The 55,125-nt window shown below is 65.5% G+C and carries 55 protein-coding genes (1 of these 55 only partly in view); 26 read left to right on the top strand and 29 right to left on the bottom strand.

All coding sequences use genetic code 11. The annotated features are described in order from the left end of the window. Positions 1-3,134, bottom strand: partial view of an Rne/Rng family ribonuclease gene (locus J2X70_RS06260; protein ID WP_309909488.1) — the 5' portion only. Its footprint begins 97 nt before the window's first position; 3,134 of the gene's 3,231 nt are visible here — the first part of the coding sequence; the start codon lies at positions 3,132-3,134; its stop codon lies off the left edge, out of view. 406 nt (positions 3,135-3,540) lie between these two features. On the opposite strand from J2X70_RS06260, the gene J2X70_RS06255 reads away from it, so the two are divergent. Next, complete coding sequence (locus J2X70_RS06255) at positions 3,541-4,515, top strand: RluA family pseudouridine synthase (RefSeq protein ID WP_309909486.1); 975 nt, start codon at positions 3,541-3,543, stop codon at positions 4,513-4,515. Positions 4,516-5,088: 573 nt separating this feature from the next. Then, positions 5,089-5,922 carry a TIR domain-containing protein gene (locus tag J2X70_RS06250; protein WP_309909484.1) on the top strand — a complete coding sequence of 278 codons (834 nt, stop codon included), beginning with the start codon at positions 5,089-5,091 and terminating at the stop codon, positions 5,920-5,922. A 61-nt stretch (positions 5,923-5,983) separates the two neighbouring features. On the opposite strand, the gene zupT is transcribed toward J2X70_RS06250, so the two are convergent. The 3 genes from zupT to J2X70_RS06235 form a co-directional block, all read right to left on the bottom strand. Further along, positions 5,984-6,793, bottom strand: coding sequence for a zinc transporter ZupT (gene zupT / locus J2X70_RS06245; RefSeq protein WP_309909482.1), 810 nt, complete (start codon positions 6,791-6,793; stop codon positions 5,984-5,986). A gap of 97 nt (positions 6,794-6,890) precedes the next feature. Then, entirely contained in the window at positions 6,891-7,307 is a 417-nt protein-coding gene (locus J2X70_RS06240) for an energy transducer TonB (RefSeq protein WP_025876723.1), read from the bottom strand. After that, on the bottom strand, positions 7,304-7,654 hold the full coding sequence (locus J2X70_RS06235) for a 4a-hydroxytetrahydrobiopterin dehydratase (protein ID WP_025876725.1): 351 nt from the start codon (positions 7,652-7,654) through the stop codon (positions 7,304-7,306). Before J2X70_RS06235 ends, J2X70_RS06240 begins: the two co-directional genes overlap by 4 nt. Before the next feature lie 90 nt (positions 7,655-7,744). On the opposite strand from J2X70_RS06235, the gene J2X70_RS06230 reads away from it, so the two are divergent. Continuing rightward, complete coding sequence (locus J2X70_RS06230; RefSeq protein ID WP_301865781.1) at positions 7,745-8,344, top strand: NfuA family Fe-S biogenesis protein; 600 nt, start codon at positions 7,745-7,747, stop codon at positions 8,342-8,344. Positions 8,345-8,354: 10 nt separating this feature from the next. Continuing rightward, positions 8,355-10,109 carry a hypothetical protein gene (locus tag J2X70_RS06225; protein WP_309909479.1) on the top strand — a complete coding sequence of 585 codons (1,755 nt, stop codon included), beginning with the start codon at positions 8,355-8,357 and terminating at the stop codon, positions 10,107-10,109. A 122-nt stretch (positions 10,110-10,231) separates the two neighbouring features. Here the strand turns inward: J2X70_RS06225 and J2X70_RS06220 are convergent, their stop codons facing one another. Continuing rightward, on the bottom strand, positions 10,232-10,645 hold the full coding sequence (locus J2X70_RS06220; protein ID WP_309909477.1) for a barstar family protein: 414 nt from the start codon (positions 10,643-10,645) through the stop codon (positions 10,232-10,234). Further along, complete coding sequence (locus J2X70_RS06215) at positions 10,642-11,106, bottom strand: ribonuclease domain-containing protein (protein WP_309909475.1); 465 nt, start codon at positions 11,104-11,106, stop codon at positions 10,642-10,644. Before J2X70_RS06215 ends, J2X70_RS06220 begins: the two co-directional genes overlap by 4 nt. A gap of 220 nt (positions 11,107-11,326) precedes the next feature. On the opposite strand from J2X70_RS06215, the gene J2X70_RS06210 reads away from it, so the two are divergent. After that, the gene (locus J2X70_RS06210; protein WP_005410310.1) at positions 11,327-11,938 is read left to right on the top strand and encodes a superoxide dismutase; all 612 of its coding nucleotides are present in this window, start codon (positions 11,327-11,329) and stop codon (positions 11,936-11,938) included. Positions 11,939-12,051: 113 nt separating this feature from the next. Here the strand turns inward: J2X70_RS06210 and J2X70_RS06205 are convergent, their stop codons facing one another. After that, on the bottom strand, positions 12,052-12,888 hold the full coding sequence (locus tag J2X70_RS06205; protein ID WP_309909473.1) for an endonuclease/exonuclease/phosphatase family protein: 837 nt from the start codon (positions 12,886-12,888) through the stop codon (positions 12,052-12,054). A 162-nt stretch (positions 12,889-13,050) separates the two neighbouring features. Between J2X70_RS06205 and J2X70_RS06200 the strand changes: the two genes are divergently transcribed. Together J2X70_RS06200 and J2X70_RS06195 are read left to right on the top strand one after the other, a co-directional pair. Further along, positions 13,051-14,616 (top strand): oligopeptide:H+ symporter, encoded by a 1,566-nt coding sequence (locus J2X70_RS06200; protein WP_025876741.1) that lies wholly within the window; start codon positions 13,051-13,053, stop codon positions 14,614-14,616. Between the two features lie 7 nt (positions 14,617-14,623). Further along, the gene (locus tag J2X70_RS06195; protein WP_309909470.1) at positions 14,624-15,250 is read left to right on the top strand and encodes a rhomboid family intramembrane serine protease; all 627 of its coding nucleotides are present in this window, start codon (positions 14,624-14,626) and stop codon (positions 15,248-15,250) included. 58 nt (positions 15,251-15,308) lie between these two features. On the opposite strand, the gene J2X70_RS06190 is transcribed toward J2X70_RS06195, so the two are convergent. Further along, on the bottom strand, positions 15,309-15,470 hold the full coding sequence (locus tag J2X70_RS06190) for a hypothetical protein (RefSeq protein ID WP_162887673.1): 162 nt from the start codon (positions 15,468-15,470) through the stop codon (positions 15,309-15,311). A gap of 208 nt (positions 15,471-15,678) precedes the next feature. Here J2X70_RS06190 and J2X70_RS06185 point away from each other — a divergent pair, with 208 nt between their 5' ends. From J2X70_RS06185 to cfa, 3 genes are read left to right on the top strand one after another with little or no spacing between them, the layout of a single operon-like run. Continuing rightward, on the top strand, positions 15,679-15,981 hold the full coding sequence (locus J2X70_RS06185) for a GNAT family N-acetyltransferase (RefSeq protein WP_025876743.1): 303 nt from the start codon (positions 15,679-15,681) through the stop codon (positions 15,979-15,981). 36 nt (positions 15,982-16,017) lie between these two features. Next, positions 16,018-16,899: a DUF3298 and DUF4163 domain-containing protein gene (locus J2X70_RS06180; protein WP_105165031.1), complete on the top strand. Its 882-nt coding sequence runs from the start codon at positions 16,018-16,020 to the stop codon at positions 16,897-16,899. 19 nt (positions 16,900-16,918) lie between these two features. Then, positions 16,919-18,034, top strand: coding sequence for a cyclopropane fatty acyl phospholipid synthase (gene cfa / locus J2X70_RS06175; RefSeq protein WP_059064639.1), 1,116 nt, complete (start codon positions 16,919-16,921; stop codon positions 18,032-18,034). Between the two features lie 68 nt (positions 18,035-18,102). Here the strand turns inward: cfa and J2X70_RS06170 are convergent, their stop codons facing one another. Both J2X70_RS06170 and J2X70_RS06165 read right to left on the bottom strand, forming a co-directional pair. After that, positions 18,103-18,570 (bottom strand): hypothetical protein, encoded by a 468-nt coding sequence (locus J2X70_RS06170; RefSeq protein ID WP_309909467.1) that lies wholly within the window; start codon positions 18,568-18,570, stop codon positions 18,103-18,105. 376 nt (positions 18,571-18,946) lie between these two features. After that, complete coding sequence (locus J2X70_RS06165; RefSeq protein WP_309909465.1) at positions 18,947-21,115, bottom strand: M3 family metallopeptidase; 2,169 nt, start codon at positions 21,113-21,115, stop codon at positions 18,947-18,949. Between the two features lie 160 nt (positions 21,116-21,275). On the opposite strand from J2X70_RS06165, the gene J2X70_RS06160 reads away from it, so the two are divergent. Then, entirely contained in the window at positions 21,276-21,755 is a 480-nt protein-coding gene (locus J2X70_RS06160) for a glutathione peroxidase (protein WP_140225774.1), read from the top strand. A 67-nt stretch (positions 21,756-21,822) separates the two neighbouring features. On the opposite strand, the gene J2X70_RS06155 is transcribed toward J2X70_RS06160, so the two are convergent. The 6 genes from J2X70_RS06155 to J2X70_RS06130 form a co-directional block, all read right to left on the bottom strand. After that, entirely contained in the window at positions 21,823-22,602 is a 780-nt protein-coding gene (locus J2X70_RS06155; protein WP_049466610.1) for a ferredoxin--NADP reductase, read from the bottom strand. 79 nt (positions 22,603-22,681) lie between these two features. Then, positions 22,682-24,553 (bottom strand): ABC transporter ATP-binding protein, encoded by a 1,872-nt coding sequence (locus J2X70_RS06150; RefSeq protein ID WP_025876751.1) that lies wholly within the window; start codon positions 24,551-24,553, stop codon positions 22,682-22,684. 208 nt (positions 24,554-24,761) lie between these two features. Continuing rightward, positions 24,762-25,211 carry a carboxymuconolactone decarboxylase family protein gene (locus J2X70_RS06145; protein WP_032978827.1) on the bottom strand — a complete coding sequence of 150 codons (450 nt, stop codon included), beginning with the start codon at positions 25,209-25,211 and terminating at the stop codon, positions 24,762-24,764. Positions 25,212-25,380: 169 nt separating this feature from the next. Continuing rightward, positions 25,381-25,845, bottom strand: coding sequence for an Imm26 family immunity protein (locus J2X70_RS06140; RefSeq protein ID WP_133119350.1), 465 nt, complete (start codon positions 25,843-25,845; stop codon positions 25,381-25,383). A gap of 282 nt (positions 25,846-26,127) precedes the next feature. After that, the gene (locus J2X70_RS06135; RefSeq protein ID WP_144435780.1) at positions 26,128-26,592 is read right to left on the bottom strand and encodes a hypothetical protein; all 465 of its coding nucleotides are present in this window, start codon (positions 26,590-26,592) and stop codon (positions 26,128-26,130) included. A 57-nt stretch (positions 26,593-26,649) separates the two neighbouring features. Next, positions 26,650-27,534: an RNA polymerase sigma-70 factor gene (locus tag J2X70_RS06130; RefSeq protein ID WP_309909460.1), complete on the bottom strand. Its 885-nt coding sequence runs from the start codon at positions 27,532-27,534 to the stop codon at positions 26,650-26,652. A 147-nt stretch (positions 27,535-27,681) separates the two neighbouring features. On the opposite strand from J2X70_RS06130, the gene J2X70_RS06125 reads away from it, so the two are divergent. The 4 genes from J2X70_RS06125 (at position 27,682) to J2X70_RS06110 (ending at position 30,773) form a co-directional block, all read left to right on the top strand. Then, a complete protein-coding gene (locus tag J2X70_RS06125; protein WP_025876754.1) occupies positions 27,682-29,199 on the top strand; it encodes a fumarate hydratase in 1,518 nt (505 codons plus the stop codon). A 289-nt stretch (positions 29,200-29,488) separates the two neighbouring features. Then, positions 29,489-29,725: a hypothetical protein gene (locus J2X70_RS06120; RefSeq protein WP_227417103.1), complete on the top strand. Its 237-nt coding sequence runs from the start codon at positions 29,489-29,491 to the stop codon at positions 29,723-29,725. Positions 29,726-29,739: 14 nt separating this feature from the next. Beyond that, on the top strand, positions 29,740-30,084 hold the full coding sequence (locus J2X70_RS06115) for a hypothetical protein (protein ID WP_032978830.1): 345 nt from the start codon (positions 29,740-29,742) through the stop codon (positions 30,082-30,084). 53 nt (positions 30,085-30,137) lie between these two features. After that, positions 30,138-30,773 (top strand): glutathione S-transferase family protein, encoded by a 636-nt coding sequence (locus tag J2X70_RS06110; RefSeq protein ID WP_309909457.1) that lies wholly within the window; start codon positions 30,138-30,140, stop codon positions 30,771-30,773. A 94-nt stretch (positions 30,774-30,867) separates the two neighbouring features. Here J2X70_RS06110 and arsC read toward each other — a convergent pair whose 3' ends face one another. The 3 genes from arsC to J2X70_RS06095 form a co-directional block, all read right to left on the bottom strand. Then, complete coding sequence (arsC, locus tag J2X70_RS06105; protein WP_309909455.1) at positions 30,868-31,209, bottom strand: arsenate reductase (glutaredoxin); 342 nt, start codon at positions 31,207-31,209, stop codon at positions 30,868-30,870. After that, the gene (locus J2X70_RS06100) at positions 31,209-32,363 is read right to left on the bottom strand and encodes a phospholipase A (protein ID WP_032978835.1); all 1,155 of its coding nucleotides are present in this window, start codon (positions 32,361-32,363) and stop codon (positions 31,209-31,211) included. The genes arsC and J2X70_RS06100 overlap by 1 nt, the downstream gene beginning before the upstream one ends. Before the next feature lie 122 nt (positions 32,364-32,485). Continuing rightward, the gene (locus J2X70_RS06095; RefSeq protein ID WP_033831531.1) at positions 32,486-32,971 is read right to left on the bottom strand and encodes a DUF456 domain-containing protein; all 486 of its coding nucleotides are present in this window, start codon (positions 32,969-32,971) and stop codon (positions 32,486-32,488) included. A 237-nt stretch (positions 32,972-33,208) separates the two neighbouring features. Between J2X70_RS06095 and J2X70_RS06090 the strand changes: the two genes are divergently transcribed. Next, positions 33,209-33,418: a cold-shock protein gene (locus J2X70_RS06090; protein WP_025876765.1), complete on the top strand. Its 210-nt coding sequence runs from the start codon at positions 33,209-33,211 to the stop codon at positions 33,416-33,418. An 88-nt stretch (positions 33,419-33,506) separates the two neighbouring features. Here the strand turns inward: J2X70_RS06090 and J2X70_RS06085 are convergent, their stop codons facing one another. Both J2X70_RS06085 and J2X70_RS06080 read right to left on the bottom strand, forming a co-directional pair. Further along, the gene (locus J2X70_RS06085; RefSeq protein WP_025876767.1) at positions 33,507-34,004 is read right to left on the bottom strand and encodes a glycine zipper 2TM domain-containing protein; all 498 of its coding nucleotides are present in this window, start codon (positions 34,002-34,004) and stop codon (positions 33,507-33,509) included. A gap of 130 nt (positions 34,005-34,134) precedes the next feature. Beyond that, positions 34,135-34,569, bottom strand: a complete 435-nt coding sequence (locus J2X70_RS06080) for a cytochrome c (protein ID WP_025876769.1) — start codon at positions 34,567-34,569, stop codon at positions 34,135-34,137. A 79-nt stretch (positions 34,570-34,648) separates the two neighbouring features. On the opposite strand from J2X70_RS06080, the gene J2X70_RS06075 reads away from it, so the two are divergent. Continuing rightward, a complete protein-coding gene (locus tag J2X70_RS06075; protein WP_309909450.1) occupies positions 34,649-35,476 on the top strand; it encodes a tRNA threonylcarbamoyladenosine dehydratase in 828 nt (275 codons plus the stop codon). 33 nt (positions 35,477-35,509) lie between these two features. Here the strand turns inward: J2X70_RS06075 and J2X70_RS06070 are convergent, their stop codons facing one another. Both J2X70_RS06070 and J2X70_RS06065 read right to left on the bottom strand, forming a co-directional pair. Further along, complete coding sequence (locus J2X70_RS06070) at positions 35,510-36,283, bottom strand: TatD family hydrolase (protein WP_309909448.1); 774 nt, start codon at positions 36,281-36,283, stop codon at positions 35,510-35,512. Further along, on the bottom strand, positions 36,280-36,495 hold the full coding sequence (locus J2X70_RS06065; RefSeq protein ID WP_025876772.1) for a DUF6116 family protein: 216 nt from the start codon (positions 36,493-36,495) through the stop codon (positions 36,280-36,282). Before J2X70_RS06065 ends, J2X70_RS06070 begins: the two co-directional genes overlap by 4 nt. A 163-nt stretch (positions 36,496-36,658) precedes the next feature. Here J2X70_RS06065 and J2X70_RS06060 point away from each other — a divergent pair, with 163 nt between their 5' ends. The 9 genes from J2X70_RS06060 (at position 36,659) to J2X70_RS06020 (ending at position 46,198) form a co-directional block, all read left to right on the top strand. Continuing rightward, the gene (locus J2X70_RS06060) at positions 36,659-37,498 is read left to right on the top strand and encodes a glycine zipper 2TM domain-containing protein (protein WP_025876774.1); all 840 of its coding nucleotides are present in this window, start codon (positions 36,659-36,661) and stop codon (positions 37,496-37,498) included. A 98-nt stretch (positions 37,499-37,596) separates the two neighbouring features. After that, the gene (locus tag J2X70_RS06055) at positions 37,597-38,139 is read left to right on the top strand and encodes a GNAT family N-acetyltransferase (protein WP_105164360.1); all 543 of its coding nucleotides are present in this window, start codon (positions 37,597-37,599) and stop codon (positions 38,137-38,139) included. A gap of 178 nt (positions 38,140-38,317) precedes the next feature. Further along, positions 38,318-38,977: a glutathione S-transferase family protein gene (locus J2X70_RS06050; protein ID WP_025876778.1), complete on the top strand. Its 660-nt coding sequence runs from the start codon at positions 38,318-38,320 to the stop codon at positions 38,975-38,977. Positions 38,978-39,066: 89 nt separating this feature from the next. Beyond that, on the top strand, positions 39,067-41,346 hold the full coding sequence (locus tag J2X70_RS06045) for a thiamine pyrophosphate-dependent enzyme (protein ID WP_309909443.1): 2,280 nt from the start codon (positions 39,067-39,069) through the stop codon (positions 41,344-41,346). A gap of 3 nt (positions 41,347-41,349) precedes the next feature. Further along, positions 41,350-43,293, top strand: coding sequence for an asparagine synthase (glutamine-hydrolyzing) (gene asnB, locus J2X70_RS06040; protein WP_309909442.1), 1,944 nt, complete (start codon positions 41,350-41,352; stop codon positions 43,291-43,293). Between the two features lie 66 nt (positions 43,294-43,359). Then, positions 43,360-43,920, top strand: a complete 561-nt coding sequence (locus J2X70_RS06035) for an NAD(P)H-dependent oxidoreductase (protein WP_025876784.1) — start codon at positions 43,360-43,362, stop codon at positions 43,918-43,920. 213 nt (positions 43,921-44,133) lie between these two features. After that, a complete protein-coding gene (locus J2X70_RS06030) occupies positions 44,134-45,564 on the top strand; it encodes a replicative DNA helicase (protein ID WP_025876786.1) in 1,431 nt (476 codons plus the stop codon). A 164-nt stretch (positions 45,565-45,728) separates the two neighbouring features. Next, positions 45,729-45,941 (top strand): hypothetical protein, encoded by a 213-nt coding sequence (locus J2X70_RS06025; RefSeq protein WP_025876788.1) that lies wholly within the window; start codon positions 45,729-45,731, stop codon positions 45,939-45,941. A gap of 17 nt (positions 45,942-45,958) precedes the next feature. Further along, positions 45,959-46,198 (top strand): hypothetical protein, encoded by a 240-nt coding sequence (locus J2X70_RS06020; protein WP_309909439.1) that lies wholly within the window; start codon positions 45,959-45,961, stop codon positions 46,196-46,198. Positions 46,199-46,226: 28 nt separating this feature from the next. On the opposite strand, the gene J2X70_RS06015 is transcribed toward J2X70_RS06020, so the two are convergent. The 6 genes from J2X70_RS06015 to J2X70_RS05990 all read right to left on the bottom strand — a co-directional run bounded on the left by J2X70_RS06015 (position 46,227) and on the right by J2X70_RS05990 (position 54,861). Continuing rightward, entirely contained in the window at positions 46,227-46,637 is a 411-nt protein-coding gene (locus J2X70_RS06015; RefSeq protein ID WP_309909437.1) for a hypothetical protein, read from the bottom strand. Positions 46,638-46,800: 163 nt separating this feature from the next. Further along, on the bottom strand, positions 46,801-48,237 hold the full coding sequence (lpdA, locus tag J2X70_RS06010; protein ID WP_032951934.1) for a dihydrolipoyl dehydrogenase: 1,437 nt from the start codon (positions 48,235-48,237) through the stop codon (positions 46,801-46,803). A 63-nt stretch (positions 48,238-48,300) separates the two neighbouring features. Then, a complete protein-coding gene (gene sucB / locus J2X70_RS06005) occupies positions 48,301-49,500 on the bottom strand; it encodes a dihydrolipoyllysine-residue succinyltransferase (RefSeq protein ID WP_025876796.1) in 1,200 nt (399 codons plus the stop codon). A gap of 39 nt (positions 49,501-49,539) precedes the next feature. Then, on the bottom strand, positions 49,540-52,371 hold the full coding sequence (locus J2X70_RS06000) for a 2-oxoglutarate dehydrogenase E1 component (protein WP_032978870.1): 2,832 nt from the start codon (positions 52,369-52,371) through the stop codon (positions 49,540-49,542). A 186-nt stretch (positions 52,372-52,557) separates the two neighbouring features. After that, positions 52,558-53,460 (bottom strand): GNAT family N-acetyltransferase, encoded by a 903-nt coding sequence (locus J2X70_RS05995; protein ID WP_309909434.1) that lies wholly within the window; start codon positions 53,458-53,460, stop codon positions 52,558-52,560. Between the two features lie 3 nt (positions 53,461-53,463). Then, a complete protein-coding gene (locus tag J2X70_RS05990; protein WP_309909432.1) occupies positions 53,464-54,861 on the bottom strand; it encodes a cupin domain-containing protein in 1,398 nt (465 codons plus the stop codon). Positions 54,862-55,125 lie beyond the last annotated feature (264 nt).

Below are 55,125 nucleotides of genomic sequence, written 5' to 3'. Positions count from 1 at the left end.
ATCGGGTCGACCTGCGCCGGCACGACCGCATCGGCGACCGGCGCAGCGGCGTCCACCGGTGCGGCTTCGACAGCCACTGGGGCTGCCGGCTGCTCGGCGACCGGGGCGACTTCAACCTCGGCCTTCGGTTCGACTGCCGGAGCAGCTTCAACCACCGGCGCAACATCGGCCACCACCGGCTTCGGCTCGGCCACCGGTGCGGCTTCGACCACCGCGGTCGGTTCAGCGACCGGAGCTGCTTCGATCGCAGCAGCGGTCTCGGTCACCGGCGGCTTCGCCTCGATCACCGGAGCCGCTTCAGGCGCCGGCTGCACCGGCGTCGCTGCATCGATGGCATCCAGCATGCTGGTCTGCACCGGCGACGGGGCCGGTTCGACCTTGGCGACTGCTTCCACCGGAGCCGGAGTCTGCACTGCGGCGGCCACTGGAGCGGCTGCCTCGACCACGGCACTGCTTACGGCAGCAACCGGGGCAACCGCGGCAGCCACTGCAACCGGCGCACGTGCCGGCTTGCCGGCATCAGCGGCGGCCGGCTCGACTTCGTCATCGAAATCGAATTCCGGCTGCGAACGCGACGGCTGCACGGCGGCTGCCGGTGCGCCGACCGAAGCCGGGGCGGTCTGCTCGACCGAATCGCCGTCGTTGTCCTCGCCTTCGGCATCATCGCCGTCGTCCAGGTCATCACCCAGTACGTCACTACCTGCAGCGTTCTCGGCGCCACCACGACGACGACGACGACCACCGCGACGGCCACGGCGGCGGCGGGTTGCGCCTTCGCCGGTCTGATCGCCTGCGGCATCGGCCGCAGCATCCTCGGCAGCCCCGGTCGCAACCACGACCTCGGCATCGGTCGTTGCGGCGGTGTCCACGGCCGCGACGGTGTCGACCACGTTTTCAGTGGCGACGGCCGGTGCCAGTGCCTTTTCTTCCTGCACCGCAACCGTGGCCGCAACCGCAGTCGTGGTAGCCACGGCAGCGGCAGCGGTCACGACATCGGCCGGGGCTTCGGCAGCGGCACGCTGCGGCTTCTCGGCCGGCTTGTCACCGTCCTGCGGGCGCGGCTGCCTCGGCTGCTTCAGCTTCGGCTGCTGCTGCCCCTGGCCCTGTTCGTTGCGCGGCTTGTTCTGCTGCTGCGGCTGCTGGGCATCCTTCGGCTTGCCCTGCTGCTGCGGCTGCTGCTGGCCATTGCCATTGGCCTGGCTGCCGCCGTTGCGGCCATCCTTGCGCTGCTCACCGCGGTCCTTGCGGTTGCCGCCGTCCTTCTGCTGCTGCGCATTGCCATTGCCGCCGTTGCCACGGCTGTCCTCGCGACGGTCCTTGCGGTCCTTGTTGCGATCCTTGTTGCGGTCACGGCGACCGCCATCCTGCTGCTGGCGCGCGGCCGGTGCCGGCGCAGGAGCGGGAGCGGGCTCGCCGCCAAAGATGCGCTTGAGCCAGCCGACGACGCCGCCACTGGCGGCGGCTGCCGGGGCCGCTGCGGCCACCGGTGCCGGTGCCGGGGCGGCGACCGGTTCCACTTCCTCGCGCACCGGGGCGGGCGAGTTGTGCTTGACCTGGGTCACCATCGGCGGCGGGATGTTCAGCTGGCCCTTGGTCAGCGCGTGCACCGGCAGCTTGCGCGGGGTACCACGCTGGTAGCTCGGCTTTCCGCTTTCCTCGCCCAGCTCGTTGTCGCGCAGGCGGGTGACGGTGTAATGCGGGGTGTGCAGCTGTTCGTCGGCAACGATCACGATCGGCGCCTCGTGGCGCTTCTCGATTTCGCCCAGCGCGCCGCGCTTTTCATTCAGCAGGTAATTGGCGATCTCCACCGGGGCCTGTACCAGCACCTGCCCGGTGTTCTCCTTCATCGCATGCTCTTCGGCGACGCGGATGATCGACAGCGACAGCGACTCGACGCTGCGCATGCGGCCATGGCCGTCGCAACGCGGGCAGACGATCTGGCTGGATTCGCCCAGGCTCGGACGCAGGCGCTGGCGGCTCATTTCCAGCAGGCCGAAGCGCGAGATGCGGCCAACCTGCACGCGTGCACGGTCGTACTTGAGCGCGTTGGCCAGGCGGTTCTCGACTTCGCGCTGGTGCTTGTTGGAAGCCATGTCGATGAAGTCGATCACCACCAGGCCGCCGAGGTCGCGCAGGCGCAGCTGGCGGGCCACTTCCTCGGCCGCTTCCAGGTTGGTCTGGAACGCGGTGTCCTCGATGTCGCTGCCCTTGGTGGCGCGCGAGGAGTTGACGTCGACGGCAGTCAGCGCTTCGGTCTGGTCGACCACGATCGAGCCGCCCGACGGCAGGCGCACGTTGCGCTCGTAGGCGCCTTCGATCTGCGATTCGATCTGGAAGCGGTTGAACAGCGGGATGTCGTCCTTGTAATGCTTGAGCTTGCGCAGGGTCTGCGGCATCACCTGCTGCATGAACTCCTTGGCGTGCTCGTACATTTCCTCGGTGTCCACCAGGATCTCGCCGATGTCGGCGCGCAGGTAGTCACGCAGGGCGCGCACGATCAGGCGCGATTCCTGGTAGATCAGGAACGGGGCCGGCTTGCTCAGGGCGGCTTCGGCGATGGCGCGCCAGACGTTCAGCAGGTAATCCAGATCCCACTGCAGCTCTTCCGCATCGCGGCCGACGCCGGCGGTACGGATGATGACGCCCATTTCGTCGGGGATGTTCAGCTTGTCCAGAGCGTCCTTCAGGGCCGCCCGGTCTTCACCCTCGATGCGACGGGAAACACCGCCGGCACTGGGGGAGTTGGGCATCAGCACCATGTAACGGCCGGCCAGGGAGATGAACGTGGTCAGGGCGGCGCCCTTGTTGCCACGTTCTTCCTTGTCCACCTGGACGACGATTTCCTGGCCTTCCCTCAGCAGCTCGCGGATGCCGGCCTTGTTGTGGTCGACACCGGCCTGGAAGTAATCGCGGGAGATTTCCTTCAGCGGCAGGAAGCCATGGCGGCCACCACCGTATTCAACGAAGGCCGCTTCCAGCGAGGGCTCGATGCGGAAGATCCGGCCCTTGTAGATGTTGGACTTCTTCTGTTCCTTGGACGGCTGCTCGATGTCGATGTCATACAACGACTGGCCATCCACGATGGCAACACGCAGCTCTTCAGCCTGCGTGGCGTTGATCAGCATTCGCTTCATTGTTGCGTTCCTCGCAAGCGGCTACCGCGCGGAACGCCATGGAGTTTCGCCTCTGGACACGGCTCGCCGCCCATTCGCGCAAGCGCGGGGAGGGCGGCTTGGGTTTCCAGCGCTACGACACCACGGCAGGCCGCGGGAGCGCTTCAATTTTCTGGTTTTGGGTGTTGCAGGGCCGGAGGCAGCTGTCAGCCAGGCTGGAGCGCCGCACGGGACATGTTCAGCGCGACTGCGTGTCAGGCAATCGGCGATGGCCGGGAACGCCGGTGAGCCGCTAACATGGCCGCCCCGCGGGCGGTGGTCGCGCACTGTGCCGGATTCGTCGGAAGCGGGGCTTCTGGCCCTGAGTAACTTCCAACGAAATCAATCCCTTATCTCGCCCCCCGAGTGTAACAGAATAAACAGGCTGATGACTGCACAAGACTCCACCAAGCCGGCCGGCGACAAGCCTTCCGTGCGCATGATCACCGTTCCGGCCGACCGCGCCGGCCAGCGCCTGGACAATTTCCTGCTCGGCCAGCTCAAGGGTGCCCCGCGCAGCCTGGTCTACAAGCTGGTCCGCAGCGGCCAGGTGCGCGTCAATGGCGGCCGCGCCAAGGCCGAGCGCAAGCTGGAGGCCGGCGACGAAGTGCGGATACCGCCGGTTCGTCTCAGCGAAGAGGGAGACAAGGCGGGTCCGCCCGAGGCGTTCATGCGTCGGCTGGAGCAGGCCATCGTCTTCGAAGATGCCCGGCTGCTGGCGCTGAACAAGCCGACGGGCGTCGCCAGCCATGGTGGCAGCGGCATCAGCTTCGGCGCCATCGAGACCCTGCGCGCTCTGCGCCCCGGGCAGACCCTCGAACTGGTCCACCGGCTGGACCGTGACACGTCGGGCCTGTTGATCGTGGCCAAGAAGCGTTCGGCACTGAGCGAGCTGCAGGCACTGCTGCGTGAAGACCACGGCGCCGGTATCCGCAAGCGCTACCTGACCCTGTTGGCCGGGCGCATGCCGGACGGGGTGATGACGGTCGACGCGCCGTTGCACGTGGGCCTGCGCCAGGGCGGCGAGCGTCATGTGCAGGTCAACGCGATCGGCAAGGAATCCATCAGCCATTTCCGGGTGCTGGAGCGCAAGGGCGGCCATTCCTATTGCGAGGTGCGCATCGAAACCGGCCGCACCCACCAGATCCGCGTGCACGCCCAGCATCTGGGGCATCCGGTAGCCGGTGACGACAAATACGGCGATCCTGCGGTCAACAAGCGGCTTCGTGAGCAGATCGGGCTGAAGCGCCTGTTCCTGCATGCCGCGTCGCTGGAGTTCGCGCTGGACGACGGCAAGAGCCCGTATGTGCTGAACGCGCCGCTGGCCGATGAGCTGGTCGAGGCGCTGGATCGACTTCGCTAAGGGCGGTTCGGCGGCGCCGGGCGTTTGGCTGGAGCCGTCGTTTCCCTGCGATAAGTGGGCTTGTCACTTTCTTTGCTCGTGCAAAGAAAGTAACCAAAGAAACACGCCGCCATCCGCGAGCCAGCGCTGCGCGCTGGTGCCCTGTGCTCCTCGGTCCGCCGAGGGGCGGCGCGGAACTCGCTGCGCTCAAACACCCGCGCCTCTTCGCCCTCGTCGGACCTGCGGTGCTCGGCTCGCTACAAGGCGGACCCGACAGCCGCAGCGTAGACCCCAGGCTGCACGCAGCCTTTGTAGAGTCGAGCAACGCTCGACTCACGCGCGAAGTGAAGGCTCTTGCTTTTTGTTCCCTCAGCGGCAGAGGGGCGATGTGTGGTGAAGTACATTGAGCAATGCCCGTCTATTCTCGAATTGGACTCGACGCAGGGCAGTGCAGATCAGTCTCAGTGCTAAGAATTCAGGGGGGGGGGATTAAAGCTAAGCATGCTAGTGCCGCTAAGTCCGTTGTGTCGCAGAAGCATCGTGTGGCATCAATTCTCGCGGTCTCAGATTCACTATTTGACAAGGATGAACTAAATGGTAAGAGTATTCATTAGCTGGTCTGGCGAGCAGAGTAAGAAGTATGCAGAGGCAATTCGGGATTGGCTGCCTGCAGTAATTCAGATGGTCAGCCCCTACTTTACCCCCACGGACATCGAGAAGGGGGCGCGTTGGTCATCTGATATCGCCAAAGAGCTTGAGCAGTCTCAAGTTGGATTGATATGTGTTACACGGGATAATCTTCACTCTGACTGGATTCTCTTTGAGGCTGGCGCGCTGTCAAAGAGTCTCGATAAGTCTCACGTCTGCCCTGTCATCTTTGGAATAGCTCCCACCGACCTGTCTGGGCCGCTTAAGCAGTTTCAAGCGACGTCCTTTGAGCGGGCCGACTTCCATAAGTTGATTTCGCTGATTAATGCGAAGCTCGGAGATGCCCGGTTGCCGGCTAAGACATTGGATGCTGTCTTTGACAAATGGTGGCCCGATCTTCAGGCGAGAATTGAGCAGATATCCGATGCCTCAGGTAGTGGGTCATCTGAACCGGTACGTACAGAGCGTGAGCTAATCGAGGAAATTCTCACGATCAATAGGTCCATGCAAAGATTGCAGGGGCGACCTTCCATTCCGGCACGGGCAATCCAGGAGCTAGTTGAAAATCATATTGAGTTGCATGATGATCAGGCTCGAGAGTTGTCCGGATACCAGGATGCTCTAGAGCTGATGAAAAAGTCGCACAAGCCACTCGTCTATATTGCCGGGAAATACAAGGGGATTTCGGACGAGATGGACAAGCTGATCGCCGACCTTGTCCGGTTGGACTACGACGTGATTGGAAGTCAGTCTGAAGAAGAGGCGGATATACCGTTCTGATCTGATAGCTTCTGAGGGGCTTCAACTTCGGAGTCTGGATTCAAGTGGTGAGTCTTAATGCTCACCACTTGAACAGCACCAGGCTGATCGCCAGCGTACCCATGCCGGCCACCAGGCCATAGACGGTCTCGTGGCCCTTGGCGTAGCGCTTGGCCGCCGGCAGCAGCTCGTCCAGCGCCAGGAACACCATCACACCGGCAATCAGGCCGAACACCCAGCCGAACGTGGCGTGGGACAGCGAGCCGGAAAGCAGTACATAGCCGATTGCCGCGCCCACAGGCTCGGCCAGGCCTGACAGCAGGCTGGCGGCGAACGCGTAGAACTTGTTCTGCGTGGCGAAGTACACCGGCACCGCAATGGCGATGCCCTCGGGAATGTTGTGGATGGCGATGGCGAAGGCTAGCGGCATGCCCACCGACGGGCTCTCCAGCGTCGCGAAGAACGTTGCCAGCCCCTCCGGGAAGTTGTGCGCGGTGATCGCCACCGACGTCAGCAGGGCGACCCGCTTCAGGTATTCGCGGCTGTTCTCGCGGAAGGCCGGGTCCTGCTTGTCCAAGCTGTCATGCGGGTTGGGAATGAAGTGGTCGATCAGCACGATCACCACCACGCCCAGCAGGAAGGCGAGGGTGCCGTAGGTGAAGCCGGTGCGCTCACCATAGGCCAGCGCGAACGAGGCGATGGATTTGTTGAGGATCTCCGACAGCGAGACGTACACCATCGCGCCGCCGGCAAAGGCCAGGCCGAAGGCCAGCAGGCGCGGATTGGGGCGACGCGAGAACAGCACCAGCAGGCTGCCGATGGCGGTGGCAAGGCCCGCAGCGAGGGTGACCGCCAGGGCGATCCAGATGTTTTCGGGGTGAATCTGCAGCATGTACCGACGCGTTCCTTGTCATCAAGCAATCGCCCCGGCACGGGCCGGGGCGGCAAAGGCGAGGCGGGCGTCGGCTGGCCTCGTCACCGGCAGGCGATCAGCCGCCGCGGCGCAGGCTTTCTTCGATGGCGAAGCACTGGTCCGGTTTGGGCTGCGGCGGGTTGAAGCTGACCGGCACCTGGATCGTGGCCGGCACGGCCTCGCCATTGCGGGTGGCTGCCTTGAACTGCCAGCCCTGCACGGCGGTCTTGGCCAGATCGTCCAGCTGCGGGTTGCCCGCGCCGGTCAGCAGGGTGACCTCGCTGGGTTTGCCGTCGGTGCCGATCACCACCTTGAAGGTGCTGGTACCGCCCACGCCGGTGCAGGCCAGTTCCAGCGGGTATTGCGGCGGCGGGGTTTTCACCGCAGCCACTTCGGTGGGTGCGGCAGCCGGTGCTGCCGGCGGTTCGGAGGTGCCGCAGCCGGCCAGGCCGGTCACGGCAAGCAGGGACAGGCTCAGCAATCGCACGTTCATTTCAGTTGCTCCGTCAGGGCCGAAGTCTTCGCTGCGCAGATGAAGTCGTTCTCGCTCAGGCCGCCCACGTCGTGGGTAGAATAGCGGACGACGGCACGGTCGTAGTGGACGCCGAGGTCCGGGTGATGGTCCTCGCCGTGAGCGATCCAGGCCAGCGCGTTCACGAAGGCCATGGTGGCGTAGTAATCCTTGAAGCGGAACGTGCGCACCAGCGCCTGGCCGGCCTCGGCCAGCTCCCAGCCGGGAACCTGCGGCAGCAGTTCGGCCAGGCGGGCCTCGCCCAGCTTGTGGTCGCTGCCCTTGCGCGGCACGCAACGGGCCTGTGCCAGCGGAATCAGGTCGGCCATGGGTTCCTCCACCTCGTGTTGACTGAACAATGCGCCGGCCGGTGTATAAATCGAATGAGCGGCTGACGCTTACTTGGCTAGAATAGCCTGATGATCCAGATCTCCGACACTGCCCAGACCCATTTCCGCAAGCTGATCGAACGCGAGGGCGTGCCCGGCATGGGCGTGCGCTTGAGTGCGGTCGATCCTGGCACCCCGCGTGCCGACGCCCGGCTGGAGTTCGCCGAGCCGACCGATCTGCTCGGCGACGAGTGGGCGGTGGACTGTGATGGCTTCACGCTCTATGTCGACGCAAGCAGCGTTGGCTGGCTCGATGGCGCGGAGATCGACATCGTGGCCGGTACCGCTGGTACCCAGCAGCTGACGATCAAGGCGCCGCGGATCAAGGGCGAAGCGCCCGGCGATGCCGCCTCGCTGGTCGAGCGCGTGCATTGGGTGGTGGAAAACGAAGTCAATCCGCAGCTCGCTTCGCACGGTGGCAAGGTCGCCGTGCAGGAAGTCTCGGCCGACGGCGTGGTGCTGCTGCGCTTCGGCGGTGGCTGCCAGGGCTGCGGCATGGCCGACGTCACCCTCAAGCAGGGCATCGAGAAGACCTTGATGGGCCGTGTGCCGGGGGTGACTGCGGTGCGTGATGCTACCGATCACGACAGCGGCCACGCTCCGTATATTCCGCGCGGCAACGCCGCCTGATCGCCAACGCGTGCCTCTGCCCAGAGCCGAGCAACTCATCGACCTGCTGCTGGCGCGCCAGCAGCGACCGCCCATCCTCGAGAAGAGCACTGGCCTGCCGTACGGCTGGGCGATCTGGCTGCGGACGCTGACGCCGCTGCCGCGTCCGCTCCACGCGCGCGAGGTGATCGCAGTGCTGCTGCCGCGGCCGCTGCCCGGGCCTCCGGGGCGCTTGCCGGGGCTGGGGCCATGGGCGTCCCTGCGTCGCCTGTTCTGGCAGGACTGGGATCCGGCGCCGCGTGACCAGCGCTGGATGCGCTGGACCTCGGCGCTGCTCAGCGCGTTGCTGCATCTGTTGTTCTTCCTGCTGCTGCTGTGGGTGGCGGTGATCCGCACGTCTTCGCCGGACGAGCAGGGCAGCGAGGGTGAGCGCGTGCAGATTGAATTCGTCGGCCGTGCTGCACAGGAAGGCGGCGGCGACCAGCCCGGTGCCGAGGCGGCTGCCGCCGCGGAGGCCGGTGCTGTAGCCGCAGGCCAGGATGCCGGAGCGGCGACAGCGCCCCGGCCGCAACCGTCTGCACCTGCGCCGTCTTCCACTGCCGCTGCCACGGCACCGACCGCAAGCGTGCCGCCGCCGCCCGAGGTGGAGCCGGCGCCGGTGGCCGCACCGCCGCCCTCACCGGTACAGGCCACCGAAGTTGCAGAGGCGACCGCCGAATTCGTGGTGCCGCCGGTCGCACTGCCGCGCACCGAGGTCAGCATCGTGCCTCGCGACACCATTCCGACGGTGCGCGAGCGCAGCGTGCAGCCGGTACAGGCTGCGCCGATAGCAACGCCGGTACGCACGCCCGAGGTGGCAGTGCAGGCTCCCCGCGTGCGCGATGTACAGGTGCAGGAGCGCGAAATCAGCACGGTTGAAGCGCCGGTGGCGCCGCAGCCGATGCGCACCACCGACATCCAGGTACGCGTGCCGCAGCGCGACGTGCAGGTGCGCGAGCGCGAAGTGCAGGCGATGACCGATCCGCAGGTGCGCATGGCCACCGTTGCAGGGCGCGAGCCCACGGTGCGTGCGCCTGCCGGGCGCGAGGTGCAGGTGCGCGAACGGGAGGTTGCTGCCGCTCCGCAACCTGCCGCGTCGACTGCGGCAGGCAGCGCGACCACGCCGACGCCGGCACCGTCCGGCAGTTCGGCCCAGAACAGCGCCAGCGTGGCGCGCCCTGCGACGACCAGTACCGCCGCCGCACAGGCGGGCGCCCGTCCGGCACCGGCCCCGGGCAACTGGGCAACGCCCGCCCGCGGTGACGACTGGGGCGCCTCCAGCCGCAATCGCGACGGTGCCAACCAAGGCGCCGCGCAAACCAGTGCGGGCAAGGGCGATGGTCTGTTCAACGCTGACGGCAGCGTACGCGTGGCCGGCCAGGACGGGGCTGGCAAGGCCGAGCGTGGCGCACCCGGTGGGGCCAACGACGGCTGGAGCAAGGAGCGCATCGCCGAGTCCGGCAAATGGCTGAAGCGGCCGCCGTACGACTACACGCCTACCTCGTTCGACAAGTATTGGGTGCCGCAGGAATCGCTGCTCGCCGAGTGGGTGCGCAAGGGCGTCAAGGCAATGGAGATTCCGTTGCCGGGTACCAGCACGAAGATTTCCTGCGTGATCTCGATCCTGCAGGCCGGTGGCGGCTGTGGCCTCACCGATCCGAACATGCAGGACCAGCCGGCAGTGGCGCGTCCGCCGCCGGATATCCCGTTCAAGAAAGAGCTGCAGGAAGATAACGGCAGCCGGTAGGGTGCCGCATCCACGCATGGCGTGGATCTACTGTGCATCCAGCTGCGCCGGGTAGATCCACGCCATGCGTGGATGATCCATGGGCTTCACGTGCATGCCGACCAAGGTCGGCCTCTACCAGGTCATTCGCTCTGTGACAGGAACACCCAGAACGGGACGTCGCGACCTACCCAGTCACGGCTGGCTTCATCCAGGATGTCCAGCAGCGTTTCGAACTCCTTGCCTGCACCGGCGCGCAGGGCATCGACGTCGGCCAGGAACAGCGCATAGCCATGGGCCGGCAGCCATTGCAGGTCGCGCAGGTTGTCAGACAGGGCATCCCAGTTGCCGCCGAAGCCGGCAGGGAAATCAAGCTGGGCGGCCAGCCGCGCCAGCAGGGTGCGCTTGTCGCCCACGCCATCCAGGTCGATCCGGATCACCTTCAGGTCGGCATCGCGCATCGCTGCCGACAGCGCGCTGATATCGGAGCTGTCGATCGCGTAGACGCCGGCATTGTTGATGTCATGCAGGCCGAGGCCGAAATCATCGTGGCTCATGGGCGTTCTCCGGAGGCCGGTACGGTGAAGCTGCGGAACGATTCGTAGTGATCATCGGTGTAGTACCAGGCATCGGGCGGGTTGCCACCGGTGACGATGCGCCGCGCGCCGCGGGTGCCTGCACCGGGCGTGTCGACGGTGTACTCGCGGTAGTAGCCACGCGGGCGCTGTGGCAGCTGTTGTTCGCGGTTGCCGAAGGTGCTGCCGTCCTGCCGATGCGGGAACGGGCCGCCGCGCTGGATCAGCGCGATGGTCTGGCGGGCCTCGACCGGAAGGAAGCCGGGCAGGCCGCTGTCGCTGTCGCTGTTGCTGTTGCTGCGCAGCGCCGGTGCGTTGGCCGCCGGAGTGCCCTGCAGGTCGGGGGCGAACTGCGGCGGCGGCGGCCGCTGCAGGAAATGATTGACGACCAGGCCGAGCAGCAGCAGGACGATGGCAGTGATCAACAGCCGAGGGTTGCGCATGGGCAGGAGCAGGCAAGGGTGGTGCGCCCACTGTAGCGCCTGCGCGCTGCACCCTGCATGAGGGCGCGCGCCGCGTCACCGCTGCGTAACAATTGCCGGCATGCTCACCTGCAGGACGCAATTTCCTTTACATCCCCCTTGGTAATCTGGCGGTCTGTCCCCATCATTCACCGCGCAACGCCCGACACCGTCGGGTGCCCTCGCAATCAGGAGATGCATCATGGCCTACACCCTGCCCAAGCTGTCCTACGCCTACGACGCGCTGGAACCGCATATCGATGCGGCGACGATGGAAATCCATCACACCAAGCATCACCAGACCTACATCAACAACGTCAACGCGGCGCTGGAAGGCACCGAGTACGCTGACCTGCCGGTCGAAGAACTGGTGAAGAAGCTGAAGTCGCTGCCCGAGAACCTGCAGGGTCCGGTGCGCAACAACGGTGGCGGCCATGCCAACCACTCGCTGTTCTGGACCGTGATGGCTCCGAATGCTGGCGGCAACCCGGTGGGCGACGTGGCCAAGGCCATCGACAAGGACCTGGGCGGCTTCGACAAGTTCAAGGACGCCTTCACCAAGGCTGCGCTGACCCGTTTCGGCAGCGGCTGGGCATGGCTGAGCGTGACCCCGGACAAGAAGGTCGTGGTCGAGAGCACCGGCAACCAGGACAGCCCGCTGATGGAAGGCAACACCCCCATCCTCGGCCTGGACGTGTGGGAACACGCGTACTACCTGAAGTACCAGAACCGTCGTCCGGAATACATCGGCGCGTTCTTCAACGTCATCGACTGGAACGAAGTCGAGCGCCGTTACCAGGAAGCGATCGCCTGAGAACGGTAGCGCCGGGCCATGCCCGGCGGCTTCAACAGAAGGCCGGGGGAGACCCCGGCCTTTTTTTTTTGCGCATCGGTAGTGCCGGCCGCTGGCCGGCAACCTCATGGCTCTCATTCGGTGGTGGCAGCCACGTCCTGCAGCCGCAGCGTCGCCATCACGCCCAGGCGCAGGCCGGGCAGGTCGCCATCGGCGGGCAGCATGATCGCCTGCTGGCGGATGCCGCCGAAGTGCTTGACCTGGAACAGCACATCCAGCCCATGGCCACTGGCGCCGCCGCCGCTGGCCGCCGGTGCGCCGGGATTGCGCCGGGCCGGCTGGAAGCCGGGGGTGCTGCGCACCAGCTCGACGGTGCTTGCGGAAAAATCCCCGGCGATCAGGCTCGGCATGCCCTCGGCCGTGGCGCCGATCCAGGTCATCAGGTCGCTGGTCTGATGTTGTCGGGCCGTGGCCTCATCCGGCTCCGGCCGCAGGCGCGCGACGTAGACGTTGACGTCGTTGTCGCCCAGCCGCAGGCGCATCATGCCGGCGGCACTGAAGGTGCCCGGCGGATGCAGCAGGGTGACGCCGTCCTCGCTGACCGGCAGCCGGCTGAGCATCGCGTTGCCATGCCGGACCGGCTGGCTCGGCGGGTCTGCGGTGACGAAATCGCAGCTGTAGCGCAGCCGGCTGGCCAACCAGCAGGCCGGGTTGCGCCCTTGCTGCTGCAGGACCTGCTGCACCGAGATCACATCCGGCTGCAGATCGGTCAGCAGCTGCAGCACCTGTTCGCGGCGCTGCTTCCATTGCCCTTCATCACGGCTGGGCAGTTCCAGCGCGGCGACGGTCAATTGCCGCACCTCCGTGGCAAGGCTGGCGGCCGGCGGCGCCTGCGGTCGTGCCAATGCAGGCACGGCCAGCATGAGGGCAAGGCAGCTGGACAGGATGCGGGCAAAGGGGAGGGGGCGCATAACGATAAGTTTACGCTTTTGCCGTGCAGGTTCCGTGACTTCCGGCAGGGCCGCACATGCCTGCCATGCTTTGGCGCGCCTGTCATGCAGCCCTGCAGCGTGCTTCGCACGCACAGGTTCCGGTACTCTTGCGCCTTTCGTTTTGCAGGAATGCCTTACAGGATGAGCCACGACGCAGTCGCCCCCATCGCCGGCCAGGGAAAGATGCCGCGCCAGATCCCGTACATCATCGGCAATGAGGCCTGCGAGCGGTTCAGTTTCTACGGGATGCGCAACATCCTGGTGCAGTTCCTGATCACCTCCCTGCTGCTGCAGGAAATCACGGCCGAAGGCCGTGCCGGTGAAGCCAAGGACATCATGCACAGCTTCATGATCGGCGTGTATTTCTTCCCGCTGCTCGGTGGCTGGCTGGCCGACAAGTTCTTCGGCAAGTACCACACCATCCTGTGGTTCAGCCTGGTCTACTGCATGGGCCATCTGTGCCTTGCGCTGTTCGAGGGCAGCCGTGGCGGCTTCTTCCTCGGCCTGGGCCTGATCGCGCTGGGCGCCGGTGGCATCAAGCCGCTGGTGGCCTCGTTCATGGGCGACCAGTTCGACCAGAGCAACAAGCACCTGGCCAAGATCGTCTTCGACGCCTTCTACTGGATCATCAATTTCGGCTCGTTGTTCGCCTCGCTGCTGATCCCGCTGGTGCTGAAGAACTGGGGCCCGCAGTGGGCGTTCGGTATTCCGGGCATCCTGATGTTCATCGCCACCTTCGTGTTCTGGCTGGGCCGCAAGCGCTACGTGCTGGTGCCGTTGCCGCCCAAGGACCCGCATTCGTTCGCCAATGTGGTGCGCACCGCGCTGACCACGCGGGTGGCCGGCCAGGGCCGTCCGGGCCTGGTGATCGCCGTGCTCGGCCTGGTGCTGGCGGTGGCCTCGTTCGGCCTGGTCGGCTCGCTCGGCATCGTGATCTGCCTGTGCCTGGCGCTGGTCTCGATCCTGGCAGGCATCGGTGGTGGCACCTGGCTGCAGTTGGACCGCGCGCGCGGCCAGCATCCTGCCGAAGCCGTGGAAGGCGTGCGCTCGGTGCTGCGCGTGCTGGTGATCTTCGCCCTGACCACGCCGTTCTTCTCGCTGTTCGACCAGAAAGCCTCGACCTGGGTGCTGCAGGGCCAGCAGATGCAGATGCCGAGCTGGTTCACCGCCTCGCAGATGCAGGCGCTGAACCCGCTGCTGGTGATGATCCTGATTCCGTTCAACAACCTGGTGCTGTACCCGGCCCTGCGCCGCTTCGGTTTCGAGCCCACCGCGCTGCGCCGGATGACCGCCGGCATCGCTTTCAGCGGCCTGGCCTGGATCGTGGTGGGTGGCATCCAGGTGGTGATGGATGGTGGCAATGCGATGTCGATCTTCTGGCAGATGCTGCCGTACGCGCTGCTGACCTTCGGTGAGGTGCTGGTCTCGGCCACCGGCCTGGAGTTCGCCTACAGCCAGGCCCCGCAGGCGATGAAGGGCGTGGTGATGAGCTTCTGGAACCTGACCACCACCATCGGCAACCTGTGGGTGCTGCTGTCCAATGCGGCCGTACGCAACGAGACGGTGACCCACCAGATCGCGGGGACCGGGTTGAGCGAGGCGGCATTCCTGATGTTCTTCTTCGCCGGCTTCGCCTTCATCGCGGCGTTGGCCTTTGGTTGGTATGCACGACGCTATCGTATGGTCGACAACTACCGCACCGCCTGAGCCTGACATGACCCCCGTCAATCTGCTGTTGATCGCCATCACCGCCATCCTGTCGTGGATGGCGTTCAACAACCGCAAGCTGGCCGACCGCCTGATCCTGTGGCCGCCGGCGGTGGATCGCCACCGCCAGTACGACCGCCTGATCACCTACGGCTTCATCCATGCCGACTGGTCGCACCTGATCTTCAACATGATCACCCTGTTCTTCTTCGGGGGGTTCATGGAGAGCGTGATGGTGCAGCTGACCGGCAGCTACCTGGTCTATCCGGCGTTCTACGTCGGTGCGTTGCTGGTCTCGATCCTGCCCAGCTACCTGAAGAACCAGAAGAACCCGAACTACCTCAGCCTCGGTGCGTCCGGGGCGGTGTCGGCGGTGCTGTTCGCCTTCATCCTGATCAAGCCGTGGTCGATCATCCTGGTGTTCTTCATCCCGGCGCCGGCGATCGTCTATGCCGCGTTCTACGTCGGCTACAGCATCTGGATGGACAAGCGCGGTGGCGATCGCATCAACCACAGCGCGCACCTGGCCGGTGCCGCGTTCGGCGTGATCTTCATGCTGGCCATGCAGCCGAGCATCTTCAGTCACTTCCTGCGCGAACTGTCCAACCCGACCTTCCGCCTCGGCGGCGGCTGAGGGTGGCCGGGGTCGGATCCACTGGATCCGACCCCCGGGGCTGCGGTCCCGCTCCGGGTCAGGCCCGGGTCTGCTGACCGTAGGTATCGAGCAGGCGGGAGAAGACTTCCTCGCCGATGCTCTGGAACGCCTGGTCTTCGGTCTGTCCCTCCACGGCCAGTTGCAGCAGGCCCTCCAGCAGGGCGTGATCGGTATCGGATTGGGAATCGCTGGGGTGCATCACGGGCCTCCACGGCAGATCGCTTGGTCAACTGTCGCAAGGGGCATGCCAGGCTGGCGCACCCCTGCAGAGGGGTTAGCGGCCGGTTGGCCTGAAGCTTGAGGGCAACAACTGACGCAACGGGCGCAGACTTGTCCCTGTTCAGACTTCACGCGATCATGGCGCCCGCGTGCGCACCATCCACGCAGTCGCCGCAGGAGACAGTCCCATGGCTTCGGTCACGCCCCCCGGTCTGGCTTACGAGGTCGAACACGATCAGGTCAACCACCGTTTCACCGCCCGTGTGCGTGGGCAGGTGGCACTGTTGGAGTACCAGATCAAGCGCAGGCGGATGGTCATCACCCATACCGAAGTGCCCGAGCCGATCGCCGGCCGCGGCATTGCCGGTGAGCTGACCCGGGTCGCACTGCGTTTCGCCCGTGAGCAGAAGTACAAGGTGGTGCCGGCATGTGCCTATGCCGAGGCCTTCCTGCAGCGGCACGAGGAGTACCACGATCTGCTTGTGGGCTGAATCCAGCGGGCCACCCTTCAGCCAGGGCAGGCGATGATGCATGAACATGAACAGGGGATCCCGATGAAGATTGGAAACAACCGGCCACTGCACGCCAGCGTGCTGGCCGGCGCTATGGGCGTGCTGTTGCTGGCCGGTTGCCAGCGCGAGAACGAGGCGGCTCCGGCCACCGATGCCGCACCTGCGGCCGAAACCACCGGCACCGCCGAGGCACCCGCGGCGGAAGCGCCGTTGGATCTGCGCGATGTGATCGAGAACAACGAACGTGAAGTGGTCGGCATCAGCTACCCGGCGGGCATCGATCGTTATCCGGGCCTGGCACGCGCGCTGCAGGCCTATGCCACCTCCGCCCGCAGCGATCTGCAGCAGGCGCTGGACGGGCTGGGCAACGACAAGCCGACCATGCCCTATGAGCTGTCGCTGAGCTTCGAGAAGCTGCTGGAGACGCCGCAGCTGGTGGTGGTCAGTGCCGACGGCAGCCGCTACACCGGCGGCGCCCATGGCGAACCGCTGGTTGCTCGTTTCGTGTGGCTGCCCGCGCAGCAGCAGATGCTGAGCGCCGAGAAGCTGGTGGCCGATGCCAAGGGATGGAAAGCGATCAGCGATTTCGTCGCCGACCAGCTGCGCGAGCGTGTGGCCACCCGCCTCAGCGGCGAGGACATGGACCCGTCGCAGCTGCAGGAATCGCTGCGCAATGCCTCGCGGATGATCGCCGACGGCACCGGTCCGCAGGCCGACAACTTCAGCCAGTTCCAGCCGCTGACCGACGACAAGGGACAGATCACCGCGCTGCGCTTCGTGTTCCCGCCCTACCAGGTGGGTCCATACTCGGACGGCACCCAGACCGCCGATGTGCCGGCTTCGGTGTTGTTGCCACACGTGGCCAAGGACTACGTGGAGCTGTTCGCACGCGGGTAACCGTAGACGAGGAGGTGACGTGGATACAGGGTTGCAGGAGCGGGTCACCGGCCTGCTCCACGAGGCCGGGGTCCAGATCGATGGAACCCGGCCGCAGGATATCCAGGTGCATGACCCGCGTTTCTTCGCGCGGGTCATCGCGCACGGGTCACTCGGCCTGGGCGAGAGCTACATGGACGGCTGGTGGGATGCCAACGTCCTCGACGAGTTCCTGTACCACCTGATGCAGGCGCACCTGGACGAACGGGTGCACGGCTGGCGCGAGGTGGCCGACGCCTTGAAGGCGCGCCTGTTCAACCTGCAGTCCGGGGCGGGCAGCTACGAAGTCGGCCGCCGCCACTATGACCTTGGCAATGACCTGTACCAGGCGATGCTTGGCCAGCGCCTGGTCTACAGCTGTGGTTACTGGCGCAATGCCGACGATCTGGATGGCGCGCAGGAAGCCAAGCTGGACCTGGTGTGCCGCAAGCTGGGGCTGCGTCCCGGGCAACGCGTGCTCGACATCGGCTGCGGTTGGGGCGAGGCGCTGAAGTTCGCCGCCGAACGATACGGTGTCAGTGGCGTGGGCATCACCATCTCGCAGGAGCAGGCCGACTTCGCCCGCAAGCTGTGCGCTGGCCTGCCGATCGAGATCCGGTTGCAGGACTATCGCGAACTTGATGAACCTTTCGATGCGATCTTTTCGATCGGCATGTTCGAACACGTGGGCGACAAGAACTACCGCAGCTTTTTCGACGTGGCCCGGCGCTGCCTCTCGCCGCGGGGACTGCTGCTGTTGCATACCATCGGCAGCAACATTTCGCGTCACCGCACCGATCCGTGGATCGCCCGCTACATCTTTCCCAATTCGATGCTGCCGTCGGCGGTGCAGATCAGCCGGGCGTTCGAAGGGCGCTTCGTGCTGGAGGACTGGCACAACTTCGGTACCGACTACGACCTGACGCTGCAAGCCTGGCGGCGCAACGTGGAAGCGGCGTGGCCGCGGCTGGACGCGCGCTATGACGAACATTTCCGGCGCATGTGGCGTTTCTATCTGGCCGGATCGATGGCCAGCTTCCGCTGCCGGCATGCGCAGCTGTGGCAGCTGGTGCTGTCGCCGGAGGGCGTGCCCGGGGGATATGTAGCGCCGCGGTGATCGCCGGCGGAGGCGCGCAACCGCAGCAGCCCGCCGTCTTGCCGGGCTGCTGCGGCATCACCCTTGCGTCAGTTGGCGACGGTGTAGACGTATCCCAACGACGTGTTGGCCGTGTCGGTTCGGGCTCTGACCTTGAAGTGCATCGGCGGCAGATTGCGTCCGCTCATGCGGCATTCCTCGAGCTCATCGACCTTGCAGGTGAACTGCGTTTCGGTGGGTTCAAAGCCCATGCCAATGTAGATGTCCAGGTCGGGATTGGCGCGCAGCTTGGTCGTCGTGTACCGGTTTGCCTTGGGCTTGACGACGCCGGAAATGCTCTCGCCCTCCATCAGCGTCACATTGATGCCGGCCGTGCGGGATCCGCCCGGAGCGGTCTGCAGGTTCCACGACAGACAGACCGCATCTGCCGGATCGTTGCAGGCAACCTCCTGCGTGTCGTACGCACGTCCTGCAGCCATGGCCTGGGATGCACAAAAGATTGCGATGCCAGCCAGCACGCTGGCAGACAGCAAGGGAGCTTTGAAGCGCATTTTCATGTTTTTTCACAACGGGAAGTCAGGACGATTGACTGGCGTTCGCACCTCCTGTGCTCGCCTCCCTCCGTGGTCGGTCGGGGCCGAGTGGGCCACAAGCGGCACCGCGCGTTCTGGGGCCACTGTCAAATTTCGTCGTGGAATGATCTTCTCCTGACAACTCCATTTGATTTGCGACAAGCGGTGTCGCGAACTGCTGTATCTGGCTGAATGAGGGGTATATGACGCGGCCATCTTCTTGCACCTACGTCATGGCAAGAGGCGAATGCGACAGCGGGTAAAAGGCCAGCATCGGCAATGCGCCAGGTCTGCCCCCGGCGAAAAAAAAACCGCCCGGTCTCCCGGGCGGTTTTCGTTTCACGCTATGCGGTGCCGACGATCAGTTGCCGGTGCCGGTCAGGCCACGCTTTTCCAGCAGCGGTTCGATCTGCGGCTCGTGGCCGGCAAAATCGCGGAACAGCTGCATCGCATCCACGCTGCCACCCTTGGACAGCAGGGTCGCGCGGAAGTGGTCGCCGTTCTTGCGGCTCAGGCCGCCGTTGTCGCGGAACCACTTCTGGGTGTTGGCGTCGAGCACTTCCGACCAGATGTAGGCGTAGTAGCCGGCCGAGTAGCCGCCCATGATGTGGCTGAAATACGGGGTCCTGTAGCGCGGCGGAACCGGCGCATAGTAGATGCCGTCCTTCTCCAGCGCGGCGTGCTCGAAGGCCATCACGTCCTTGGCGGCCGGGACCTGGTCCGGGCCGATCTGGTGCCAGCGCTGGTCGAGCATGGCGGCGCCCAGGTACTCGGTGGTGGCAAAGCCCTGGTTGAACTTGGCCGCGGCCAGCACCTTGTCCAGCAGTGCCTGCGGCATTGCCGAGCCGTTCTGGTAGTGCTTGGCGTAGTTCTTCAGGATGGCCGGATTGTCGGCCCACATCTCGTTGACCTGCGAGGGGAACTCGACGAAGTCGCGCGGCACCGCGGTGCCCGAGAAGTACGGATACTTCACGTTCGAGAACATGCCGTGCAGGGCATGGCCGAACTCGTGGAAGGTGGTGCTCACTTCATCCCAGGTCAGCAGGGTCGGCTGGCCGGCCGGCGGCTTGGGAATGTTCAGGTGATTGGCCACCACCGGCTTGAAACCGGTCAGCTTGGACTGCGAGACGTACGAGTTCATCCACGCACCGCCGCGCTTGGAGGCGCGTGCGTACGGGTCGAAGATGAAGATCGCCAGCTGGCTGCCGTCGGCATCGAACACGTCATAGACGGTGACGTCATCGTGGTAGACCGGCAGGTCGGTGCGCTGCTTGAAGGTCAGGCCGAATTCCTGGTTGGCGGCGAAGAACACGCCGTTCTCCAGCACGTTCTTCATCTCGAAGTACGGCTTCAGCTGCGATTCGTCGAAGTTGTACTTGGCCTGGCGCACCTTCTCGCTGTAGAAGGCCCAGTCCCACGGCTCCAGCTTGAAGGTCGGCTTGCCGGCGGCCTTCTGTTCCTGGTCGATCATTGCCTGCAGGTCGGCGGCTTCGCGCTTGGCGTTGGCCACCGCTGCCGGGGCCAGCTTGCCCAGCATCGCATTGACCGCTTCAGGGGTCTTGGCGGTCTGGTTGGTCAGGTTGTAGGCGGCGAAGTTGGCAAAGCCCATCAGCTTGGCCTTGTCGGCGCGCAGCTGCATGATGCGCGCGACCAGCGCGGTGTTGTCGAACTCACCGCCGCGGCTGCCGCGGGTGGTGGACGCTTCGTAGATCTTCTGGCGCAGGGCACGGTTGGCCAGGTTGGTCAGCGGCGGCTGGCCGGTGGTGTTGAGCAGGGTGATCACGTACTTGCCGTCCAGGCCACGGGCCTTGGCGGCTTCGGCGGCAGCGGCGATCTGCTCCTTGGACAGGCCGTCCAGTTCCTTGACGTCGTTGACGGTGATCGCCGAAGCGTTCACTTCCGACTGCACATTCTGGCTGAACTTGGTGCCGAGGTTGGCCAGCTCGGCGTTCATTTCCTTCAGCTTGGTCTTGTCGGCCTCGGACAGCTTGGCGCCGGCGCGCACGTAGTTGTCGTAGTACTTCTCGACCAGGCGAACGCCTTCAGCGTCCAGGCCCAGGGTGGTGCGGCTGTCATACAGCGCCTGGATGCGCGCGAACAGCTTGCCGTTCAGCGCGATCGCATCGCTGTGCGCGGCGAACTTCGCCGAATAGTCGGCCTGCAGCTTCTTGCGGGTGTCGTTGGTGTCGGCGCCGACCAGGCTGAAGAACACGGTGGTCGCGCGGTCCAGGGTGTCACCGCTCTTTTCCAGGGCGATGATGGTGTTGTCGAAGGTCGGCTTGGCCTTGGTGTTGGCGATCGCCTCCACTTCCTTCAGCTGCTGCGCCATGCCGGCGTCGAAGGCCGGGGCGAAGTCGCTGTCCTTGATCTTGTCGAACTGCGGGAAATGCAGCGGCAGCGGGCTGTCGGCGAAGAACGGATTGGCCTGCTGGGCATTGGTAGCGGTGGCCGGGGCGGCGGCGCTGGCCGAATAGGCGGGCAGGGCAAGGCCGAGGGTCATGGCCACGGCAAGGGCAAGGCGGGTGGTCAAGGTCGATACTCCGGTAAGGCAAACAAGGGCCCGAGGGTAACCCGGCCCGGCGCGCCCGCACTTGTGTCAAAAGGCATGTTGGCAAAGCCGCCCCGCAGCAGGGCCACCCCCATGGGTGGCTGCCCGGGTACCATGCAATCACCGCCCACGGCCATCCGCCATGACCACTGCCTACGATTTCAGCTTCCGTGACCTTGAAGGCCAGCCGCAGGCGTTGGCACAGTACCAGGGCCGTCCGCTGCTGCTGGTCAACGTGGCCAGCCGCTGTGGCTTTACCCCGCAGTACACCGGGTTGGAACAGCTGTGGCAGGACTATCGTGATCGCGGCCTGGTGGTGATCGGATTTCCCTGCAACCAGTTCGGCGCGCAGGAGCCGGGCGATGCCGCGCAGATCCGCCAGTTCTGTTCGATCGATTACCCGGTCAGCTTCCCGCTGTCGCAGAAGATCGAGGTCAATGGCGAGGGTGCCGACCCGCTGTGGGCATGGCTGTCTCATGAGAAGCGCGGGTTGCTGGGTATCGCCCGCATCAAGTGGAACTTCAGCAAGTTCCTGGTCGATCGCCAGGGCCAGGTGGTGGATCGCTATGCGCCGACCACCAAGCCGGAGCAGTTGCGCGGCGGCATCGAGGCGGTGTTGTGACCGGTAGCGCCGGGCCATGCCCGGCGACCGATATCCGCCGGGCATGGCCCGACGCTACCGAGGCGGCTTATTTCTCGACGAACGCGCGCTCGAACACGTAGTGCCCGGGCGTACCGATGCGCGGCGAAGTCTGGAAGCCACGGCTGTCCAGCACGGTGCGCAGGTCGGCCAGCATCTGCGGGCTGCCGCAGATCATCGCGCGGTCGTTTTCCGGGCTCAGCTCGGGCAGGCCGAGCGTGCGCTGCATCTCGCCGCTTTCCATCAGCGAGGTCAGGCGGCCCTGGTTCGGGAACGGCTCGCGGGTCACCGCCGGGTAGTACAGCAGCTTGTCGCCGACCATTTCGCCCAGGAACTCATGCTCACGCAGTTCCTTCTCGAAATAATCGCGGTAGGCCAGGTCCTTTTCGTAGCGCACACCGTGGCACAGGATCACCTTGTCGAAGCGCTCGTAGGTCTCCGGGTCCTTGATCACCGACAGCCACGGCGCCAGGCCGGTGCCGGTGCCCAGCAGGTACAGGTGCTTGCCCGGGTGCAGGTCGCTGATCAGCAGGGTGCCGGTGGGCTTCTTGCCGACCAGTACCTTGTCGCCTGGCTTGATGTGCTGCAGGCGCGAGGTCAACGGACCGTCCTGCACCTTGATGCTGAAGAATTCCAGCTGTTCTTCCCAGTTGGCGCTGGCGATGGAGTACGCGCGCAGCAGCGGCCGCGCATCGGTCTCCAGGCCGATCATCACGAACTGGCCGTTCTCGAAGCGGAAACCGCTGTCACGGGTGAGGGTGAAGCTGAAGTAGGCGTCGGTCCAGTGGCGGACCTCAAGCACCGTTTCGGCGCCGAAAGCGGAGGACATGGGCGTATCTATCGGAAGTCGTCGGGACAATTCTATCTCAAATGAGACAGGTTCTCATTAGGCGGAACGAGAGGCGTTCTCAGCGATAACCGGCCGCCTGCAGTTCGAACAGTTCGGCATAGCGGCCGCCCTGTGCCATCAGCTGCTCGTGCGTGCCGCTGGCTTCGATCCGGCCATCGGCCAGCACCAGGATGCGGTCGGCCATGCGTACTGAAGAGAAGCGGTGGGAAATCAGCACTGCCGTACGATTATCCGCCAATTCCCTGAACCGCTGGAACACCTCGAACTCGGCGCGGGCGTCCAGTGCCGCGGTGGGCTCGTCCAGGATCATCACCTGTGCATCGCGCATCCACGCACGGGCAATGGCGATCTTCTGCCACTGCCCACCGGACAGGTCCACGCCCTGCTGGAAGCGGCGGCCGATCTGCTGGTCGTAGCCGCCGGGCAGGGCAGCGATCACTTCCTCGGCCATGCCGCGGCGGGCGGCATCGGAGATCCGCGCGCGGTCGTCCATCGCTTCGACCTGGCCGACACCGATGTTCTCGCCGGCGCTGAGGTTGTAGCGCACGAAATCCTGGAAGATCACGCCCAGATTGGCGCGCAGGTCGTCCAGGTCGTAGTCGCGCAGGTCGCGCCCATCCAGCAGGATGCGGCCTTCGTCCGGTTCGTACAGGCGTGCCAGCAGCTTGACCAGGGTGGTCTTGCCCGCGCCGTTCTCGCCGACCAGCGCCAGTACTTCGCCCGCGTGCAGGTGGAAATCCAGGTGGCGCACGGCCCATTGCTCGGCATCGGGGTAGCGGAAGCCCACGTCCTCGAACACGAAGCCCTCGCGGATCGGCTGCGGCACGCGCACCGCGTCCTTTCGCGAATGGATTTCCGGTTCGATCTGGAAGAACGAATACAGGTCGTCCAGGTACAGCGCCTGGCTGGCCACCTGCGAGAACCCGATCAGCAGGCCTTCCAGCAACTGGCGCAGGCGCAGGAAGCTGCCGGCGAGAAAGGTCAGGTCACCGATCGAGAAATCGCCACGCACCGTGCGCCAGGCGATATACGCATACGCGGTGTAGTAGCCCAGCGTGCCCAGCGCGGCCAGCAACGTGCCCCAGAACGCCCGCCGCCGGGCAAGCGCGCGGTTGGCCAGGAACAGTGCCGCCGACAGGCTGCGGTAGCGGTCGACCAGGAACCGGTGCAGGTTGAAGATCTTTACTTCCTTGGCCGTCTCCACGCTGGCACCGAGCTGGCGCAGGTAGTCCAGCTGGCGGCGCTCCGGCGTCCACAGGAAGTTGAGGCTGTAGCCGGCCGCATTGAAGTGCGACTCGCCGATGAAGGCCGGCACCAGCGCCAGCGCCAGCAGCAGGATCAGCCACGGTGCGTAGACCAGCAGGCCGACGGCCAGGCTGGCAACGGTGATCGCATCCTGCACCTGGCCGAACAGCTGGCTCATCAGGTTCATCCGGCCCATGGTCTGGCGCCGTGCGCGGTCCAGCTTGTCCTGCAGGTCCGGGTCCTCGAAATCCTCCAGGTCCAGGGTCGCCGCATGTTCCATCAGGCGCACGCTGGTGGCGTTGGCGAACAGCTCCGACAACAGCGCATCGGCGTAGCTGACCAGCCGACCGAGCAGGTCCGAGGCGATCGCCAGGCCGAATTCCAGTGCCAACAGGCCGAGCAGTGGATTGAGCAGGCCGCTGGACAGCGCCTCGCCCATCGGCGGAAAACCGGCTCCGTGCTGGCTCAGATGCAGGGCGGTATCGATGATCAGCTTGCCGACGTACAACATCGCCACCGGCAGCAGCGCACGGATCAGGCGCAGGCCGAGGCTGGCCAGGGTCAGCGCGCGGCTGGTCTGCCACACCTGGCGCAGGAACGGTGGCAGGTTGCGCATCGCCTTGAAGCGTTGGCGCAGGCTGGGTTTCTTGGCGCCGGCAGCGCCGGCAATGGGAGAGGCGGGCATGCCGCCATTGTGCGCGCCTGATACGTGCAGGTGGGGTCAGGGCAGCCGTGTGGCCGCACGGGGTCGGATCCCTTTGCTGTGCAAAGGGCTCTGACCCCATCGGCCCGAATCGGGTCAGAGCCCTTCGCAATGCGAAGGGCTGGACCCACCCACATCCACGCATGGCGTGGATCTACCGAGGCCAGCGCGAGACTGGCCCCGCCGAGAATCACGGCAGCGGTGGCAACAGTCCAGCCCCCAGCCGGTTCCAGGCATTGATCACTGCAATGCCCATGCTCAGGTCACTGATGCCTTTCTCATCAAAGTGCGGTGCCAGCGCATCGAACGCCGCCTGCGACGGTGCGCCATCAGTCAACCGGGTCAGCGCCTCGGCCCAGCCCAGCGCCGCGCGCTCGCGGTCGTCGAAGAACCGGCTTTCGTGCCAGGCGGGCAGCGTATCCAGCTTGCGCGGCTCGATGCCGCCCTTGCGCAGCGCCGTGCCGTGCATGTCCATGCAGTAGCCGCAGCCATTGAGCTGCGACACGCGCAGGAACACCAGTTCCATCAACGTCGGATCGATCGAACTGTCATGCACCGCCTTGCTGGTGGCCAGCAGGCCCTTGAAGGCCTCGGCGGCCAGGCGGGTGTAGGGAACGCGGGGAGAGGCGTGGTCGGACATCTTCAGCTCCACGGCGGCCACCATGGCCGCCTTTCACTACCAGGACGCCGCTCCGTTCCCGTCCGTGACAGAGAGGGCTAAAACGACAACCTAGAGTGCTGAATGCGGCTTAGCCTGCTTGTCTTTCATGGCATCAAAGCTTATCGAAATTCTACGGACGGCGAAGTATCTATTTGACCTCTAGAAAGCCTGGCTTCGCATCTATTATGAGTTGCTTCAGGCCGTCGTCGTCACGCCTGAGCATCTCCGGAAGATTTTCCCATTCTCCGTAACGATCTGAGCTCACAAGTTTCCCTTTTACGATGACGAGACGAACATCAGGTCTGAAGTCAATGATCTGCTTTCTAGGTGGAGGCCATGAAGAATTCCCATCCTCGAATGGAATCCTGCCAATTCGAGGCCATTCGCCTCTTTCCATGGCGACACGGAGCGACGCAACGTGCAAGTGGCATTCAAGTGTAGGAATCTCATGCTCGTCTAGCATTCTGCCTTTCGAGATGAACGGGAGTATCGCGACATCCGGGTCTTGATAGGCCCGAATATAGCCAAAGATCAATTCATCAGCTGATAGAGGAACGGCGAAAATTTCTCCGGCATTTATCCTGATTCTTCTTTTTGGCTTTTTCTGAATCATTGTTGGCTTAATTCTCCAAGATGGAAAGATGTTGCCCTATTCCAGCCCGGTGGGCCTAGATGACATCTTGAACTCCCTGCAGCTTTTCCGGATTCAACACGCTGTGCATGTCGGACATTTTGGCTCCACGGTGACCGCCTTTCACTACCAGGACGCCGCACCGTTCCCGTCCGTGACACCCAACTGTTAAAAGCGACATATTGAATGCGCGAAATGCGACTCTAGATGCGCGCATCGGCCTCAAAGACTCTTGTAGTGGCATCGAGTCGTGATGCATCTCACTCAGGTGATCATTTGGAATTCGGGTGCTGACGTGAGGATCAGTGATTTCAACTGGTCAATGTCGGCTTTGATGAGCGCGGGAAGAGAGTCCCATTCGCCATACTCTTTAGAAGGAACAAAATTGCCCTTGACTACCACGAGCCTGACATCCGGACGGATCGTCGATAGTTGCCTTCTTGGTGGTGCCCAAGTTGATTCTGCATTCGGAAAAGGAAAAGAGGCGATTCTTGGCCAGTCACCTCCTTCAATGGCGGCGCGAATGGTCAGTACATCCATGAAGCTCTCCAATGTGGGAAGTTCGCATTCACGAAGCATTCTGCCCTTTGAAATGAATGGAAGGATCGCTACGTCCGGATCCTGGTAAGTGCGCACGTAGCCAAAAACAAGGTCGTCTTTATCAAGGGGTACGGCAAATACATCACCAACGTTCACCTTGATTCTCTTTGTTGGTTTTTGGGGATTCATTGCTGTCAATTTCCGTTCAATTGCGCTGACAGATTGCCCAAGTCCAAGTCCGTATGTCTAATCGACGAGTGCGCCTTGAATACGCGGTAGCTTCGCCGGATTGAGCACGCTGTAGAGATTGGCGATGCGGCCATCGACCACCTCGATGGTGGTGATCGAGTGCAGGTGGTCGCCTTCGAAACGCAGGATCGCCGGTTCGCCATTGACGTAGCCGAGCTGTGCCGGATGCGCCGCGCCGCGACGGGCGATGGCCCAGTACAGGCGGCCGATACGCTCGGCACCCCGCAGTGGTCGCACCGCTGCGGTGACCACGCCACCGCCATCGGAAACCAGCAGCGCGTTGGCATGCAGCAGCGCCTGGATGGCCTCGCTGTCGCCACGCTGGGAAGCGTCCATGAAACGCGCCAGCAGTTGCCGGTGCTGGCTGGCATCGGCATTGAAGCGCGGCCGCCCAGACTGCAGGCGCTGCCGGGCCCGGTGCACCAGCTGGCGGCAATTGGCCTCGCTGTGGCCGATCAGCTCGGCAATCTCGCGGTAGTCGTGGTCGAAGGCTTCCTTCAGCAGGAAGGCGGCGCGCTCCTCCGGTCCGAGCTGTTCGAGCAGGGTCAGGAAGGCCACGGAGACGTCGTCGGCCAGCGCGTGCAGCTGCGCGGGGCCGGGCGCCGGGTCGGGTTCGAGGGTGATCGCCAGCGGTTCGGCCAGCCACGGCCCGACATAGTGGGTGCGTTCACGCTTGGCTGCCCGCAGCCGGTCCAGCCCCAGCCGGGTGGTGGTGGTCACCAGCCAGGCCTCGGGGTCGACGATGGCGGCCGAATCGCTGCCGGCCCAGCGCAGCCAGGCGTCCTGGACCACGTCCTCGGCGTCGCTGCGGCTGCCAAGAAGGCGGTAGGCCAGCGCCATCAGGCGTGGGCGGTGGGTCTGGAAGGCGGTTTCGGCGTTCATGTGAGCAAGGACGCGCCAGCGGGGCGCGGCGTGACAGAGGGCAGGGTCGGATCTTGCCGGCCAGCGGCCGGCACCACCACCCCACGGTCGAGGGAGGGGGTAAAATGGGCGGATTACCCCCGCCAGCCTTCAGCAAGCGAGCAATCCGTGACATCGATCAAGCAGGAAGACCTCATCCAGTCCGTCGCCGACGCGCTGCAGTACATCTCGTACTACCACCCGGTCGACTACATCAAGAACCTTGCCGCCGCCTATGAGCGCGAGGAGTCGCCGGCAGCGAAGGAGGCGATCGCGCAGATCCTGATCAACTCGCGGATGTGCGCCGAAGGCCATCGGCCGATCTGCCAGGACACCGGCATCGTCACCGTGTTCCTGGAAATCGGCATGGACGTGCGCTGGGATGACGCCACCATGGGCGTGGAGGACATGGCCAACGAAGGCATCCGTCGCGCCTACCTGTACCCGGACAACAAGCTGCGCGCTTCGGTGCTGGCCGATCCGGCCGGCAAGCGCATCAATACCAAGGACAACACCCCGGGCGTGGTCAACGTCAAGGTGGTGCCGGGCAACACCGTGGAGGTGATCGTTGCCGCCAAGGGCGGTGGTTCGGAAGCCAAGACCAAGTTCGCCATGCTCAACCCGTCCGACTCGATCGTCGACTGGGTGCTGAAGACCGTGCCGACCATGGGCGCGGGCTGGTGCCCGCCGGGCATGCTCGGCATCGGCATCGGCGGCACTGCCGAGAAGGCGATGCTGCTGGCCAAGGAAGCGCTGATGGAGCCGATCGACATCACCGAGCTGCAGGCCCGTGGTGCGTCCAACCGCATCGAGGAACTGCGTCTGGAGCTGTACGAGAAGGTCAACGCACTGGGTATCGGTGCGCAGGGCCTGGGTGGCCTGACCACCGTGCTCGACATCAAGATCAACGACTACCCGACCCACGCGGCCAACCTGCCGGTGGCGATGATCCCGAACTGCGCCGCCACCCGCCATGCGCACTTCACCCTGGATGGCAGCGGCCCGGTGATGCTGGATCCGCCGTCGCTGGAAGACTGGCCGAAGCTGACCTACGACGCGTCCAAGGGCACCCGCGTGGACCTGGACACGATCACCCCGGAAGACGTGGCCAGCTGGAAGCCGGGCCAGACCCTGCTGCTCAACGGCAAGCTGCTGACCGGCCGCGACGCCGCGCACAAGCGCATGGTCGACATGCTCAACAAGGGCGAGGAACTGCCGGTCGATCTGAAGGGGCGCTTCATCTACTACGTCGGCCCGGTCGATCCGGTGCGCGACGAAGTGGTAGGCCCGGCCGGTCCGACCACCGCCACCCGCATGGACAAGTTCACCGAGCAGGTGCTGGCACAGACCGGCCTGCTGGGCATGGTCGGCAAGGCCGAGCGCGGTCCGGCCGCAATCGAGGCCATCAAGAAGCACAAGTCGGCCTACCTGATGGCCGTCGGTGGTTCGGCCTATCTGGTGTCCAAGGCGATCAAGGCGGCCAAGGTCGTCGGCTTTGCGGACCTGGGCATGGAAGCGATCTACGAGTTCACCGTGGAAGACATGCCGGTGACCGTGGCCGTCGATTCCACCGGCGAGTCGGTGCACAAGACCGGCCCGCGCGAGTGGCAGGCCCGCATCGGCAAGATTCCTGTCGTGGTGGAATGATCGGCGCGGCGTCGACCACGTCCGTCCGATTTCAGAACGGCGCCCGGGTGGCGCCGTTCTTCGTTTAACGATTGCAACCGCGCGGCTTTGCTAGGGTGTGCGCGTTGCCAGGCAAGGGAAGCTGTTTGTGCGTCAAGGAATACGCAATGTTTTCGCCGCAGTCGCCCTTGCCTTGATGGCGGGCTGCGCGCCGCAGTATTACGTCAAGCAACCCACCAGCGAGGCCGGCCGCGTGTGTGCAGCGGGGTGTACGCAGCGGCACATGCAGTGCGCGGATCAGGCACGTTCGATGGCCGAGATGGCGCAGCAGAGCTGTCAGTCGGACAAGGAGCGCGTCATCGACAGATGCAGTGACATCGCTGACGAGAAGATGCGGCATCGTTGCGAGGGCGCACGTGGCGCCGGCGCATACTGCGCCACCGCAGCCAACACGCGCGCCTGCGATGCGACCCGGGCGCAGTGTGTACTCGACTGCGGCGGATCGGTGAGCGAAACCCGTTCTTCTGGCAGTCTTCCGGTCTATTGAACAAGGAGCGTCCTGTGAACCTGTTGCGTAGCCTTTCCCTTGTCACCCTGCTGGTCATGGCCGGCTGCAGTACGTCATCTTCGTCGTATGGCGGTGGGGGCGGCTTCAGCGCCGGTGCCCAGTGCCAGATGCAGTGCCAGGCCAGCTATCGCAGCTGCATGGCCGAAGGCCAGGGGATCGGCAGCCGCCAGTCCAGCTGCGAGCAGCAGGTGGCACCGACGCCGGACCAGCGCTGCAAGGACATCGAGCATCCGGAACTGCGCCGTTCCTGCGAGTTGAAGGCGCACGACTGCACGCTGCGCGCACCGATGATGGGCTGCGGCGAGCGTCGTGATACCTGCATGAGTACCTGCGGCTGACCACGCCGGGGACAGCGCGCATAATCAGCCGTTCCCCGCCCAGGACAGGTCCTATGCGCACCACCTTGTATGGTTCCACCAGCACCGCCTCGCTGGTGGTGCATTGGCTGCTGATCGAGCTCGGCATCGAGCACGAACTGGTGCTGCTCGATTTCGAAACGCGCGAGCACAAATCAGCTGGCTACCTGGCGCTCAATCCGGCGGGCAGGGTGCCGACCCTGTTGATCGACGGCCAGGTACTGACCGAGGCGGCCGCGATCGCGCTGTATCTGGCAGACCGTCATCCGCAGGCAGGGTTGTTGCCTGCCGTCGGCACGCCGGCACGCGGCGAGGCCTATCGCTGGATGTTCTGGTGCGCCAACACCGTGCAGCCGGCCTACCGCGCCTGGTTCTATCCGCATGAAGCAGCGGGTGGCGAGTGCATCGAGGCCGTGCGTACGATGGCACGGCAGCAGCTGGAGGCGGCCTGGCAGCAGGTTGCCACACACCTGCAGGACGACGGTCCCTACCTGCTCGGCGATGCGCCGGGCGTGGTCGATTTCATGCTGGTGATGTTGATGCGCTGGTCACGCAACATGCCCACGCCCAGCGACCACTGGCCGGTGTTGAAGGCGTATGCGGATCGCCTGAAGGCGCGCCCGGCGTTCGCCGAGGTCTATCGCCGCGAAGGCATCACCGACTGGCGGTAACCCGTTCTGTAGAGCCGGGCCATGCCCGGCTGCATTCACGGGTGGCACGCGAACCGCAGCCGAGCATGGCTCGGCTCTACCAAAGCGGGGCGGGTTACAGGATCTCCAGCACCGTTTCCGGGGGGCGGCACAGGCGGGTACCCTTCGCGGTGCGTACCACCGGACGGTTGATCAGCCGTGGGTGGGTGGCCATCGCGGCCAGCAGGGCGTCGTCATCGCTTCCCTGCAGATCCAGTGCGGCAAACTCGGGTTCCTTGCTGCGCACCAGCGCGGTCGCGGCCAGGCCGGATTCGGCCAGTACCTGGCGCAGCGTGGCCACGTCGGGCGGGCTGCCGAGATAGTCGATCACCACCGGTTCGAAACCGGCGTCGCGGATCAGCTTAAGCGCCCCGCGCGAGTTGCTGCACGCGGGGTTGTGCCAGATCGTCGCATCCATCAGAACCACTCCAGCAGGGACACGCCCACGCCGACGTAGGTCGCCTTGTGGTTGTAATCGATCAGGCTCTCGCCATAGCCGTCGAAGATCTGCACATGGCCGCGCAGCAGGTTGCTGATCGGGAAGCCGTAGTCCAGCTGCAGCGCGCCGTGCGAGCGGTCACCGGTGCGCAGCGAATGACGTGCCATCAACGAGACCTCGTGACCCTTGTGGTTCCAGGTCAGGGTCGCGTCGCCGCGGCCCATGTAGTCCTCGATGTCCGGGTTGTTGTCGTCGCTGCGGGTCTCGGGAATGCGGTACCAGGGACGCAGCACCAGTGCCCAGTTCTCGCGGTCGAGGCCGACGTTGAGGATCACCCGGTTCCAGCTGCGCGACAGCGGATCGGCACGGCCGTTGGACTGGTGGTTGAGGCTGATGCCGGTCATCCGCCCACGCCAGCCACCGATCGAGTAGCCGTTGCGGAACACCATCATCACTTCCGGCTCGTAGTTGGTCTCGCGGAACGGGCGCGAGTCCTCGCCGTTGTAGGCCTGCCAGCGCGAACTCTGGGTATAGCCCGCCCAGATGTCGCCGTTGTCGCCGAACAGGTTCTCGGCGATCTTGGTCTTGAAGCTGATCTGGAACTTCAGCTCAGCGCTGTCCAGCACCTGCGGGGTGGTCACGCTGTTGGCCGGGTTCGGCGAGTGCGGCATGGTGTTGCGGTCGCTGGTCCAGAATGCCGGCAGCAGGTAGACAGGCTTGTACGCGCGCAGCTGGAACGGGCCCAGCTTGGAGTCCTCGGCCAGTTCCCAGCGGCTGTCCAGCAGCGAACCGCGGCCGGCATTGGCAAGTGCGCTGTCCGGCGCTTCGGACCGGAACAGATCGCTGACACGCTCGCGCAGCTTCTCCTCGCCCTGGCTCACCCGCGTGGTGTCGCGCTGCTCGCGACGTGCCTGTGCGGCGGCTTCGGCGGCCGCATCAGCTTCGGCGGTGGCCTGAGGCGTGCGCCCGAACTGGCGGTCGTAGCAGGCCAGACGGGCAGCATCGGTCGTGATGGCTGCGCAGGCGGCCGGCGAGGCCTCGGCGCTGGGCGCGAATTCCTGCGCTGCCAGTGGCGCGCTGGCCAGGGCCAACGCCAGCGGTGCAAGACGGGGAAACAACGGAGAGAGGGTCATTGCAGCAGGCCCTTCGGAATGAATGCGGAAAGAGGGACAGTGTGGCGGCTGCATCCGGTAACGGCCAGCCCCACGGGTTTATGCCCGGCGTGTGCGTGCGCGCTGCGTGAAGGCCGCATGCCTCACAGGAACCAGGCGAAGGCGAACAGGCCCAGCATCGCGATCACCAGCGCCAGCTTCAGCGCCAGGCCCAGCAGGATGCCAAGCCAGGTGGCCAGCCCGACCTTGGTCGAGCGCCCGAGCTCGCGGGTATGCCAGTACTCGCCCAGCAGCGCGCCCAGCAACGGCCCTGCGAACAATCCGATCGGCATGAAGAACAGGCCGACGATGCTGCCGATGAAGGTGCCCCAGAGCGCTTTGCGGCTGGCGCCCACGCGCTTGGCGCCGACCACGGTCGCCAGCACGTCGACCAGCAGCGACAGCGCGGTCAGCACGCCGAGGATCAGCAGGGTGGGCCAGCCGACATGGACGAAGCCGTCCGCCCAGGCCGCCAGCACCAGCCCGATGAAGACCAGTGGGATGCCCGGCAGGGCTGGCAGGACGATGCCGGCGATGCCGATGAGGACAAAAATGACCGCTAGCAGATACAAGATGAATGAGAGGTCCATGCTGTCCAGTATGGTTGTCTTTTTGGGGTTGACAGTGAAAGGTTTTTGCCAGTTGCTTTTTCGTTTTGGTCGGGTTAAGTTGCAGTCGCTGAGCTTGGCAAGGTCACCGTGGATCGTGGCCTGATGAAGCAAGATCGTTCCGATCCGCTGCATCGATGCACCTCGCTTCCCCCTTGCTTGTCAGCCGCCCAACAGGCGTATCCAACAACAAGTAGAGAGTCAAAGGGAGTTAGTGAGATGGCTGATCGCGAGAACGGTACCGTGAAGTGGTTCAATGATGCCAAGGGCTTCGGCTTCATCAGCCGGCAGAATGGCGAGGATGTGTTCGTGCACTTCCGTGCCATCGAGACCCAGGGCTTCAAGAGCCTCAAGGAAGGCCAGGCTGTGAGCTTTGAAGTGGTGCAGGGCCAGAAGGGCCTGCAGGCTGACAAGGTCCAGCCGGCGTAATACCTGCCGCTTGCCGGCATGAAAAAGGCCCGCGCAAGCGGGCCTTTTTTTGTTGCTCCGGTTCTGATCGGCCGGGGCCCGCTGCGGTTCAGCGCAGGATGACCTTGCCGTTGACCACGCGGACATAGGTGTTTTCGCGGATGCCGCCGAGGTCGCGCTGGTTGACCACGATGGTGCGGCCGTCGTCCATGCGCACGCTGATGTCATACGTATCGCTGGTGACGTTCTTCTGGATCTGGTTGCCCGCCAATGCGCCACCCACGGCGCCAGCGGCGGCGGCGATGTTCTTGTTGCCGCGGCTGCCGCCGGTGTGGTCGGAGATCTCATGGCCGGCAACCGCGCCGACGATACCGCCTAGGATCGCGCCGGTGGCGGAGGGCGCGGTACGGCCGGACTGCACGGCATTGATGCGGGTGACGATGCCGCAGTCGGCGCAGCGGCCCTGGTTGTAACCGGAGTTGTTGCCGTAGCCGCCGTTGTTGTAGCCGCTGTTGTTGTAACCACCACCGCCGTAGCCCGGCGAGGTGGCACAGCCGGCCAGGCCGACGGTTGCAATGACACTGGCGGCGATGAGCTGGATCTTCATGGGGCATCTCCTGGCCGTGAAGGCGGGTGCGTTGGGTGGTACTGCGTCATGCAGCAGGGTGAGCGAATCCTCCTCTTTCCAACGTGAACAAGGCGCCAACCACATCGGCCTTCGCCCACTCGAAGATGAATCAGCGGAAGTCCTGATGACAGGCCCGGCAATCGTCCTGCAGTGCCTGGACCTGCTGCGCCAACGCGTTGCAGTCGATCGGCGGGCTGGCCAATGCCGCATTGAGATCGGCCCGGTACTGGCTGGCGTGCTGCTGGAACTGCCGGCTGTCCTTCAATCCGGGGAAGGCCTGGTCCAGATCGTTGGACAGCAGGCGCAGCACCTGCAGGCGCGGGACGCTGTCGGCCAGGCTGCAGCGGTTCTGCTGCTGAGCCTGCTGCAGCAGATCCGCCTGCCGCTGCATCACCTGCATCAGGCTGTCCGGGAACGGATCGCGGCGTGCCTGCAGTGCGCGGCCGACCATCACCGTGGCAATCAGGCCGATCAGCAGGCCCAGGCCGAGCACGAACAGATAGCGGTAGGCGGTGGACGGGCGGCGGGGTGGGCTGGCACTCATGGCGGGCGCTCCGGGCGTGCAACGGTGGGTTCGGCGTCGTCGTGCTGTAGTCAGGGGACCTGCACGTTAAAATAGCCCGATGAACGAACAGGTCAAACAACGCTTCGCCGGTATTGAACGGCTGTATGGCGTCGGCGCGCTCGAGCGCCTGCAGGGCAGCCGTGTTGCCGTGGTCGGCATGGGCGGCGTCGGCTCGTGGGTGGTGGAGGCGCTGGCGCGCTCGGCGGTGGGCCATCTGGCCCTGATCGATGCCGATGACATCTGCGTATCCAATACCAACCGCCAGCTGCCGGCGCTGGAAGGCAACTACGGCCGCAACAAGGCCGAGGCCATGGCCGAGCGCTGCCGGGCGATCAATCCGCAGATCGAGGTCGACGCTGTGCAGGCGTTCCTGACCCCGGCCAACATGGCCGAACTGCTGGACCGCGGTTTCGACCTGGTGATCGATGCCTGCGACAGCTTCCGGGTGAAGGTGGAAACCATCGCCTGGTGCCGCCGCCGCAAGCTGCCGTTGCTGACCGTCGGCGCGGCCGGCGGCCGTACCGATCCCACCCTGGTTCGCATCCGCGATGTCTCGCGCACCGAGCATGACGCGATGCTGGCGCTGATCCGCAAGAAGCTGCGCAGCGAATTCAACTTCCCGAAGAATGCCAAGCGCTATTTCGGCGTGCCGGCGGTGTATTCGCTGGAAAACGTGAAATATCCGCAGGCCGACGGCAGCGTCTGTGGCCTGCGGCCGAACCTGGGCGCGGATGCGGCCCTGAAGCTTGATTGCGGCGCCGGCCTGGGCGCGGCCACCCACATCACCGGCGCGTTTGCGTTCGCGGCCGTGGGCAAGGCGCTGGAGATGCTGCTGGAGCCGAAGAAGGTGAAGGCCGAATCGGTTGAGGCAGAGGCCGGGGTGTGATCTGGTGGTGCCGGCCAGCGGCCGGCACTACCTTCACGGTGCAGGCAGGTTGAGCAGCCGCCGGGCGTTGTCCGTGGTGGCCTGCGCCACTGCATCCAGTTCCATCCCGCGCAATGCGGCGATGTGCCGGGCGATGACCGCCAGCCGCGCCGGCTCGTTGCGCTGGCCACGGATACCCGCGTCGGGCTGGTCCGGCGCATCGGTCTCCAGCAGCAACTGTTCCAGCGGTATCTCGCGGACAAGCCGCTGCAGGCGCTGCGCACGCTCGTAGGTCAACGGTCCGCCCAGGCCAAGCAGGAATCCCAGCTTGTGCAATTGTGCGGCCTGTTCCGGGCTGCCGGAAAAACTGTGCACCACCCCGCGCAGGCCACCGATGCGGCGGATCGCGGTGATCACCGCATCCACGGCGCGGCGGGCATGCACGATCACCGGCAGGTCAAACTCGCGCGCCAGCGTCAGCTGGCCGAGGAAATACTCATGCTGGACCTCGGCATCCAGGCCCTCGACGAAGAAGTCCAGCCCGCATTCGCCGATCGCGCAGGGCCGCTCCTGTTCGATCCATTCACGCAGCTGTGGCAGGTGTTCGGGCCGGTGCTGGTCCAGGAACATCGGGTGCAGGCCATAGGCGGGGTAGAGCCCCGTCGCCTGCTGGCAGACCTCGCGCAGCTTTGGCCAGCTGGCCGCAGTGACCGCCGGAACCACCTGCCACTGCACGCCGGCAGCGCGTGCGCGCTCGATGACCGCCTCGCGGTCAACGTCGAATTCGCTGGAATCCAGGTGGCAGTGGCTGTCGACCAGCAGGTTCAACGCTGCTCCAGGGGCGGTGGCGTGGTCGCGCTGCGGCTCTTCCAGTTGGCCAGCAGCAGGGTGCCAAAGCCCAGCATCAGTTCGTCGACGAACGGAATCGGGTCGGGGATGAACAGGGTCAGCGCGAACAGGCCGGCGGTCAGCTTGAACAGGGTGGGGTAGCGCAGCCGGCGTGCCCATTGCAGGACCGGCAGCAGCATCGGGTTGGCCATGGCGGAGGTCCTCCTGGGGAATGTGCAAACGCTACCACGGGCCCAGCATTTCCAGATGCTGAATGGGTTACGGCGGTGAGCAGGAAATGTGGAGATTCCGTTCAGGCACCGCATGCTGCAATCTGGCCTGAGAACGTTGCGGACGGTCCGCAAGGAGCAGGTCATGAAAAGCACAACTACAACTGTCCTGGTCGCAGCGGGCGCGCTGCTGGTCGGTGGTATCGCCACCGCCGCCTTCATGAAGAGCGGCGACAAGTCGCCGGAGCAGCTGAGCGCCGGAAACCCGAGTGAATCGCGCCTGGTCGATGGCAATGCCACCGACGATGGCGCACGTGGCGACGCAGTGGACGCCAGTGCGCCGCGTGGCCTGGAATACGCCGATGTGCTGAAGGTCGATCCGATCACCGAGAAGCAGAAGGCCTATGCCACCGTGATCGGCACCGATCCGGTACGCGAGACGTCCACCACCCAGACCCCGCATGAGGTCTGCCAGGACGTGGTGGTGCAGGAACGCCTGCCCGAGCGTGATGGCAACGTCGGTGGCACCGTGGTCGGTGCCGTGGTCGGTGGCCTGCTGGGCAACCAGGTGGGTGGCGGCAATGGCAAGAAGGCCGCGACCGCTGCCGGTGCCGTGGCCGGTGGCTTCATCGGCAACCAGGTCGACAAGCGCCATGTGGGTGGCCGTGTGGTCAACCGCACCGAGCGCCAGTGCCACACCGAAACGGCGACCTCCGAGTCGAGCCGTGTCACCGGCTACAACGTGACCTACCGCAATGAAGACGGCACCACCGGCACCATGCGCATGGGCAGCAAGCCGGGCAACCGCATTGCCATGGGCACCAGTGACGTGGTCAAGGGCTACAACGTGACCTACCGCTACGACGGCGCAGAGAAGACCGTGCGTATGGACAACAAGCCGGCCAGCGATCGCCTGCCGGTGGTGGATGGGCAGCTGGTCACCCAGACGGCTGCAGCCGGCGACGCGACCGCGAACCGTCAGTAATTCTCCGGCAACATCGGTAACGAACAGGCCAGCCTCTGCTGGCCTGTTTTTTTATGGGTGGGGTTCATCCACGCGTGCTGTGGCTCTACCATGACGCCATGAGCATCTTCGACCTGCGCATCGAAACCGAACGCCTGATCCTGCGTCCGCCGCAGCGGCAGGACTACGCCCCCTATCTGGCGTTCTGCGCCGATGAGGAGGTGATGCGCACGCTGGGCGGTGTGCAGGCACCCTCGGTGGCATGGCGCAGCTTCTGCAGCCTGGCCGGCGCATGGCAGCTGTTCGGCTTCTCGATGTTCAGCGTGATCGAGAAATCCAGCGGTGAATGGATCGGTCGCATGGGGCCGTGGCAGCCGCAGGACTGGCCCGGCACCGAGGTCGGCTGGAGCATCCGACGGGCCAGCTGGGGCAAGGGCTACGCACCGGAGGCGGCGATCGCAGCCATCGACTGGGCGTTCGATACGTTGGACTGGGATGAGGTGATCCACACCATCGCCGAAGACAACGAAAATTCGAAGGTGGTTGCACGCAAGCTCGGCAGTACGCTGCTGCGCATGGGGCAGTTGCCACCGCCCTATGAAGGCAAGCCGCTGGAAATCTGGGGGCAATCGCGCGGGCAGTGGCAGCAGCGCGCACGCTGAGCGCTGTCCGGTAGTGTCGGCCGCTGGCCGGCAATCGCACGAATCCAGCTGCATCAAGGTTGCCGGCCAGCGGCCGGCACGACCGAATCGCCATGCTGCACCCGCGCTTGGCAATCGCCAAGCTGCTTGCCAGACTGCGGACAGCCGGCTGCAGGCCGGAACCTCCCTGGAGCAGGCAATGGTGGAAGAACGCATTGCGTTGACGGTGCATGGCATGTCGGTCTCGGGCAATTGCCACAAGGTGCGCCTGCTGCTCGAACAGCTCGGCAGCCGCTACCGCTGGGTGGAGGTGGACAGCGCCCACGGCCAGACCCATACAGCAGAATTTCTTGCCCTCAACCCCAATGCCAAGGTGCCGTTGATCGTGCGCGACGACGGCCGCGTGCTGACTGAATCCAATGCGATCCTGTTCTGGCTGGCCGAGGGGACGCCGTATCTTCCCGCCGACGGTTGGCAGCGTGCGCAGGCATTGAGCTGGATGTTCTTCGAGCAGTACACGCATGAACCCTGCGTGGCGGTGGCACGCTTCATCCGCGGTTGGACACCGGCCGACTCGCCACGCCGTGCTGAACTGCCGCGCCTGCATGAGCGCGCTGCCAGCGCGCTGGCGGTGATGGAGCAACATCTGCGCCAGGCGCAGTGGTTCACCGGCGATGACTACGGTATCGCCGATATCGCCTTGTTTGCCTATTCCGATGTCGCCGCCGACGGTGGCATCGCACTGGATCCATTCCCGCAGGTGCGGGCCTGGTTGCAGCGGGTGCGAGCGCAGCCTCGCTTCGTGCCCATGCCTGCGGTGACCGCCGAGGTGCGCGCGCGGTTCAACGCACCGGATTGATTCCCCTGCAGCGTCGGGCGTGCTCGACCAGCGGAAGGGTCGGGCAGCCTTGGCGTTACGGTCTGCAACAACGACACGGAGGGTGTTCGATGTTCGCTGTGGTTCCTGATCCCATTCCCGCACGCATGCGCGGTCTCAACCGCGCCGAGGTCTGTGACGTCAATTTCCTCGAGGCCCTACGCGCCTGGCGCGGCATCCCGCGTCCGCGTCCGGCGCCGGATGCGCCGATCCTGCCGGGCAGCACCCTCACCGCCGCCGGCTTCGGCGAGCTGTTCGAATCGCAGCTGCTCAGTCGCCAGCTGGACCTGATGGCGCGCGTGCTGCGCGTGCAGAACAAGGTCTTCTACACCATCGGCTCGTCCGGTCATGAAGGCAATGCGCTGCTTGCGCGCGCCTGCCGCCACACCGACCCCGCCTTCCTGCACTACCGTTCCGGCGCGTTCATGGCCGAGCGTGCGCGGCTGGTGCCCGGCATGGATCCGGTGCGCGACGCCGCGCTGTCCTTCGCCGCCAGTGCCGATGATCCGGCCAGCGGCGGCCGTCACAAAGTGTGGGGCAGCAAGCCGCTGTGGGTGCTGCCGCAGACCTCGACCATCGCCTCGCACCTGCCCAAGGCGGTGGGTACCGCGCTGGCGATCGAGAGTGGCAGGCGCCTGAGCCAGCCGCTGCCGATTCCCGCCGACAGCATCGTGATGTGCTCCTTCGGCGACGCTTCGGCCAACCATGCCACCGCCCAGACTGCGTTCAATACCGCGATGTGGTCGGCCTACCAGAAGCTGCCGGTGCCGATCCTGTTCGTCTGCGAGGACAATGGCCTGGGTATTTCGGTGAAGACCCCTGAAGGATGGATCGCAGAGCGCTTCAGCCGGCAACCGGGCCTGGACTATTTCTTTGCCGATGGCCTGGACCTGGCGGCCGGACACGCGCAGGTGCAGGCGGCGGTCGAGCATTGCCGGCGCATGCGTCGGCCCACCTTCCTGCACCTGCGCACCACGCGGTTGATGGGCCACGCCGGTACCGACTTCGAAGTGGAATGGCGCGCATTGGCCGAGCTGTGCGCGGCCGAGGCGCAGGACCCGCTGCTGCGCTCGGCGCAGATCGCGCTGGAATCGGGCTGGATGGATGCGGCGGGCGTCGAGGCCGCCTATGAAACCCTGCGCGCGCGCTGCATGGCCGCCGCCATCGATGCCGATTCGCGGCCGAAGCTGCAGACATTGCAGGAAGTGATCACGCCGTTGGCACCCTATACGCCCGCAGCGGTGCAGGCCGAGGCCGAGCGCGTGGCGCCCATCGAGGCCCGGCAGGCACTGTACGGCGGCGCCGATTCGCTGCCCGAACGGCAACCGCCGCGGCATCTGGCGATACAGATCAACCATGCGCTGCAGGAGATGCTGGGCAAGTACCCGCAGGCGCTGTTGTTTGGCGAGGACGTGGCGCAGAAAGGCGGCGTCTACACGGTGACGCGCGACCTGCTGCGCCGTTTCGGCCCGCGCCGGGTGTTCAACACGCTGCTGGACGAGACCATGATCCTGGGCATGGCCCAGGGGCTGGCCAACATGGGCATGCTGCCGATTCCGGAAATCCAGTACCTGGCCTACCTGCACAACGCCATCGACCAGGTACGTGGCGAGGCCTGCTCGCTGCAGTTCTTCTCCAACGACCAGTTCCGCAACCCGATGCTGGTACGGGTGGCCGGGCTGGGCTACCAGAAGGGGTTCGGCGGCCATTTCCACAATGACAATTCGATCACGGCGCTGCGTGACATCCCGGGGCTGGTGGTGGGCTGTCCGTCGCGTGGCGATGATGCGGTGATGATGCTGCGCACATTGGCGGCATTGGCCCGCGTGGATGGCCGGGTAGCGGTGTTCCTTGAACCGATCGCCCTCTACATGACCAAGGATCTGCACGCGGTCGGCGACGGCCAGTGGTTGTTCGACTACCCCGCGCCCGGGCACGCGCTGGTGCTGGGCGAGGGCAGGGTGTACGCGCCGGATGCCAGCGATCTGGTGATCTTCACCTATGGCAATGGTGTGCCGATGGCGCTGCGCGCAGCGGTCGCCATCGAGCAGCAGCTGGGCTGGCAGGTGCGTGTGGTCGACCTGCGCTGGCTGGTGCCGTTGAATGCGGCCTTCATCGGCGCCCAGGCCGCCACCGCGCAACGGGTGCTGGTGCTGGACGAGGGGAGGCAGAGCGGCGGCGTCGGCGAGGGCGTGATCACCGCGCTGGTCGAGGCCGGCCATGGCCACCTGCCCGTGCGCCGGGTCTGCGGTGCCGATACCTATACGCCGCTGGCGGGGGCAGCAATGTTCGGGCTTCCAAGCGACAATGCGGTGATTGGCGCCGCCCTCGACCTGGCGCAGGAACCCTGATGCATGTGTGGATTGGCAGGTATGTTGTTGCCGGCGGCACAGACGCCGGCCGAGGTCCTGCAGGCGCAGGCGCTGGCCATGGGCCAGGCGCTGCACCATCGCGGGCCGGATGACGGCGGTACCTGGGTCGATGCCGCCGCTGGCATTGCCCTGGCCCACCGGCGCCTGAGCATCCTCGATCTTTCACCGCTGGGCCACCAGCCGATGGCCTCGGCCGACGGCCGCTATGTGATGGCTTACAACGGCGAGGTCTACAACTTCGCCACGCTGCGCGCCGAACTGGAGCCGCTGGGGCATGCGTTCCGTGGCCATTCCGATACCGAGGTGCTGTTGGCCGCGATCCTGCAGTGGGGCGTCGAGGACACCCTGCAGCGCGCCAACGGCATGTTCGCCATCGCCCTGTGGGACCGCCAGGAGCAGTGCCTGTGGCTGGCCCGCGACCGGGTCGGCAAGAAGCCGCTGTACTACGGCTGGGCCGGTGATGCCCTGGTGTTCGGCTCGGAGCTGAAGGCGCTGTGGCAGCACCCGGATTTCGACAACGATATCGACCGCGATGCACTGACGCTGCTGCTGCGGCTGGATTACATCCCGGCACCGCACAGCATCCACCAACGCTGCTACAAGCTGATGCCCGGGCGCGTGCTGCGGCTGGATGCGGCGGCGGTTGCGGCTGGAGCCAGCGCCCATCGGCCCGAGCAGGCGCAGCGTCCGTACTGGGACGCGCGCGCGCGCATGCAGGCGGCACTGGCCGCACCGTTCCAGGGCCGCATCGAGGAGGCCGAGGAGCAGCTGGATGGCCTGCTGCGCGATGCCGTGGCGCTGCGCATGGTCGCCGATGTGCCGGTAGGCGTGTTCCTGTCCGGCGGCACCGATTCGTCGCTGGTGGCGGCGCTGATGCAGGCGCAGAGCGGGCAGCCGGTGCACAGCTTCAGCATCGGCTTCAGCGGCTCGCACCACGACGAGGCACCGTTGGCCAGGGAACTGGCTACCCACCTTGGCTGTGATCACACCGAGCTGTATGTCAGTGGCGCCGATGCGCTGGCGGTGGTGCCGCAGCTGCCGGCGATGTTCGACGAACCCTTTGCCGATGCCTCGCAGGTGCCGACCGCGCTGGTCGCCCGCCTCGCCCGCCAGGGCGTGACCGTCGCACTGTCCGGCGATGGCGGCGATGAGCTGTTCTTCGGCTATACCCGCTATGTACGCGCGCTGCGCAACTGGCAGATGCTGGGACGGGTGCCCGCGCCGCTGCGGCGCTGGATGGGCGCGCGTGCGCACCAGCAGGGCGAGGCGTCGCGCACCGGCGGGCTGGCGGCGTTGCTGGCCGAAACCGGCGCACGTGGCATCGGCGATGTGTATCGCAACCGCATCTCGCGCTGGCGCGATCCGGCGGCCGCGGTGATTGGTGCACGCGAGGCGGGCAGCTTCTACGATCTGGCCGATCCGCTGCATGGTGCCGGTACGCCGGCCGACGCGATGATGCTGGCCGACTTCGTCAGCTATCTGCCCGACGATCTGCTGTGCAAGGTCGACCGCACCTCGATGGCGGTCAGCCTGGAGGCACGTGCGCCCTTGCTGGACTGGCGCGTGGCCGAGTTCGCCTGGTCGCTGCCGCTGGGCTTCAAGCGCAGTGAGTCGACCAGCAAGGTGCTGCTCAAGCGCGTGCTGGGGCGGTACGTGCCGCAGTCGATGGTGCACCGGCCCAAGCGTGGATTCGGTGCCCCGGTCAGTGATTGGCTGAAGGGCGATCTGAAGCCTTGGGCGGAAGAACTGTTGCAGCCGGCGCGACTGGAACGCGAAGGCGTGCTGTCGGCCGCCGCCGTGCAGCCACTGTGGCAGCAGTTCCTGGGCGGCCAGCGCAAGTGGCACACGCACCTGTGGAACGTGCTGATGTTCCAGGCCTGGCAGGACCATTGGCGGCAGGTGCGTGCAGGCGTGAAGCGCGCTTGATCTTCACCAGTGGGGAAGGGGGCGGGGGCTAGGCTGGCCCTCCCGCACCGTGAGGAGTATGTCCTGATGTCCGTCCCCACCATTGCTGTATTCGTCGGCAGCCTGCGCAAGGAATCCTGCAACCGCAAGCTGGCGCACGCGCTGGAGAAGCTGGCCGGCGACAAGGCGCGCTTCCAGTACGTGCAGATCGGCGACCTGCCGCTGTACGACCAGGATTTCGACGCCAGCTACCCGGCGCAGGGCACACGCCTGAAGGACCAGGTACGCGCGGCTGACGCCGTGCTGTTCGTGACCCCCGAGTACAACCGTTCCGTGCCGGGCGTGTTGAAGAATGCCATCGACATCGGCTCGCGGCCCTACGGCGACAGCGCTTTTGCGGGCAAGCCAGCGGCGGTGATCGGCGCTTCCATCGGCCAGATCGGCACGGCGGTGGCCCAGCAGCACCTGCGCAACAGCCTGGCCTTCCTGGACATGCACGTGCTTGGCCAGCCCGAGGCGTTCATCCACTTCAAGGATGGCCTGATCGATGCCGACGGCACGATCCACAACGAGGGCACGCAGACGTTCCTGCAGGGCTATGTGGACCGGTTCCTGGCCCTGATCGCGGTACATGCCAAGGGCGATTGACGCCAGCAGCGGCGGTTCCCATCTGCGATAATGGTCCGCTTCGGGCGTCGCAACGACGCCCGTCGCAGGCAATGCAACGCCCTCGCGCCAGTCTGGACAGGCTCAGGCGGATATCCCCCGTTCTTCCACGGCTTATCCACAGGTTTGTCCATGGCCGCCGGGCTCGGCGCATGCCTACACTCGTCTGGCCCCTTTTGCAGGAAACACCGCAGCATGTCCGCCCGTTCCGGCTTCCGTTCCAACCGCAGAGAGCGCGGCGATGGCTTCGATCGCGATCGCGATGAATCGCGTATCGACCAGTTGCGCGTGCCGCCGCACTCGGTGGAGGCTGAACAGGCGGTGCTGGGTGGCCTGATGCTGGCACCGGAGGCCTACGATCGGGTCAACGACCAGTTGACCGAGGGCGACTTCTACCGCCGCGACCACCAGATGATCTACCGGGCGATCCGCGAGCTGTCCGAGCGCGAGCGCCCCTTCGATGCGGTGACCCTGGGCGAGTGGTTCGAATCGCAGGGCAAGATGGAGCTGGTGGGCGATGGCGCCTATCTGATCGAACTGGCCAGCACCACGCCGTCGGCGGCCAACATCGTGGCCTATGCCGAGATCGTGCGCGACAAGGCGGTGCTGCGGCAGCTGATCCAGGTCGGCACCGACATCGTCAACGATGGTTTCCAGCCCGAGGGCCGCGACAGCAGCGAGCTGCTGTCCGCTGCGGAAAAGAGCGTATTTGCCATCGCCGAGCAGGGCGCGCGCGGCCGTACCGACTTCGTGGCCATGCCCGGTGCGTTGAAGGACGCATTCGAAGAGCTGCGCAACCGCTTCGAGAATGGCGGCAACATCACCGGCCTGCCGACCGGCTATACCGATTTCGATGCGATGACCGCCGGCCTGCAGCCGACCGACCTGATCATCCTTGCTGCGCGTCCTGCGATGGGCAAGACCACCTTCGCCCTGAACATCGCCGAGTACGCGGCGATCAAGTCGAAGAAGGGTGTGGCAGTGTTCTCGATGGAAATGTCCGCATCGCAGCTGGCGATGCGCCTGATCTCTTCCAATGGCCGCATCAACGCGCAGCGCCTGCGTACCGGCCAGCTGGAGGACGAGGACTGGAGCCGGGTAACCGGTGCGATCAAGATGTTGAAGGAAACCAAGATCTTCATCGACGATACGCCGGGCGTGTCGCCGGAGATCCTGCGTTCCAAGTGCCGCCGCCTCAAGCGCGAGCACGACCTGGGCCTGATCGTGATCGACTACCTGCAGCTGATGAGCGTGCCGGGCAACAGCGAGAACCGCGCGACCGAAATTTCCGAGATCTCGCGTTCGCTGAAGGGCCTGGCCAAGGAACTGCACGTGCCGGTCATTGCACTGTCCCAGCTCAACCGCTCGCTGGAAACACGTACCGACAAGCGCCCGGTGATGGCCGACCTTCGCGAATCGGGCGCAATCGAGCAGGATGCGGACATGATCGTCTTCATCTACCGCGACGATTACTACAACAAGGAAAATTCGCCGGACAAGGGCCTGGCCGAGATCATCATCGGCAAGCACCGCGGTGGCCCCACCGGCTCGTGCAAGCTGAAGTTCTTCGGCGAATACACCCGTTTCGACAACCTGGCCCACGACTCGGTCGGTTCGTTCGAATAGCGCCGACGGCGTTACGGTAGCGCCGGGCCATGCCCGGCGGATCTGCTCCCCAGCGGCAGGTTTCATCGCCCCCCAACCGGGTTTCGTCGCAAACCGTTTGCGGGCGACAGGGCGGGGCAACAACGTGGTTGCAGGCGGCGGGGTGCCGCCGAGGGAGCCCTCTGATGAAGACCTTGTTTGCGCTTGGTGTCTGGTGCCTGCTGTTCGTGCTGTGCTGGCCGTTGGCGATCCTGGCGCTGGTCGCCTGGCCGTTCGTGTGGCTGCTGAGCCTGCCGTTCCGCCTGCTCGGCATCACCTTCTCGGCACTGTTCGCCTTCCTGCGCGCGCTGTTCATGCTGCCGGCACGCCTGCTGGGCGGCGGCCCGGTGACCGCATGAGGCCGCGCGTCATTGCGATGGTGGCGCTGCTGGTGGCGGCGCCCGCGTCCGCCAAGGAACCGCCGTCGGCCTACCTGGAGCGCGGGCATGATCCTGCTTTGGCCGCCACCGCCGCGACTGCAGAGGATGCGCCCAAGGAATCCTGCCGGGTGGTGAAGGAGTGGAAGGCGGGGGAAACGGTCGTCCAGCACCGCATCTGTGACGATCCGCCGAAGAGGGCTGCCGCCAAGCCGGTGCCGCGGCCGATGCAGCGTTGATCCGCCATCTGCCGGTACGGCGGCGGCTTCAGGATGAGGGTGCCGCGGCGGCCGGCGGTGCCGGGAACACCTGTTCGCGCAGATCGCGGTAGACCATGATGATGCGGCCACGCGGGCGCACTGCGAATTCAACCTGCAGCGGCGCCCCAGCGGTGGCTGCCGCCGGATGGGTCACCGTGCAGGGCTGCTCGATCCCACAGCGCCGCAGGGATACTTCAAGGCTGCCATCGCTGGCCGTGCGCACATCCGCGCCGGGTGAGTGGAAGAGCGTCTCGGCAGGCACGTGGTAGCGGATCAGCACGTCGCCATCGCGTTGCGGCATCACTTCGACCGGCTGGACCTCGGCTGCGCGGTAGTCGGTTCTGGCTGGGGTGGCATTGCACCCGGCCAAGGCGAAGCCGAGCAGCAATGGCAGGCGGCAGAAGCGGGACAGGTGCATGATCGTACGACTCCATGGAAATCGGCGGCGGCCGCAGCATTCCCTGGCCGGTTGCATTGGGCCGGGTTGCAGGCGGGCGGTCAAGCGGCCAACAAAAAACCCCGCCGAGGCGGGGTTTTTTGTATCCAGCAACGCGGGCCAGTGGCCGGCACTACCCGATGGCTCAGTTCGCCTTGTGGATCGCGCGCTTGCTCACGGCCATCGCCGCGTCGTGCACCACTTCCGACAGCGACGGGTGGGCGTGGCAGATCCGCGCCAGGTCGTCGGCCGAACCGCTGAACTCCATGGTCAGCACGCCTTCGTGCACCAGCTCGGACACGTTGGCGCCGACCAGGTGCATGCCCAGGATGCGATCGGTTTCGGCGTGGGCCAGAACCTTCACGAAGCCTGCCGGCTCGATCATCGCCACGGCACGGCCGTTGGCGGCGAACGGGAAGCTGCCGGCCTTGTACGGGATGCCCTCGGCCTTCAGCTGCTGCTCGGTCTTGCCGACCCAGGCCAGCTCCGGCTCGGTGTAGATGACCCACGGAATGGTGTCGAAGTTGACGTGGCCCGGCAGGCCGGCGATCAGTTCGGCAACCGCGATGCCTTCCTCGAAGCCCTTGTGCGCCAGCATCGGGCCGCGCACGCAGTCACCGACCGCCCAGACGCCATTGACGCCGGTGTGGCAGTGCGCGTCGACTTCGATCTGGCCACGCTCGTTGATCTTGACGCCGGTACCTTCGGCCAGCAGGCCCTTGGTGGCGGCGCGACGGCCGACGGCCACCAGCAGCTTGTCCACCACCAGCGACTTCTCGCCTTCGGCGTCGGTGTAGGTCAGGGCGACTTCCTTCTTCTTGCCCTTGCCGGTCACTTCGGCCTTGGAGACCTTGGCACCCAGACGGATGTCCAGGCCCTGCTTCTTGAATTCCTTGGCGGCGGTCTTGGCCACTTCGGTATCGGCCGCAGCCAGGAAGTCCGGCAGCGCTTCCAGGATGGTCACTTCCGAACCCAGGCGCTTCCACACGCTGCCCAGTTCCAGGCCGATCACACCGGCGCCGATCACGGCCAGGCGCGCCGGCACTTCGGTGAAGTCCAGGCCGCCGACGTTGTCGACGATGGTTTCGCCGTCGAACTTGGCGAACGGCAGTTCGATCGAATCCGAACCGGCGGCGATGATGACGTTGGTGCCCTTCAGCTCGACGACCGAGCCGTCATGCTGGGTGACCTTGACCACGTTGCCCGGCTGCAGTTCGCCGAAGCCGTAATAGGCGGCGACCTTGTTGGCCTTGAACAGCATGGCGATGCCGCCGGTGAACTGCTTGACGATCTTGTCCTTGCGGCCAACCATCGCTTCGACGTCCATCTTGGCATCCTTGAAGCTGATGCCGTGGTCGCCAAAGATGTGGCCCATGTTCCAGAACTGGCGCGAGGAATCCAGCAGCGCCTTGGACGGGATGCAGCCCACGCGCAGGCAGGTGCCACCCAGGGCCGGCTTGCCGTCCTTGCCCAGCGCTGCGTCGATGCAGGCGGTCTTCAGGCCAAGCTGGGCCGCGCGGATGGCAGCGTGGTAACCGGCCGGGCCGGCACCGATGACGACGACGTCGAATTGTTCAGCCATTGAAATAGTCCTTGTTGCATTACCAGAACCCCTCCGCGCAGGCGCGGAGGGGCGGGAGGTCTCTTACAGGCCGAACAGCATGCGGCCCGGGTTTTCCAGCTGGTTCTTGATGTCCACCAGGAACTGCACCGAGTCCTTGCCGTCGATGATGCGGTGATCGTAGGACAGCGCCAGGTACATCATCGGCGCGATCACGACCTGGCCGTTCTGGGCGATCGGGCGCTCCTTGATGGCGTGCATGCCGAGGATGGCGCTCTGCGGCGGGTTGATGATCGGGGTCGACAGCAGCGAACCGAAGGTGCCGCCGTTGGTCACGGTGAAGGTGCCGCCCTGCAGTTCTTCCAGGCTCAGCTTGCCGTCACGGGCCTTCTTGGCGTAGTCGGCGATGGTCTTTTCGATGTCGGCGAACGACATGCGCTCGACGTTGCGCAGCACCGGCGTGACCAGGCCCTTCTCGGTCGACACGGCGATGGAGATGTCCGAGTAGCCGTGGTAGATGATGTCGTCGCCGTCGATGGAGGCATTGACCAGCGGGAAGCGCTGCAGCGCGTTGGCGGCGGCCTTCACGAAGAAGCTCATGAAGCCGAGCTTGATGCCGTGCGCCTTGACGAACTCGTCCTGCAGTTCCTTGCGCGCCGCCGACACCTTGGACAGGTCGACTTCGTTGAAGGTGGTCAGCATGGCGGTGGAGTTCTTCGACTCCATCAGGCGCTCGGCGATGCGCTTGCGGATGCGGGTCATCGGCACGCGTTCTTCCGGACGTGCGCCACCGGCCTTGCCGGCGCCGCCGTTGCGGGCGAAGTTGACGATGTCTTCCTTGGTGACGGCGCCACGACGGCCGGTGCCGTCGACGTCGGCCGGGTTCACGCCTTCGGTGATGGCGGTGAAGCGGGCGCCCGGCGGCAGCGCGTCGGCAGCCGACTTGGCAGCCGGGGCCGGAGCAGCGGCGGCGGCCGGAGCAGCAGCGGCCGGAGCGGCCTCAGCCTTCTTCTCTTCGGCAGCCGGGGCCGGTGCAGCAGCCACGGCGCCTTCTTCGATGATCGCCACGACCTGGCTGGAAGTGACGGTGTCGCCTTCCTTGAACTTGATTTCCTTGATCACGCCATCGACCGGCGACGGCACTTCCAGGACGACCTTGTCGGTTTCCAGGTCAAGCAGGTTTTCGTCGCGCTTGACGGCGTCGCCCACCTTCTTGTGCCAGGTGGCGATGGTGCCGTCGGCGACGGATTCGGGCAGTACCGGGGCTTTGACTTCGGTGGCCATGCGGGAGCTTCCTGGTTTGTCTTCTAAATAGGGGGAGAGTTATTCAGCGAACGAGTCGTTGAACGGGTTGACCAGTGCATCGGCGACCAGCTGCTGCTGTTCGCGGACATGGTCAGCCATGTGACCGGCAGCCGGCGAAGCCGAACGTGCGCGACCGGCGTAGTGCAGGCTCTGGCCATCGGCCAGGCAGAACTGCAGGTGGTGGCGGATCTGGTACCACGCGCCCTGGTTCTGCGGTTCTTCCTGCGTCCACACCACGTCGGTGGCCTTGCCGTACTTCTTCAGTTCGGCAGCCAGCAGCGCACGCGGGAACGGGTACAGCTGCTCCACGCGGATGATCGCCACGTCGTCCTGGCCACGCTTGGTCTGGTCTTCCAGCAGGTCGTAGTAGACCTTGCCCGAGCACAGCACCACGCGCTTGACCTTCTTGGCATCTGCATTGGCATCGCCGATCAGGTGCTGGAACTCGCCATTGGCCAGCTCGTCCAGGGTCGACACGGCCAGCTTGTGGCGCAGCAGCGACTTGGGCGACATCACCACCAGCGGCTTGCGGGTGGTCAGGTGCTGCTGGCGACGCAGCATGTGGAAGGCCTGCGCCGGGGTCGACGGCACCACCACCAGCATGTTCTCCAGCGCGCACAGCTGCAGGAAGCGCTCCAGGCGCGCCGAGCTGTGTTCCGGGCCCTGACCTTCATAGCCATGCGGCAGCAGCAGGGTCAGGCCGGAGATGCGGCCCCACTTTGCTTCGCCGGCGGCGATGAACTGGTCGATCACCACCTGGGCGCCGTTGGCGAAGTCGCCGAACTGGCCTTCCCAGATGCACAGGGTGTTCGGATCGGTGGTCGAGAAACCGTACTCGTAGGCCATCACTGCTTCTTCGCTGAGCAGCGAATCGATGACGGTGGCCTTCTCCGGCGAATCCACCAGCTGCCGCAGCGGCAGGTAGTAGTTGTCGGTCTTCTGGTCGTGCAGGATCGCGTGGCGGTGGGTGAACGTGCCGCGGCCGACGTCCTGGCCGACCAGGCGCAGCGCACTGCCTTCATCCAGCAGGGTGGCGTAGGCCAGGTTCTCGGCAAAGCCCCAGTCGCCCGGGATCTCGCCGGCAGCCATCTTGCGGCGGTCGTCGTACACCTTTGAGACGCGCGAGTGCAGCTGCACTTCTTCGGGCACGGTGTTGATCAGCTTGGCCAGCGCGACCAGCTTGTCCTTGTCGACCTTCGTCGACACCGGATCGGACAGCTTGCCTTCCAGCAGCTTCGGCCAATCAACGAACAGCGGGCTGGTCGGCGGGGTCTTTTCGACCTTGGCCAGCTCGGTGGTCACTTCACCGGCATCGAGCTTCTCGCGGTACGCATCGACCATCGCCTTGCCGGCGCCGGCGGCGATCACGCCTGCCTTTTCCAGCTGCTCGGCGTACATCTCGCGGGTGGTGGCGTGCTTGCGGATCACCTGGTACATCAGCGGCTGGGTGATCGCCGGCTCGTCGGCCTCGTTGTGGCCCCAACGGCGGTAGCACATCAGGTCGATGACCACGTCCTTGGCGAACTTCTGGCGGAACTCGAACGCCAGCTGCGCGGCGAACACCACCGCTTCCGGATCATCGCCGTTCACGTGCAGCACCGGGGCGGCAATCATCTTCGCCACGTCGGTGGCATAGCGCGTGGAGCGCGTGTCCTGCGGATTGGAGGTGGTGAAGCCGACCTGGTTGTTGACCACGATGTGCACGGTGCCGCCAACGGCGAAGCCGCGGGCCTGCGACATCTGGAACAGTTCCATGACCACGCCCTGGCCGGAGAAGGCCGCGTCGCCGTGGATCAGGATCGGCATCACCTGCTTGCGCGCGGTGTCCTTGCGGCGTTCCTGGCGCGAACGCACCGAGCCGGCAACCACCGGGTCGGCGATTTCCAGGTGCGACGGGTTGAACGCCAGGGCCAGATGCACCGGGCCACCCTCGGTGGCCACGTCGGCGGAGAAGCCCATGTGGTACTTCACATCGCCGGCCGAAGCGTGCTCGTCGTGCTCGAACTTGCCTTCGAATTCGTCGAACAGCTTGCGCGGGTTCTTGCCGAGGGTGTTGACCAGCACGTTCAGGCGGCCGCGGTGGGCCATGCCGATCACCACGTCCTTGACGCCATCCTTGCCGGCGCTGCGGATGATGGTGTCCATCATCGGGATCAGCGAGTCGCCGCCTTCCAGCGAGAAGCGCTTCTGGCCGACGTACTTGGTGTGCAGGTAGCGCTCGAGGCCTTCGGCGGCGGTCAGGCGCTCCAGCGTGCGGCGCTGGGTGTCAGCGTCCAGCTGGTAGTTGCCACCGGCCAGTTCCAGCTTCTTGTAGATCCACTGGCGCTGCTCGACCTCGGAGATGTGCATGAACTCCGCACCGATCGAACCGGTGTAGGTCGCCTTCAGGCGCGCCAGCAGGTCACGCAGCTTCATGCGCGGCTGGCCACCCACGCCGCCGGTGCTGAACTCGCTGTTGAGGTCAGCATCGGACAGGTTGTGGAAGGGCAGGCCGAGGTCCGGGGTGTTGACCGGAGAGGCCAGGCCCAGCGGGTCCAGGCGGGCGTCCAGATGACCACGCGAACGGTAGGCGGTGATCAGACGACCGACATTGCGCTCGCGCTCATCGCCTGCACCGGTGCCGGTGCCTGCTTTCAGCGCATCCTTGGCCGCGTCCGCGATGTGGGAAATGACGGCCGAGTGCGGAATGTCGCCTGCTTCGCGGCCCTTGAAGCCGTCGAAGTAGGTTTTCCATTTGGGATCGACACTATCCGGGGAGACCAGGTACTGCTCGTACAGGTCCTCGACATAGGAGGCGTTGCCGCCGGCGAGTTGCGAAGATTGCGCAAACTGCTTCAGTTGATTGTCCACGATGGAGGGTGCTGATTCGCTTTGTGGGGTATGGCTTCAGAAGGACCCGGCACGAAGATGAATAGCCATGCACGGGCGCGTTCAAACGGCCAAATTGTACCCCCATCCGGACACGAAGGGGCAGCGACGAGGGCATCGGGCGTCCCCCGGTGTCGGTCCCAGACAGGTTGAGCGCACCGGTCGCGGTCAGATGCCGAGTGCGCGCAATTCGCTGCATTCGCGCGAACGGTCCCAGACACGCTGCAATTGCTGCTCGAACGGCTGCGAACGTGCCGGCAGCGCGATTGCCGATTCGCCGTCGAGGCGATGGCCGATGAGACGAAAGTAGAAGTCGCCTGCATCGTTGAGCAGGCAGGCCGAGGCCAGGGCGCGATCGATCGGATCGGCGACCTCGCGGAACTGGATCACACTGGGCAGGCGCTGGAACAGCGCCAGCAGCGGCGCACCGGCACTGGCGATGGCTGCGGCGTCATGCACGATCACCCGCAGCAGCTTGTCGTGGCGGGCGGTGACGAAGCGGCGCAGGGCTGCCTGTACCGGTGGCGCGTCCAGCAGGCCGGGGTCCAGCTGCCGGCTGTGCAGCCACAATCGACGGCGGGCGCGGTGGATGATCGCCGTGGTGATCGCCACCGCTTCAGCGCGGCTGTCGATGGCGGAAACGGCCTGCAGGCGGCGCCGCATCTGCTGGTGGCCAATGCCGGCTTCTTCGAATTCGGGGCCCTCCGGAAGGAAGCCCTGGCGGGCGTAGAAGTCGCGTGCCGGCAGCTGCGCATGCAGGTGCAGCTCGGCCAGGCCGAGCTGGCGCCCGGCCTGCACCAGTGCCTCAAGCAGGGCCTCGCCAATGCCGTGGCCGCGATACGCCGCCAGCACCGCCATGCGGCCGATACGGCCATCGGGCGCCAGCCGCCCGGTGCCGACCGGATGCCCGTCGGCATCCAGCGCCAGCACGTGGGCACAGACCGGGTCCAGGGCATCGCGCTCCAGGGCGTCGTCGATGCCCTGTTCCTGCACGAACACCCGCTGGCGCACGTCGTGGATGGCGACGTGGGCCTCGGCGTGACTGACCTGCTGGACCCGCAGCGGGCTCATGGCTCAGCCGCGGCCGGCGTCGCTGTCGTCTTCGTCGTGGTCATCGAAGTTGACGATCACTTCAATACCGTCGTCGTGCACGGTCACCAGATGGACGTCATCGGACATCGAGTCAGCCTCGATCACCTCGACCTGCTCGTGGCCCTCGATCACTTCACCCAGCACCTCTTCCTCCTCGTCGGCGTACACCTCGTTCGGATCGATCAGCTGGAACACGCCGCCGACCAGCAACTGCTGGACCACCGCACGGCCCTTGTCGGACAGACCGCGGTAGGCGGCGGCGTCGAGCTGCTCGGCACCTGCCAGGCGCTGCGCGTCCTTGACCGGCAGGGCGAAGTCCTGGCCACTGACATACAGGCTGGCACCGCGCTTGGCCCGGCGCCAGGCCAGGCGCGCCCACGGGTGGCGCTGCAGCAGCAGGCCCGACTGCAGGGCCTCGAGCACTTCTTCCTGCGGCGGCGCGGCCTGATGGGCCATCACCTCGCCGGCGGCGCGGTAGGTGGTGATGAAGCGGCCGAACCAGTCACCCAGCTTGTCCGGATCGTTCATGCGGATGGCGTTGAGCGCGGTGATCACCCGCGCCATCGCCACGGTGTCGATCTCGTTCGGGTCGGCCGGTGCCTTCAGGTCGGCGTCCTGGTAGCGGATGTTCTCGTCGGCTTCGGCGATCAACGTGTCCAGATAGTCACTGATCAGCTCGGCCGAAGACGGTGCACGCATGCCGAACGAGAACGTCAGGCACGGGTCTTCGGCAACGCCGTGATGCGGCACGTTCGGCGGCAGGTACAGCATGTCGCCCGGCGCCAGCACCCAGTCGTTGGTCGGCTTGAATACTTCCAGCAGCTTCAGTTCCACGTCGGGGCGGAAGCCCAGCGGCGGGCGCTTGCCCTTGATCGATTCACTGGCATCGATCTGCCAGCGGCGGTGGCCGTGGGCCTGCAGCAGGAACACGTCGTACTGGTCGACATGGGCACCGACCGAGCCACCGGTAGCGGCGAAGCTGATCATCACATCGTCCATGCGCCAGCGCGGCAGGAAGCTGAAGTGTTCGATCAGGGCGCGCACGTCCTTGTCCCATTTGTCCACGTCCTGCACCAGCAGGGTCCAGTCGTGGTCGGGCAGGGCGGGGAAGATGTCTTCCTGGAACGGGCCGCTGCGCACGCGCCAGCCGTCCTGGGCCTTGTCGTGCTCGATCAGGCGGGCCAGCACGCCCTCTTCGCAGGCCAGGCCGGCCAGGTCTTCCGGCTGTACCGGGGTCTGGAAATCCGGGAAGGCATTGCGGATCAGCAGCGGGCGTTTCTGCCAGAAGTCACGCAGGAAGGTGGCCGGTGCCATGCCCAGCGGCTGGCCGCGGCGGGCGGTGACTTCGATCAGGGGGGAGGAGGACTTGCGGGCGGCCATGGGGGAGTTCCTTGCAGCGGAAAGCGGGAGGGGCGGCGTGGCGGGCCGCCAAGGGCTCCATTGTCCGACGTTCGATGGGATTGCGCACGTGTGCTGGTTTGTCGCGGGGTGTCCGGCCAACGGCGGAGCCCCTCGTGGCGGTCGAGTTCAAAGCAAAAGCTGCGCTTGGCCGGGCGGGTGGGCTGCGCGGGGGACGCCGTGAACCCGTCCCTGGGGGCTTGGCCGCGGCATCCATGCCGCGGACACCCCCGCGCAGCCCACCCG

Source organism: Stenotrophomonas sp. 1337 (genome assembly GCF_031455455.1).
Taxonomy (GTDB): domain Bacteria; phylum Pseudomonadota; class Gammaproteobacteria; order Xanthomonadales; family Xanthomonadaceae; genus Stenotrophomonas; species Stenotrophomonas indicatrix.
This window is presented reverse-complemented; position numbering and strand designations above follow the sequence as displayed.

Excerpts from the sequence above, each read along its gene's own strand:
- asnB (WP_309909442.1), top strand. The coding sequence starts at position 41,350 with ATGTGTGGATTGGCAGGTATGTTGTTGCCGGCGGCACAGACGCCGGCC.
- J2X70_RS06170 (WP_309909467.1), bottom strand. The coding sequence starts at position 18,570 with ATGAAAATGCGCTTCAAAGCTCCCTTGCTGTCTGCCAGCGTGCTGGCT.
- J2X70_RS06015 (WP_309909437.1), bottom strand. The coding sequence starts at position 46,637 with ATGCACCTGTCCCGCTTCTGCCGCCTGCCATTGCTGCTCGGCTTCGCC.
- J2X70_RS06085 (WP_025876767.1), bottom strand. The coding sequence starts at position 34,004 with ATGAAGATCCAGCTCATCGCCGCCAGTGTCATTGCAACCGTCGGCCTG.
- J2X70_RS06140 (WP_133119350.1), bottom strand. The coding sequence starts at position 25,845 with ATGATTCAGAAAAAGCCAAAAAGAAGAATCAGGATAAATGCCGGAGAA.
- J2X70_RS06090 (WP_025876765.1), top strand. The coding sequence starts at position 33,209 with ATGGCTGATCGCGAGAACGGTACCGTGAAGTGGTTCAATGATGCCAAG.
- J2X70_RS06205 (WP_309909473.1), bottom strand. The coding sequence starts at position 12,888 with ATGCGCCCCCTCCCCTTTGCCCGCATCCTGTCCAGCTGCCTTGCCCTC.
- J2X70_RS06145 (WP_032978827.1), bottom strand. The coding sequence starts at position 25,211 with ATGTCCGACCACGCCTCTCCCCGCGTTCCCTACACCCGCCTGGCCGCC.
- J2X70_RS06190 (WP_162887673.1), bottom strand. The coding sequence starts at position 15,470 with ATGCACCCCAGCGATTCCCAATCCGATACCGATCACGCCCTGCTGGAG.
- J2X70_RS06055 (WP_105164360.1), top strand. The coding sequence starts at position 37,597 with ATGAGCATCTTCGACCTGCGCATCGAAACCGAACGCCTGATCCTGCGT.
- J2X70_RS06230 (WP_301865781.1), top strand. The coding sequence starts at position 7,745 with ATGATCCAGATCTCCGACACTGCCCAGACCCATTTCCGCAAGCTGATC.
- J2X70_RS05995 (WP_309909434.1), bottom strand. The coding sequence starts at position 53,460 with ATGAGCCCGCTGCGGGTCCAGCAGGTCAGTCACGCCGAGGCCCACGTC.
- J2X70_RS06045 (WP_309909443.1), top strand. The coding sequence starts at position 39,067 with ATGTTCGCTGTGGTTCCTGATCCCATTCCCGCACGCATGCGCGGTCTC.
- J2X70_RS06255 (WP_309909486.1), top strand. The coding sequence starts at position 3,541 with ATGACTGCACAAGACTCCACCAAGCCGGCCGGCGACAAGCCTTCCGTG.
- J2X70_RS06080 (WP_025876769.1), bottom strand. The coding sequence starts at position 34,569 with ATGAGTGCCAGCCCACCCCGCCGCCCGTCCACCGCCTACCGCTATCTG.
- J2X70_RS06025 (WP_025876788.1), top strand. The coding sequence starts at position 45,729 with ATGAAGACCTTGTTTGCGCTTGGTGTCTGGTGCCTGCTGTTCGTGCTG.
- J2X70_RS06185 (WP_025876743.1), top strand. The coding sequence starts at position 15,679 with ATGGCTTCGGTCACGCCCCCCGGTCTGGCTTACGAGGTCGAACACGAT.
- J2X70_RS06215 (WP_309909475.1), bottom strand. The coding sequence starts at position 11,106 with ATGCGCAACCCTCGGCTGTTGATCACTGCCATCGTCCTGCTGCTGCTC.
- J2X70_RS06065 (WP_025876772.1), bottom strand. The coding sequence starts at position 36,495 with ATGGCCAACCCGATGCTGCTGCCGGTCCTGCAATGGGCACGCCGGCTG.
- J2X70_RS06160 (WP_140225774.1), top strand. The coding sequence starts at position 21,276 with ATGACCACTGCCTACGATTTCAGCTTCCGTGACCTTGAAGGCCAGCCG.
- J2X70_RS06180 (WP_105165031.1), top strand. The coding sequence starts at position 16,018 with ATGCATGAACATGAACAGGGGATCCCGATGAAGATTGGAAACAACCGG.
- J2X70_RS06155 (WP_049466610.1), bottom strand. The coding sequence starts at position 22,602 with ATGTCCTCCGCTTTCGGCGCCGAAACGGTGCTTGAGGTCCGCCACTGG.
- J2X70_RS06135 (WP_144435780.1), bottom strand. The coding sequence starts at position 26,592 with ATGAATCCCCAAAAACCAACAAAGAGAATCAAGGTGAACGTTGGTGAT.
- lpdA (WP_032951934.1), bottom strand. The coding sequence starts at position 48,237 with ATGGCTGAACAATTCGACGTCGTCGTCATCGGTGCCGGCCCGGCCGGT.
- J2X70_RS06020 (WP_309909439.1), top strand. The coding sequence starts at position 45,959 with ATGGTGGCGCTGCTGGTGGCGGCGCCCGCGTCCGCCAAGGAACCGCCG.
- J2X70_RS06050 (WP_025876778.1), top strand. The coding sequence starts at position 38,318 with ATGGTGGAAGAACGCATTGCGTTGACGGTGCATGGCATGTCGGTCTCG.
- J2X70_RS06075 (WP_309909450.1), top strand. The coding sequence starts at position 34,649 with ATGAACGAACAGGTCAAACAACGCTTCGCCGGTATTGAACGGCTGTAT.
- J2X70_RS06060 (WP_025876774.1), top strand. The coding sequence starts at position 36,659 with ATGAAAAGCACAACTACAACTGTCCTGGTCGCAGCGGGCGCGCTGCTG.
- J2X70_RS06035 (WP_025876784.1), top strand. The coding sequence starts at position 43,360 with ATGTCCGTCCCCACCATTGCTGTATTCGTCGGCAGCCTGCGCAAGGAA.
- J2X70_RS06200 (WP_025876741.1), top strand. The coding sequence starts at position 13,051 with ATGAGCCACGACGCAGTCGCCCCCATCGCCGGCCAGGGAAAGATGCCG.
- J2X70_RS06100 (WP_032978835.1), bottom strand. The coding sequence starts at position 32,363 with ATGACCCTCTCTCCGTTGTTTCCCCGTCTTGCACCGCTGGCGTTGGCC.
- J2X70_RS06220 (WP_309909477.1), bottom strand. The coding sequence starts at position 10,645 with ATGAGCCACGATGATTTCGGCCTCGGCCTGCATGACATCAACAATGCC.
- J2X70_RS06240 (WP_025876723.1), bottom strand. The coding sequence starts at position 7,307 with ATGAACGTGCGATTGCTGAGCCTGTCCCTGCTTGCCGTGACCGGCCTG.
- arsC (WP_309909455.1), bottom strand. The coding sequence starts at position 31,209 with ATGGATGCGACGATCTGGCACAACCCCGCGTGCAGCAACTCGCGCGGG.
- J2X70_RS06130 (WP_309909460.1), bottom strand. The coding sequence starts at position 27,534 with ATGAACGCCGAAACCGCCTTCCAGACCCACCGCCCACGCCTGATGGCG.
- J2X70_RS06110 (WP_309909457.1), top strand. The coding sequence starts at position 30,138 with ATGCGCACCACCTTGTATGGTTCCACCAGCACCGCCTCGCTGGTGGTG.
- J2X70_RS06095 (WP_033831531.1), bottom strand. The coding sequence starts at position 32,971 with ATGGACCTCTCATTCATCTTGTATCTGCTAGCGGTCATTTTTGTCCTC.
- J2X70_RS05990 (WP_309909432.1), bottom strand. The coding sequence starts at position 54,861 with ATGGCCGCCCGCAAGTCCTCCTCCCCCCTGATCGAAGTCACCGCCCGC.
- J2X70_RS06250 (WP_309909484.1), top strand. The coding sequence starts at position 5,089 with ATGGTAAGAGTATTCATTAGCTGGTCTGGCGAGCAGAGTAAGAAGTAT.
- sucB (WP_025876796.1), bottom strand. The coding sequence starts at position 49,500 with ATGGCCACCGAAGTCAAAGCCCCGGTACTGCCCGAATCCGTCGCCGAC.
- J2X70_RS06195 (WP_309909470.1), top strand. The coding sequence starts at position 14,624 with ATGACCCCCGTCAATCTGCTGTTGATCGCCATCACCGCCATCCTGTCG.
- J2X70_RS06210 (WP_005410310.1), top strand. The coding sequence starts at position 11,327 with ATGGCCTACACCCTGCCCAAGCTGTCCTACGCCTACGACGCGCTGGAA.
- J2X70_RS06235 (WP_025876725.1), bottom strand. The coding sequence starts at position 7,654 with ATGGCCGACCTGATTCCGCTGGCACAGGCCCGTTGCGTGCCGCGCAAG.
- J2X70_RS06120 (WP_227417103.1), top strand. The coding sequence starts at position 29,489 with ATGGCCGAGATGGCGCAGCAGAGCTGTCAGTCGGACAAGGAGCGCGTC.
- J2X70_RS06150 (WP_025876751.1), bottom strand. The coding sequence starts at position 24,553 with ATGCCCGCCTCTCCCATTGCCGGCGCTGCCGGCGCCAAGAAACCCAGC.
- zupT (WP_309909482.1), bottom strand. The coding sequence starts at position 6,793 with ATGCTGCAGATTCACCCCGAAAACATCTGGATCGCCCTGGCGGTCACC.
- J2X70_RS06030 (WP_025876786.1), top strand. The coding sequence starts at position 44,134 with ATGTCCGCCCGTTCCGGCTTCCGTTCCAACCGCAGAGAGCGCGGCGAT.